46 protein-coding genes (1 of these 46 running past the window's edge) are annotated in these 47,638 nt (G+C 70.5%); 19 read left to right on the top strand and 27 right to left on the bottom strand.

From position 1 onward, the window contains the following. Positions 1-105 precede the first annotated feature (105 nt). Entirely contained in the window at positions 106-1,716 is a 1,611-nt protein-coding gene (locus ACFWPQ_RS23435) for a methyltransferase (protein ID WP_384037954.1), read from the bottom strand. Between the two features lie 158 nt (positions 1,717-1,874). Between ACFWPQ_RS23435 and ACFWPQ_RS23430 the strand changes: the two genes are divergently transcribed. Next, complete coding sequence (locus tag ACFWPQ_RS23430; RefSeq protein WP_384037951.1) at positions 1,875-3,086, top strand: RNA-guided endonuclease InsQ/TnpB family protein; 1,212 nt, start codon at positions 1,875-1,877, stop codon at positions 3,084-3,086. A gap of 94 nt (positions 3,087-3,180) precedes the next feature. Here ACFWPQ_RS23430 and ACFWPQ_RS23425 read toward each other — a convergent pair whose 3' ends face one another. The 5 genes from ACFWPQ_RS23425 to ACFWPQ_RS23405 all read right to left on the bottom strand — a co-directional run bounded on the left by ACFWPQ_RS23425 (position 3,181) and on the right by ACFWPQ_RS23405 (position 9,010). Then, positions 3,181-4,353, bottom strand: coding sequence for a 4-hydroxybenzoate 3-monooxygenase (locus ACFWPQ_RS23425; RefSeq protein ID WP_384037948.1), 1,173 nt, complete (start codon positions 4,351-4,353; stop codon positions 3,181-3,183). 301 nt (positions 4,354-4,654) lie between these two features. Beyond that, a complete protein-coding gene (locus tag ACFWPQ_RS23420; protein ID WP_384037945.1) occupies positions 4,655-5,605 on the bottom strand; it encodes a UTP--glucose-1-phosphate uridylyltransferase in 951 nt (316 codons plus the stop codon). A 128-nt stretch (positions 5,606-5,733) separates the two neighbouring features. Next, on the bottom strand, positions 5,734-7,026 hold the full coding sequence (locus tag ACFWPQ_RS23415; RefSeq protein WP_384037942.1) for a CaiB/BaiF CoA transferase family protein: 1,293 nt from the start codon (positions 7,024-7,026) through the stop codon (positions 5,734-5,736). Between the two features lie 5 nt (positions 7,027-7,031). Then, complete coding sequence (locus ACFWPQ_RS23410; protein WP_384037938.1) at positions 7,032-8,258, bottom strand: acyl-CoA dehydrogenase family protein; 1,227 nt, start codon at positions 8,256-8,258, stop codon at positions 7,032-7,034. A gap of 161 nt (positions 8,259-8,419) precedes the next feature. Then, positions 8,420-9,010 (bottom strand): hypothetical protein, encoded by a 591-nt coding sequence (locus tag ACFWPQ_RS23405; protein ID WP_384037935.1) that lies wholly within the window; start codon positions 9,008-9,010, stop codon positions 8,420-8,422. 98 nt (positions 9,011-9,108) lie between these two features. On the opposite strand from ACFWPQ_RS23405, the gene ACFWPQ_RS23400 reads away from it, so the two are divergent. Both ACFWPQ_RS23400 and ACFWPQ_RS23395 read left to right on the top strand, forming a co-directional pair. Next, the gene (locus ACFWPQ_RS23400) at positions 9,109-9,813 is read left to right on the top strand and encodes a TetR/AcrR family transcriptional regulator (protein WP_384037932.1); all 705 of its coding nucleotides are present in this window, start codon (positions 9,109-9,111) and stop codon (positions 9,811-9,813) included. Between the two features lie 205 nt (positions 9,814-10,018). Further along, positions 10,019-10,777, top strand: coding sequence for an intradiol ring-cleavage dioxygenase (locus ACFWPQ_RS23395; protein WP_384037929.1), 759 nt, complete (start codon positions 10,019-10,021; stop codon positions 10,775-10,777). A gap of 39 nt (positions 10,778-10,816) precedes the next feature. Here the strand turns inward: ACFWPQ_RS23395 and ACFWPQ_RS23390 are convergent, their stop codons facing one another. Further along, positions 10,817-11,281, bottom strand: a complete 465-nt coding sequence (locus ACFWPQ_RS23390; protein ID WP_384037926.1) for an ATP-binding protein — start codon at positions 11,279-11,281, stop codon at positions 10,817-10,819. On the opposite strand from ACFWPQ_RS23390, the gene ACFWPQ_RS23385 reads away from it, so the two are divergent. Both ACFWPQ_RS23385 and ACFWPQ_RS23380 read left to right on the top strand, forming a co-directional pair. Then, on the top strand, positions 11,280-12,242 hold the full coding sequence (locus ACFWPQ_RS23385) for a Scr1 family TA system antitoxin-like transcriptional regulator (protein ID WP_384037923.1): 963 nt from the start codon (positions 11,280-11,282) through the stop codon (positions 12,240-12,242). The genes ACFWPQ_RS23390 and ACFWPQ_RS23385 overlap by 2 nt on opposite strands. Then, positions 12,239-12,496 carry a DUF397 domain-containing protein gene (locus tag ACFWPQ_RS23380; protein WP_384037920.1) on the top strand — a complete coding sequence of 86 codons (258 nt, stop codon included), beginning with the start codon at positions 12,239-12,241 and terminating at the stop codon, positions 12,494-12,496. The genes ACFWPQ_RS23385 and ACFWPQ_RS23380 overlap by 4 nt, the downstream gene beginning before the upstream one ends. Here ACFWPQ_RS23380 and ACFWPQ_RS23375 read toward each other — a convergent pair. Next, the gene (locus ACFWPQ_RS23375; RefSeq protein ID WP_384037917.1) at positions 12,471-13,427 is read right to left on the bottom strand and encodes a GlxA family transcriptional regulator; all 957 of its coding nucleotides are present in this window, start codon (positions 13,425-13,427) and stop codon (positions 12,471-12,473) included. The two genes, ACFWPQ_RS23380 and ACFWPQ_RS23375, sit on opposite strands and share 26 nt — an antisense overlap. Before the next feature lie 113 nt (positions 13,428-13,540). Here ACFWPQ_RS23375 and ACFWPQ_RS23370 point away from each other — a divergent pair, with 113 nt between their 5' ends. Next, positions 13,541-13,840 (top strand): putative quinol monooxygenase, encoded by a 300-nt coding sequence (locus ACFWPQ_RS23370; protein WP_384037913.1) that lies wholly within the window; start codon positions 13,541-13,543, stop codon positions 13,838-13,840. 11 nt (positions 13,841-13,851) lie between these two features. Here ACFWPQ_RS23370 and ACFWPQ_RS23365 read toward each other — a convergent pair whose 3' ends face one another. Next, entirely contained in the window at positions 13,852-14,244 is a 393-nt protein-coding gene (locus ACFWPQ_RS23365) for a nuclear transport factor 2 family protein (RefSeq protein ID WP_384037910.1), read from the bottom strand. A gap of 122 nt (positions 14,245-14,366) precedes the next feature. Here ACFWPQ_RS23365 and ACFWPQ_RS23360 point away from each other — a divergent pair, with 122 nt between their 5' ends. Further along, positions 14,367-15,155 carry a helix-turn-helix domain-containing protein gene (locus ACFWPQ_RS23360; RefSeq protein ID WP_384037906.1) on the top strand — a complete coding sequence of 263 codons (789 nt, stop codon included), beginning with the start codon at positions 14,367-14,369 and terminating at the stop codon, positions 15,153-15,155. Here the strand turns inward: ACFWPQ_RS23360 and ACFWPQ_RS23355 are convergent. Then, positions 15,152-15,622 (bottom strand): pyridoxamine 5'-phosphate oxidase family protein, encoded by a 471-nt coding sequence (locus tag ACFWPQ_RS23355; protein WP_361296296.1) that lies wholly within the window; start codon positions 15,620-15,622, stop codon positions 15,152-15,154. The two genes, ACFWPQ_RS23360 and ACFWPQ_RS23355, sit on opposite strands and share 4 nt — an antisense overlap. A 245-nt stretch (positions 15,623-15,867) precedes the next feature. Beyond that, positions 15,868-17,091, bottom strand: coding sequence for an MFS transporter (locus ACFWPQ_RS23350; RefSeq protein ID WP_384037901.1), 1,224 nt, complete (start codon positions 17,089-17,091; stop codon positions 15,868-15,870). Positions 17,092-17,544: 453 nt separating this feature from the next. On the opposite strand from ACFWPQ_RS23350, the gene ACFWPQ_RS23345 reads away from it, so the two are divergent. Beyond that, a complete protein-coding gene (locus tag ACFWPQ_RS23345) occupies positions 17,545-17,982 on the top strand; it encodes a peptidase inhibitor family I36 protein (protein WP_352348600.1) in 438 nt (145 codons plus the stop codon). A 65-nt stretch (positions 17,983-18,047) separates the two neighbouring features. On the opposite strand, the gene ACFWPQ_RS23340 is transcribed toward ACFWPQ_RS23345, so the two are convergent. The 3 genes from ACFWPQ_RS23340 to ACFWPQ_RS23330 all read right to left on the bottom strand — a co-directional run bounded on the left by ACFWPQ_RS23340 (position 18,048) and on the right by ACFWPQ_RS23330 (position 20,277). Further along, complete coding sequence (locus tag ACFWPQ_RS23340) at positions 18,048-19,112, bottom strand: helix-turn-helix transcriptional regulator (RefSeq protein ID WP_384037898.1); 1,065 nt, start codon at positions 19,110-19,112, stop codon at positions 18,048-18,050. Positions 19,113-19,361: 249 nt separating this feature from the next. Then, positions 19,362-19,793 (bottom strand): hypothetical protein, encoded by a 432-nt coding sequence (locus ACFWPQ_RS23335; protein ID WP_384037895.1) that lies wholly within the window; start codon positions 19,791-19,793, stop codon positions 19,362-19,364. Then, a complete protein-coding gene (locus tag ACFWPQ_RS23330; RefSeq protein ID WP_384037892.1) occupies positions 19,786-20,277 on the bottom strand; it encodes a hypothetical protein in 492 nt (163 codons plus the stop codon). The genes ACFWPQ_RS23335 and ACFWPQ_RS23330 overlap by 8 nt, the downstream gene beginning before the upstream one ends. Before the next feature lie 59 nt (positions 20,278-20,336). Here ACFWPQ_RS23330 and ACFWPQ_RS23325 point away from each other — a divergent pair, with 59 nt between their 5' ends. Further along, positions 20,337-20,846, top strand: a complete 510-nt coding sequence (locus ACFWPQ_RS23325; protein ID WP_384037890.1) for a hypothetical protein — start codon at positions 20,337-20,339, stop codon at positions 20,844-20,846. Here ACFWPQ_RS23325 and ACFWPQ_RS23320 read toward each other — a convergent pair. Further along, positions 20,767-22,323 carry a hypothetical protein gene (locus tag ACFWPQ_RS23320; protein WP_384037887.1) on the bottom strand — a complete coding sequence of 519 codons (1,557 nt, stop codon included), beginning with the start codon at positions 22,321-22,323 and terminating at the stop codon, positions 20,767-20,769. The genes ACFWPQ_RS23325 and ACFWPQ_RS23320 overlap by 80 nt on opposite strands. 128 nt (positions 22,324-22,451) lie before the next feature. Here ACFWPQ_RS23320 and ACFWPQ_RS23315 point away from each other — a divergent pair, with 128 nt between their 5' ends. Beyond that, complete coding sequence (locus ACFWPQ_RS23315) at positions 22,452-23,132, top strand: response regulator transcription factor (RefSeq protein ID WP_384037884.1); 681 nt, start codon at positions 22,452-22,454, stop codon at positions 23,130-23,132. Further along, positions 23,119-24,588 carry a sensor histidine kinase gene (locus tag ACFWPQ_RS23310; RefSeq protein ID WP_384037881.1) on the top strand — a complete coding sequence of 490 codons (1,470 nt, stop codon included), beginning with the start codon at positions 23,119-23,121 and terminating at the stop codon, positions 24,586-24,588. The genes ACFWPQ_RS23315 and ACFWPQ_RS23310 overlap by 14 nt, the downstream gene beginning before the upstream one ends. Positions 24,589-24,646: 58 nt before the next feature. On the opposite strand, the gene ACFWPQ_RS23305 is transcribed toward ACFWPQ_RS23310, so the two are convergent. After that, positions 24,647-25,615 (bottom strand): SGNH/GDSL hydrolase family protein, encoded by a 969-nt coding sequence (locus tag ACFWPQ_RS23305; protein WP_384037878.1) that lies wholly within the window; start codon positions 25,613-25,615, stop codon positions 24,647-24,649. Positions 25,616-26,113: 498 nt separating this feature from the next. Here ACFWPQ_RS23305 and ACFWPQ_RS23300 point away from each other — a divergent pair, with 498 nt between their 5' ends. Then, the gene (locus ACFWPQ_RS23300) at positions 26,114-27,100 is read left to right on the top strand and encodes a GlxA family transcriptional regulator (protein ID WP_384037875.1); all 987 of its coding nucleotides are present in this window, start codon (positions 26,114-26,116) and stop codon (positions 27,098-27,100) included. A gap of 64 nt (positions 27,101-27,164) precedes the next feature. Here ACFWPQ_RS23300 and ACFWPQ_RS23295 read toward each other — a convergent pair whose 3' ends face one another. Further along, positions 27,165-28,625, bottom strand: coding sequence for a carboxylesterase/lipase family protein (locus tag ACFWPQ_RS23295; RefSeq protein ID WP_384037871.1), 1,461 nt, complete (start codon positions 28,623-28,625; stop codon positions 27,165-27,167). A gap of 112 nt (positions 28,626-28,737) precedes the next feature. Here ACFWPQ_RS23295 and ACFWPQ_RS23290 point away from each other — a divergent pair, with 112 nt between their 5' ends. Continuing rightward, positions 28,738-29,715, top strand: a complete 978-nt coding sequence (locus ACFWPQ_RS23290; RefSeq protein WP_384037868.1) for an AsnC family transcriptional regulator — start codon at positions 28,738-28,740, stop codon at positions 29,713-29,715. Positions 29,716-29,778: 63 nt separating this feature from the next. Here ACFWPQ_RS23290 and ACFWPQ_RS23285 read toward each other — a convergent pair whose 3' ends face one another. Both ACFWPQ_RS23285 and ACFWPQ_RS23280 read right to left on the bottom strand, forming a co-directional pair. Then, positions 29,779-30,447, bottom strand: a complete 669-nt coding sequence (locus ACFWPQ_RS23285) for a DUF4360 domain-containing protein (RefSeq protein WP_384037865.1) — start codon at positions 30,445-30,447, stop codon at positions 29,779-29,781. 180 nt (positions 30,448-30,627) lie between these two features. After that, positions 30,628-31,086, bottom strand: coding sequence for an RrF2 family transcriptional regulator (locus ACFWPQ_RS23280; RefSeq protein WP_383700372.1), 459 nt, complete (start codon positions 31,084-31,086; stop codon positions 30,628-30,630). 73 nt (positions 31,087-31,159) lie between these two features. Between ACFWPQ_RS23280 and ACFWPQ_RS23275 the strand changes: the two genes are divergently transcribed. After that, positions 31,160-34,153: a beta-galactosidase gene (locus ACFWPQ_RS23275; RefSeq protein ID WP_384037862.1), complete on the top strand. Its 2,994-nt coding sequence runs from the start codon at positions 31,160-31,162 to the stop codon at positions 34,151-34,153. Positions 34,154-34,224: 71 nt separating this feature from the next. On the opposite strand, the gene ACFWPQ_RS23270 is transcribed toward ACFWPQ_RS23275, so the two are convergent. The 5 genes from ACFWPQ_RS23270 to ACFWPQ_RS23250 all read right to left on the bottom strand — a co-directional run bounded on the left by ACFWPQ_RS23270 (position 34,225) and on the right by ACFWPQ_RS23250 (position 39,992). Continuing rightward, on the bottom strand, positions 34,225-35,736 hold the full coding sequence (locus ACFWPQ_RS23270; protein ID WP_384037859.1) for an alpha-N-arabinofuranosidase: 1,512 nt from the start codon (positions 35,734-35,736) through the stop codon (positions 34,225-34,227). A 108-nt stretch (positions 35,737-35,844) separates the two neighbouring features. Continuing rightward, a complete protein-coding gene (locus ACFWPQ_RS23265) occupies positions 35,845-36,816 on the bottom strand; it encodes an arabinan endo-1,5-alpha-L-arabinosidase (protein ID WP_384037855.1) in 972 nt (323 codons plus the stop codon). Positions 36,817-36,826: 10 nt separating this feature from the next. Continuing rightward, a complete protein-coding gene (locus ACFWPQ_RS23260) occupies positions 36,827-37,684 on the bottom strand; it encodes a carbohydrate ABC transporter permease (protein ID WP_384037852.1) in 858 nt (285 codons plus the stop codon). Further along, the gene (locus tag ACFWPQ_RS23255) at positions 37,681-38,637 is read right to left on the bottom strand and encodes a carbohydrate ABC transporter permease (RefSeq protein WP_384037849.1); all 957 of its coding nucleotides are present in this window, start codon (positions 38,635-38,637) and stop codon (positions 37,681-37,683) included. The genes ACFWPQ_RS23260 and ACFWPQ_RS23255 overlap by 4 nt, the downstream gene beginning before the upstream one ends. Next, positions 38,634-39,992, bottom strand: a complete 1,359-nt coding sequence (locus ACFWPQ_RS23250; protein WP_384037847.1) for an extracellular solute-binding protein — start codon at positions 39,990-39,992, stop codon at positions 38,634-38,636. Before ACFWPQ_RS23250 ends, ACFWPQ_RS23255 begins: the two co-directional genes overlap by 4 nt. A gap of 264 nt (positions 39,993-40,256) precedes the next feature. Here ACFWPQ_RS23250 and ACFWPQ_RS23245 point away from each other — a divergent pair, with 264 nt between their 5' ends. The 3 genes from ACFWPQ_RS23245 to ACFWPQ_RS23235 are packed head-to-tail and all read left to right on the top strand — an operon-like array spanning position 40,257 to position 43,506. Next, on the top strand, positions 40,257-40,880 hold the full coding sequence (locus ACFWPQ_RS23245; RefSeq protein WP_384037844.1) for a toxin-antitoxin system, toxin component family protein: 624 nt from the start codon (positions 40,257-40,259) through the stop codon (positions 40,878-40,880). Further along, the gene (locus tag ACFWPQ_RS23240; protein WP_384037841.1) at positions 40,877-42,115 is read left to right on the top strand and encodes an MAB_1171c family putative transporter; all 1,239 of its coding nucleotides are present in this window, start codon (positions 40,877-40,879) and stop codon (positions 42,113-42,115) included. The genes ACFWPQ_RS23245 and ACFWPQ_RS23240 overlap by 4 nt, the downstream gene beginning before the upstream one ends. Further along, entirely contained in the window at positions 42,112-43,506 is a 1,395-nt protein-coding gene (locus tag ACFWPQ_RS23235) for an NAD(P)/FAD-dependent oxidoreductase (RefSeq protein ID WP_384037838.1), read from the top strand. Before ACFWPQ_RS23240 ends, ACFWPQ_RS23235 begins: the two co-directional genes overlap by 4 nt. A 165-nt stretch (positions 43,507-43,671) precedes the next feature. On the opposite strand, the gene ACFWPQ_RS23230 is transcribed toward ACFWPQ_RS23235, so the two are convergent. Together ACFWPQ_RS23230 and ACFWPQ_RS23225 are read right to left on the bottom strand one after the other, a co-directional pair. After that, a complete protein-coding gene (locus ACFWPQ_RS23230) occupies positions 43,672-44,523 on the bottom strand; it encodes an SMP-30/gluconolactonase/LRE family protein (RefSeq protein ID WP_384037836.1) in 852 nt (283 codons plus the stop codon). Beyond that, a complete protein-coding gene (locus tag ACFWPQ_RS23225; RefSeq protein ID WP_384037833.1) occupies positions 44,520-45,293 on the bottom strand; it encodes an IclR family transcriptional regulator in 774 nt (257 codons plus the stop codon). The genes ACFWPQ_RS23230 and ACFWPQ_RS23225 overlap by 4 nt, the downstream gene beginning before the upstream one ends. A 230-nt stretch (positions 45,294-45,523) precedes the next feature. Between ACFWPQ_RS23225 and ACFWPQ_RS23220 the strand changes: the two genes are divergently transcribed. Then, positions 45,524-46,078 (top strand): hypothetical protein, encoded by a 555-nt coding sequence (locus ACFWPQ_RS23220; RefSeq protein WP_384037830.1) that lies wholly within the window; start codon positions 45,524-45,526, stop codon positions 46,076-46,078. On the opposite strand, the gene ACFWPQ_RS23215 is transcribed toward ACFWPQ_RS23220, so the two are convergent. Continuing rightward, entirely contained in the window at positions 46,059-46,949 is an 891-nt protein-coding gene (locus ACFWPQ_RS23215) for a RimK family alpha-L-glutamate ligase (protein WP_384037827.1), read from the bottom strand. The two genes, ACFWPQ_RS23220 and ACFWPQ_RS23215, sit on opposite strands and share 20 nt — an antisense overlap. A 134-nt stretch (positions 46,950-47,083) precedes the next feature. Between ACFWPQ_RS23215 and ACFWPQ_RS23210 the strand changes: the two genes are divergently transcribed. Further along, on the top strand, positions 47,084-47,638 hold the 5' portion of the coding sequence (locus tag ACFWPQ_RS23210) for a MerR family transcriptional regulator (protein ID WP_384037824.1). The gene runs 525 nt beyond the window's last position; the window shows 555 of its 1,080 coding nt (coding positions 1-555); the start codon lies at positions 47,084-47,086; the stop codon falls past the right edge of the window.

Here is a 47,638-nt window from a genome sequence, read left to right as displayed (position 1 = left end):
CCTTACGGGGGACGGTTGGGGCAGCGCCCCTGAAAGGGGCGCGGGGAACTGCGCGGCCGGCCCCCACCGGCCCGCGGTGGACGAACCGCCCAACCAGCGGAGCGGTCAGCCTCGCACGGCGTGCAGAAGTGACGCTCCCAGAGGCAAGGTGTGGCAGGCCAGCTGCCTGAAGCCCGCCTCCTTCAGCAGGTGGCCGTAGTGGGCCTCCTCGCGTTCCCGGCCGCCCACGTTGCACAGCATGTGGATGTCCCAGGCCGCCGCCGTGTCGCTGGGGAGCAGGCGTTCCACGATCAGCAGGCGGCTGCCCTCGCGCATCGCCTCCGCGCAGCGGCGCAGGATGGTCAGGCAGCGGTCGTCGTCCCAGTCGTGCAGGACGCGGGACAGGAGGTAGACGTCGCCGCCGGCGGGGACGGAGTCGGTGAAGTCGCCCGCGGTGAAGGTGCAGCGGCCGGTCAGATCGGACAGCTCCGACCGGGCCGCCTCCAGTGCCTCGGGGCGTTCCAGCAGGACGCCGTCGAGGTGGGCGTGGGCCCGTAGGACCCGGCCCAGCAGAGCACCGTTGCCGCCGCCGACGTCGACCACGCGTCGTACGCCGGAGAAGTCGACGAGGTCCGGTACCGGTGTGAACATCTCCGCGCTCGCAGCCATCGACCGGTGGAAGAGGTCGCCCAGCTCGGGGCGGGCGGCGAAGTAGGGGAAGTGGTGCTCGCCGTAGCGGTGGGCGAAAGCTTCCTTCCCAGTGCTGACGGCGTACGGGAGCCCGGCGAAGGAGTCGTAGAACGGGCCGCCGTAGAGGAGTGCGAGGGGGTGGAGGGAGTGGTCCGTGCCCGTGCGCAGGGGGTCGCCGAGGGCGGTGAGGTGGTGGGTGCCGTCGGGGGACGAGGCGAGCAGGCCCAGGGTGGCGAGGTAGCGGAGGAGGCGGCGGAGGGCGTCCGGGTCGGTGTGGGTGAGGGTCGCGAGGGTGGCGGTGTCCAGGGCGGGGTGGGCGGCCAGGTGGTCGGCGATGCCCAGTTCGGCCATGGTGCGGACGGCCTGGGTGGCCCAGGCGCCGGTCATCACGCCGAGGAGGGCGAGGGTGGGGTCGGGGAGGGGTTCCTGGCGGCCGGGGAGGCGGAGTTCGAAGCGGCGGTGGGCGGCGGTGCGGAAGTAGAGGACGGTGATGTTCTCGTGGTTGTTGTAGCCGCCGCCGTCCGGGACCGCGCCGCCGCGTTCCGTCAGCAGGGTGCGCAGCCCGGCGGGGATCACCCGGCCCGGTGCGGTCACCGCGAAGGCGTGGTGGGACTCGTGGCCGTTGGTCCGTTCGTCGGCGGCGACCGTCTCCAGCGGGGAGCCGGGCGGCACGGGCAGCGCGAAGATCTCCACGGTCCGCCCGGCCACCGGCACGTGCACGATCCCGACCGGGCTGTCGCCGACGGCGGCGCCGTAGCGCCGGGCCAGCCGCCCGCGCACCACCACGCTCGGTGTGACGGGACCCGGGTCGAGGCCGGCGCCGCGCAGGTCGTCACGGAGCCCGTCGAGGGAGGCGGGGAAGACCAGTACGGCGGTGTGGTCGTAGCCGAGGTGGCGGGCGGCGTCGGTCCGCTCGTCGGCCGTCAGGCCGGGCAGCAGCTCGGCGAGGACCTGGTCCGTGTCGTGGTCGCGGACGTGGTCGGCCGCGCGCCGGATGCGTACCAGGTCGGTTTCCGTCAGACATGCCTGTACGACGGAGAGGTTCATCGAGGTTCCTTCGTGGATTCCCCGGCCTTCAGACCGAGTAGGAAACGGACTCCTTCGGAGCAGAGCAGGGGAAGCAGAACCGCCGTCAGAGCGGTTCTACGTCCACCGGCCAGCGGCCGACACCCCTGGCTCACATGGGAGCTGATCAAATGTGAGACATGACGCAGCAGGTCAAGCGGGCTTTCAAGTACCGCTTCTACCCCACGAGCGAGCAAGCGGCTGAGCTGTCGCGCACGTTCGGCTGCATCCGCCTCGTCTACAACAAGGCCTTGGAGGACCGCACTCGGGCCTGGTACGGCGAGCAACGCCGCATCTCCTACGTCCAGGCGTCCGCCGCGCTGACACAGTGGAAGAAGACCGAAGAACTCGCCTTCCTCGCCGAAGTGTCCTCTGTCCCGCTCCAGCAGGCGTTGCGGCACCTGCAAGGGGCGTTCGCGAACTTCTTCGCCAAGCGGGCGAAATACCCGCGCTTCAAGAGCCGGAAGAAGTCCCGCGCGTCGGCGGAGTACACCCGTTCCGGTTTCACATGGCGGGAGGGTCGTCTGACGCTGGCGAAGACGGCGGAGCCCTTGGACATCCGTTGGTCGCGTCCGCTGCCCGAGGGTGCGGAGCCGTCCACAGTGACCGTCTCGCGGGACAGTGCGGGCCGCTGGTTCGTGTCCCTTCTGTGTGAAGACACCATCAGCCCGGCCCCCGCCACGGAAGCGGCGGTCGGCCTGGACGCCGGGATCACCTCCTTGGTGACCCTGTCGACCGGAGAGAAGATCACCAACCCGAGGCATGAGCGCCGCGACCGGACCCGGCTCGCGAAGGCGCAGCGGGAACTGTGCCGTAAGCAAAAGGGCTCGAACAACCGGGAGAAAGCCCGCCGGAAAGCGGCCCGCGTACATACGCGCATCACCGACCGGCGCCGGGACTTCCTGCACAAACTCTCGACTCGACTCGTCCGCGAGAACCAAACGGTCGTGATCGAGGACCTCGCCGTCCGCAACCTGCTGAAGAACGGCAGGCTCGCGCGTGCCATCTCGGACGCGGCCTGGACGGAACTTCGCTCCATGCTGGAGTACAAGTGCGCCTGGTACGCGCGCGAACTCGTCGTGGTCGACCGCTTCTTCCCCAGCAGCAAACTGTGCGGGAACTGCGGCACGTTCCGAGAGAAGCTGCCGCTGAACATCCGCGAGTGGACCTGTGAGCGTTGCGGCACAGTCCATGACCGCGACGGGAACGCGGCACACAACATGCTGACCGCCGGGCTGGCGGCATCCGCCTGTGGAGACGGTGTAAGACCTCAACGGGAGTCCTCCCGGACGGGGCAGTCGTCGGTGAAGCAGGAAACCCAGCGGGTGACCGCTGGAATCTCCCGCCTTTAGCTCTTTCAGGCGAGGGAAGAAGTCAAGAAAGGTTCCCGGTGAGACCGAGACCGTGGGCAGGGAGAACCGGGGACGGCCGTGCCGGCCCCGGGGGTCAGATGCCGGTGTAGTTCTCGGCGAAGAAGTCCTGGTGCGTGCGCGAGGTGCGCAGGCTCTCCAGGCGGGCGTACTGGAGCGCACGCCCGTAGCGGGCCTCGTCGTCCTCGCCGGCCGGGCCGTGCAGCAGGCCGCTCATCCAGTGCGAGAACTCGTGGGCCCGCCAGACGCGGGGCAGGCAGTCGGCGGCGTACCGGGCGAGGCCCGTGCCGTCGCCGTGGGCCAGCTCCCCTTCGAGGGCACGGGCCAGCAACTCGGCCTGGAGAATGGCGAGGTTGGCGCCCTTGGCGGCCGAGGGGCTGATGAGTCCGGCCGCGTCGCCGGCCAGCCACAGCCGGCCGGCGCCCGGGGACTCCAGGACGTCGGAGCGCAGGTCGACGACCGTCTTCTCCAGGACGGGGCCGTCGCGCAGCGGCCCGAACTCGTCCGTCCGCAGCCGGGCCGCGAGCTCCGTCCAGATCCGGTCCTCGCTCCAGTCCGCGGGATCGGTGCCGCGCGGACACTGGAGGTAGTAGCGGGTGACGGTGGCGGTCCGTGCCATGTGGCCGGCGAACCCGCGCTCGTGCAGGGCGTATCCGACCGCCTCCAGGCTGGGCGGGGCGGCGACCAGCACGGCCAGCCAGGAGACCCCGTGGTCCCGGCGGGCGGTGCGGGTGCCGCGGGCCGTCAGCGCGGCGCGGCCGATCCCCCGGTGCCCGTCGCACCCGGCGACGTACCGCCCGGTGACGTCCCCGCCGTCACGCACCCGTACCCGGGCCGCCGAGACCTCATCGGCCACTTCCGCCGCCTCGGTGTCGAACCGGATCTCCCCGCCGCGCCGCAGGTACTCGGCGATCAGGTCCCGTACGAGTTCCTGCTGGGGGTAGACGGTGTGCGGCTCTCCGAGGCCCAACTTCCCGTAGTCCAGGGTGAATTCGCCGCGGTCGCTGCGGAACAGGCAGGTGGTGTGGGTCTTCCCGCGGGCCAGCAGGCCGGCCGCCAGGCCGTTCTCGGTCAGCACGCGGACGGAGTGGGCGGCGAGGAATCCGGCCCGGGCCCGGCCCTCCACGGCGGCCCGGTCGCGCCGCTCCAGGACCACGCAGTCGATGCCCCGGTCCAGCAGCAGGTTCCCCAGGACGAGCCCCGCCGGGCCGGCGCCGACGATCACTACACCGACCTGTGCTGTTGTCATTCCCCGCCCCTGGAGTTGCCCTCTGTCCAGAAGGTTTCATATCAGCACAATCCGGCACAGACGCCGAAGAAGCGGACTAATTACCCCTAAAGGGTTGCCGAGGGGGACGTGAGCTGCCGAGGACACGCGGAAAGGGCGTGGAAACGGCGCGGTGCCCGTCCGCATCGAATGCGGACGGGCACCGGATCGAGCGCCGGGCAGGCCTTGCACCTGCATTTCCCCGCAGGAAGCGGAGCGTCTTTCCTTGGACCACCAACGCAGCACCAGCCACCGTGAGTTGCGGCGACCAGCTCTGTAACGATCATACCGTACGCGGTGCGTCGCCCCGCCCGTCGTCCCGCCCCTCGTCCCGCCCGTCGCCCTCGTCGAGCTTGCTGACCAGACCGCGCAGCACGGGCCCGTACTCGGGGTGGGCGAGGGCGAAGGCCATCTGGGCGACGAGGTAGTCGGCCGGATTGCCGGTGTCGTACCAACGACCCTGGATGACCTGCCCGTACACGGCCCGGCTGGTGGCGTAGGCGTTGATGGCGTCGGTCAGGTACACCTCGCCGGTGCGGTGCTCGTACCAGCGGCGGGTCTGCTCGCGCAGCTCGTCGATGATGCCGGGGGTGACGACGTAGCCGCCGATGGCCGCGTACGGTGACGGCGCGTCGGCCGGCGCGGGCTTCTCGACCAGGCCGGTGATCCGCAACTGGCCGTCGCCGAGGTCCTCCTTGACTATCGGCACGCCGTAGCGCTGGGAGTCGGCGGGGTCCATCGGCAGCAGGGCCAGCACCGGGCAGCCGGTCTGCTCGTAGGCGCGGATCAGCTGCTGGGCGCGGGGCACCTCGGCGACGAACACGTCGTCGGGCCAGAGCACGAGGACGGGTTCGTCGCCGAAGGAGCGGGCGGCGTTCAGCACGGGAGTGCCGTTGCCGTACGGGCCGTACTGGTCGAGGTAGGTGATGTGGCCCTTGCGGGCCAGCTCGGCGACCTCCTCGACGGCGTCCGCGTAGGCCGTCTTCCCGTCGTTACGCAGCTGCTCGACGAGTCCCGGGTTCGGCCGGAAGTGGTCCTGGATCAGGCTCTTGCCGCCCGAGACGACGATGGTGATGTCGGTGATGCCCGAGTCCACCAGCTCGCGCACGGTGTGCTCGATCACCGGTTTGTCGCCGACCGGGAGCATCTCCTTCGGCGTGGCCTTGGTCAGGGGCAGCAGGCGGGAGCCCAGTCCGGCGGCCGGGATCACGGCCCTGCGGATCGTCGGGGACATCAGGTCTCTCTCGGTCGAACGGCACGGGGTACGCGGACGCTACCAACGGACTTTGTGCCACCCGGGAAACACCGGCCGTCCGGCTCCCTTCGTCGAGACGATTTCCAGGCGAAGCCGGGATGAAGAGTTCAGCGCGGCGGCTCCGTCTCCGGGGCGTCGGGGACCACTCCCCCGGCGTGCAGTTCGGCGATCTCGGCGGGGCCGAATCCCAGCTCGGCGAGGATCTCGTCGTTGTGCTCGCCCAGGTCCGGCGCTCGTTTCGCCGGCACCTTCGGCACCCCCCGGAGGTTGACCGGACTGCCGACGGTCTCCGTCAGCCCGCCGACTCCCGCCAGCGGCACGACGATGCCGTTCTCACGCAACTGCGGGTCCCGCGCGGCCTCTTCCGGCGTCTGGATGAGGCTGTAGGTGATGCGTTCCCGGTCCAGCGCGTCCTTCCAGTGGGCGAAGGGCCGCGAGCGGAACGCGGTGTCGAGCAGTTCGGCCAGCGCGGTGGAGTGCTCGACCAGCCCCTGCAGGTCGGAGAACCGGGGGTCTTCAAGGAGTTCGGGGTGCCCGACGGCGCGTGCCAGTCCCTGCCAGCGCGCGGGTGAGGCGACCAGCATGAGCCACTCGCCGTCCGCGGTCCGGTAGGGGTTGTTCAGCGGGTTCGCCGGTGCCTTCCGGTCGTGCAGTTCGAAGGGGGTGCCGTCGGCGAGGGCGGCGGCCACGAGGGTTCCGGTGGCCCAGACGCCCGTGGCGAGCAGTGACGTCCCGACGTCGGCCCCTTGCCCCGTTCGCTCACGGCGGTAGAGGGAGGTCGTGATCGCCGCGTAGACGGCGATCGCCGTCGTGTAGTCGCCGCTGCCCCAGACCGGTACGGTCGGCGGGGCGCCCGCGTCGCGGGTGGAGGCGAGCAGGCCGCTGCGCGACCAGTAGGCGGTCAGGTCGAAGCCCGGCTGCCGGGCGTCGGGACCGGTGTCCCCGAAGCCGGTGAGATCCGCGTAGACGACCCTCGGGTTCCAGCCGGAGACCTCCTCGTAGCCGAGGTGCAGCTTCTCGCGCGTGCCGTGCGGGAAGTTGGTGATGACCACGTCGGCCCACTCGACGAGCCGCTTGAGGACCTCGACGGCCGCCGGTGACTTCAGGTCCAGCACCATGCCGCGCTTGTTGCGGTTGGCGAGGTGCCAGCTGTAGTTCGCCCGCGCCCGCGGACTGGGCGGCACGGAACTGAGCCGCCGCTGGGGGTCGCCCGTCCCCGGCGGCTCGATCTTGATGACGTCCGCTCCGAAGTCGGAGAGCATGGTGGCCGCGGCCGGCGCCGCGATGAACGAGGACGCGTCGAGGACCTTCAGGCCGCTGAAGACGGATTCGGTGGTCGCGGATTCGGTGGTCGCGGATTCGGCGGCGCCGGATTCGGGGGTCACGGATTCGGGGGTCATCGGCGTCACTTCACGAAGGCGCTCAGGCCGTCGGTGACGGCGCGGCCCACGATCAGGGTCTGGATCTCCCGGGTGCCCTCGTACGAGTAGAGGGCCTCGGCGTCGGCGACGAAGCGGCCGACCTTGTAGTCGAGGATGATGCCGTTGCCGGCCAGCAGCTCCCGGGCCCAGCCGACGTTCTCCCGCATCCGCACGGTGCAGTACGCCTTCGCCAGGGCGGAGTGCTCGTCCCGGTAGATCCCGGCGTCCTGCAACTGGGCCAGGCGCGTCACCATCCCGCACGAGGCCGTGGCGTTGCCCAGCATCTTCACCAGCAGGTCCTGGACGAGCTGGAAGCCTCCGATGGGCCGCCCGAACTGCTCGCGTTCCTTCGCGTACTGCAACGCGATCTCGTACGCGCCGAACATCACGCCCACGGCCTGCCACGCCACCCCGCTGCGCGTCTGGCGCAGGATGCCCGCGGTGTCCTTGAACGAGTTCGCGTTCTGCAGCCGGTTGGCCTCCGGAACGCGGCAGCCGTCGAGCACGATGTCGGCGTTCTGCACGATCCGCAGCGCCATCTTGTTCTCGATCTTCGTCGCGGTGAACCCGGGGGTGTCCTTCTCCACGACGAAGCCCAGCACGTGGTTGGTCTCCGTGTCCCGCGCCCAGATCACGACCAGGTCGGCGAAGGTCGCGTTGCCGATCCACCGCTTGGCCCCGTCGAGGACCCAGCCGTCGCCGTCGCGGCGCGCGGTCGTCCGCAGGCCGCCGGCCACGTCGGAACCCCCGTGCGGCTCGGTCAGCCCGAAGGCTCCGATCTTCTCGAAGCGGCTCATCGCCGGCAGCCACCGCCGCTTCTGCTCCTCGGAGCCGCAGGCGAGGATCGAGCCCATGGCGAGCCCCGTGTGCACGCCGGAGAAGGTCGCCAAGGACGCGTCGGCATGCGCGAATTCCAGCGCGAGGAATCCCGAGAGGAGATTGCTCGGCTTGGATTCCGCGGAGTCCGGGTCCGCCCAGTCCACCAGCCCGAGCCCGCCGAATCCCGCCACCAGCTGAAAGGGGAACTCGGCCCGGGCCCAGTAGTCGTCGACGAGGGGAGCGGCCTGCGTGGCGAGGAATTCACGGACGCGCTCGATCTTCTCCCGCTCGCTGTCCGTCAGCATTTCCTCGAAGGAATAGAAGTCGGCGGGCAGCAGCCCTTTGCCCAGGTAGGGGCCGGACGGCGTGGGCAGGAGCGGGGTGGCACCCATGGGAATGTTCCTCCAGCACTGCGGGACAAGGCTCGGTTCTCCGGCGCGATTAGATCCGGGTCCCGCACCGATTCCCGCGAGCCCTCGCCGTTCAAGGGGTGCCCTCGTCGCGGCGAACTACCCTAATGGCCCCTTCGTGCCCGGGTCCTTGGTCGACACGGTCAGCCCCTTGGGGTGGAGCGGGACAGGCGGATCGCCGAGACGAGGAAGAAGATCCCGCCGAGCGTGGCGTAGCCGGCGAGGGCGGTCAGCGAGGGGTCGTCCTGTGAGGCGCTTCGGACGAAGGACGCGCCGGCCAGCACCGAGATGCCGCCGCTGAGGATCATGGCCCACTGGCCGCCCATCGGCCGGCGCGCGACGCCTACGAGGAGCTGGACCAGGCCGGAGACGACCGCCCACGCGCCCCAGACGCGCAGCACGTCGGCGACGCCCGAGGTGCTGGCGACCGCGACGCCGACGGCGGCGAGCGCGCTGACGGCCATGTTGGCGTACAGGCCCTTGACCGGCCCGGTGGCGCGCGCCGACCTGGCGTCGACGACGGCCGCGGCCACGTCGAAGGCGGGATAGAGGAACAGCAGCACCTTGGCCCCGGCGGTGAGATCGGAGCCGGACACCAGCAGGAGCGCCGCCCACGCGGCGGCGAAGGCGAAGCGGACGGCGTACAGCCGGCGCAGGGCGGGCGTGGCGCCGACGTGCTCGGTGGAGGCGGCGGCGGAGCGCCGGAGTGCGGGACGGACGGCCGGACGGATCACGGGAAACCCCATCTCGAAGTAGAGAGAACGTTCTCTCTTGTCTGCAGCCTGGCACACCCCTTCCGCCGAAAACAAGAGAGAACGTTCTACCTGCTACGATGAGTGATATGACGCAGACGGAACCCGGCACCGGCGGGAGAGTCTCCAAGGCCCGAGAGCGGCTCCTGAGGACCGCCGGGCAGCTCTTCTACACCGAGGGCATCCACACGGTGGGGGTCGACCGTCTGGTCGCCGAGGCGAAGGTCACCAACGCCACCTTCTACCGCCACTTCCGCAGCAAAGAAGAGCTGGCCGTCGCCTACATCGGAAGCGTCGACCAGGCGATCCGCACCCAGATGGGCACCCTGACGGCCGCGGACGTGCCGACCGACGGCATCCTGCGGGGCATCGGTGCGTCCCTGGTCGAGCAGATCCGCTCGCCCGGCTACCGCGGATGCGCCTTCCTCAACGCGGCAGCGGAATTCCCCGCTGCCGACCACCCGGTCCACCGGGCCGTCGTGCAGCATCGCGCGTGGTTCCTGCAGACGATCACCGGACTGTTCGCCGAGATCACGGAGGCGTCCGCCGAGCACGCCGGGCGGCACTTCGTCATGCTCCGCGACGGCGCGATGAGCGCCGGCTACCTCGGCGACCCCGTCATGGCCGGCGAGACCCTGCTGCGCGGCATCGAGGGGCTGCTGCGGGTCCACACCGCCCGTCGGCTCGACGAGGGCGCCGCCCCCGCCCCCGACCAGGCGCCCGACCAGGCGCCTTCGACGGCCGCGACGGTCTCCGACATCGAGTGCTCGCCGCCCGGCGCGTAGCGGTCGAGGCGCGACCGGCCGCGGCGAGCGCTCGGGCCAGGGTGTCGGCAACGGCTCGATCAGCGCCCGCAAGTCGTCGTCCACGATCCATGGCCGAGTCGAACGGCGATCGCCGGTTCCGCTGTCTCAACTCAAGACTTGACGGTAGCTCACTTTACGGAACTGACAGCTTGCCGACAGGTACCCTTCCTACGGTGCCGTGTTCATGACAGACACCTCAGATGACGCCCGCTCCGTCGGGCGCCGTACCGTACTCGTCGCCACCGGGACGACCGCCGCTGCCCTGGCCGTAGGCGCAGCGGTCTCGACCGAGGCCCCCGCGGCAGCCGCCACCCCGGACCTCCAGCCGGCCGCCGCGGCGGCGGTCTGCACCCTCACGGAGGAACTGACCGAGGGCCCCTACTACCTCGACGGCGCGCTGGTCCGCACCGACATCACCGAGGGCAAGGCGGGCATCTCGCTCAAGCTCGCCCTCACCGTCGTCAACTCCGCCTGCACCGTCATCCCCAACGCCCTCGTCGAGGTCTGGCACACCGACGCGCTCGGCGAGTACTCCGGCTACGTCGGCAACAACGGCCACAACGAGTCCGACGACGGCACCTTCCTGCGCGGCGGCGTCCTCACCAACTCCAGCGGCGTCGCCAACATCACGACGATCTACCCGGGCTGGTACCGGGGCCGCTGCATCCACATCCACGTGAAGGTCCACACGGGCGTCACCCTGACCTCCAACGGCTCCTTCACCGGCGGTACGACCGTGCACACCGGCCAGCTCTTCATCAACGAGACCATCACCACGGCGGTCGCCAAGGTCTCGCCCTACTCGACCAACACGACCACCCGCACCACCCTCGCCCAGGACTCGATCTACGACGACGGGGGCGCCACGTCCGGCCTCATGACCGTCACCGGCTCCACCACCGCCGGCTACACCGGCACGCTCACCCTCGGCGTCTCCACCTGACGACGCCCGGGCCCCGGGGCACGTCCCCCGGGGCCCGGCTCAGGGTCTGCGACGAAGCGGCAGGTCCACCTCGGCCCGTACGGTCTTGCCCGGTGCGCCGTCGCAGTCCCGCTCCAGCACCTCCCACCGATCGGCCAGCGCGGCCACGAGCACGAGCCCGCGCCCACCGGCGTCCAGCGGCCCCGACGGCCGTACGTCCCGGGGGCCGGGCGGCCGCCGTTCGGCCCGGGTGTCGGTGATCTCGACCCGCACGCTCCCCGGCACCAGCGAGAGCCGCAACTCGAAGTCTCGCCCCGGCACCCGCCCGTGCGTCACGGCGTTGGCAGCCAGCTCGGCGACGATCACCTCGACCTTGTCGATCACTTCCGCCGACGCGAACCGGCCACCCCACGTGTGGAGTTGAGCGACGGCGAGATGCCGCGCGAGCCGGGCGCCCCGCGGGGTGCCGCTGAGCCGCTGGGCGAGTGTTCGACTGACGGTGACGGTGGTGGGGGGAGCGTCCATGCCCCCAATCTGGCGCCGGGAGAGGGCGGTTCTCCAGGTGGGAGCCACGTACGCCGTCTCCGCGTACGCGGTCACCGACTGGACCGTACCGGTAACTCGCCGTCACCATGGGTGCCGGGAGGTGGCCTACGTGGGCGATGGAGTGGAGCCGGAGTCGTCGGACAGTCTGCGGACCTTCGGGGCGGTGGTCCAGGCCCTGCGCGAACACGCGGGGCTGAGCAGGGAGGAGTTCGGCGAACGGGTGCGGTTCTCGAAACACACGGTGGCGTCGGTGGAGTTGGGAAGGAGGATGCCGGACGAGTCGTTCGTGGAGGCCGCGGAGGAGGCCTTGGGCAACACGGGGGCCTTAAGGCGGGCGGCGGGGCATGTGGCGCGGCAGCCGGGGTTGGCGGCTTGGTTTCGGCGGTGGGCGCGGATGGAGGCTTCGGCGGTCAACCTCTACACCTACGAATGCCGAGTGGTACCAGGCCTGTTGCAGACGGAGGCGTACGCGCGGGCAGTGTCGCTCAGTGTGCCGCCGATCCCCAACGACCAGGAACTGGACGACCGGGTGGCTGCCCGAGTCGCCAGGCAGGAACTGCTGTCCACCCGGCGCGAGCGACCGTGCGCGTTCAGCTTCATCGTCGAACAGGCCGTGCTGGAGCGACGAACGGGCGGCGACGACGTCACACGAGAGGTGCTCGGCCATCTGCTGGAGGTGATCGACCGCCACCGGAACGTGGAGGTCCAGATCATGCCCCTGCTTCAGCCCGTGCACGCCGGCCTGGATGGCCCGTTGCAGCTGCTTGAGACCCCCGAGAATCAGTGGTTCGCTTATTCGGAAGGACAGAACAACGGCCGCCTCATCGCCGATCCGAAAGAGATCAGCGTCCTCCACCAGCGGTATGGAAAACTGCGCTCGCAGGCCCGCAACCTTCGGGACTCCAGGGCCCTGTTGGAGCGGATGCGAGGAGCGCTATGAGCACGTCCGAACTGACCTGGTTCAAGAGCAGCCACAGCAGCGGCAGCGAGGGCGACTGCGTCGAGGTAGCCCTCCATTGGCGCAAGTCCAGCTACAGCAGCGGCAGTCAGGGCGACTGCGTCGAAGTCGCCACCTGCCCCACCACCATTCACATCCGCGACTCCAAGAACCGTCAGGGCCCCCAACTCGCCCTCTCCCCCGCCACCTGGGCCGGTTTCCTCGCGTCGGTCAGCGGCGCAGCGCGCCTGTCGTAGTGCCGGTGCGCTCGCGCAGCAGGACGCGCAGGGTGTTGGCGTGCTCGTAGCCGACCTTGCGGGCGACGGCCTCCAGGGGCAGGTCCGTGGTGCGCAGCAGGTGCGAGGCGCGTTCGACGCGCAGGTCCTGGACGAAGCGGACCGGTGACGTGCCGAGTGTGCGGCGCATGGCCCGCTGGAGCGTGCGTTCGCTGACGCCGACGGCCCGTGCCGCGTCGGCGATCGAGATCGGCTGGTCGAGGTGGATCCGGGCCCAGCGCTCGAAGGCCGCGAGCATGGGATCGCTCTGCGCGAGCGCCGCGGCGATGGTGTACGAGGCCTGCGAGGGGCGTTCGTCGACGACCAGGTAACGGGCGACCAGGTCCGCGAGCGCCGGGCTGGTGGTCCGTACGATCGCGAGCGCGAGGTCGACGTGGGCGAAGGCCGCGCCGGCCGTGGTCACGCCGTCCGACGTGGTGACCATGCGGGTCTCGTCGAGCGTGACCGCCGGGTAGCGGGTGCGGAAGTACGGGGCGAGCCACCAGCTCGTGGTGGCGCGCAGCCCTTCGAGGACTCCCGACTCGGCGAGGAGGAACGTCCCGCTGCAGGCGGAGCCGATGGGGGTCCGGCGTTCGCGTGCCGTGGCCACCAGCCGCCGCAGGGGCGCCGAGTCCGGACCCGAGACGTAGGCGATCAGGGCGTCGGGCCGCCGCTCGGCCAGCGCGGGCACCAGCAGCAGGTCCGCGTCCTCGGCCGCGTCGACGGGAACGGTCTCGACGACGTGCCCGGCGCCCGTACGGACGCGTCGGCGGAAACCGATCGTGGTGACGTTCCAGGCGGGCGGCGGTTCCGGAAGCTCGTCGCGCATGGCGTTCGCCCCCGCCAGCACGTCGAGGAGGGACGCCAGCCCGGAGTCGAAGACGCCGTCGTAGGCGAGTACAGCCACGTTCATGACGGAAACGCTATCGGATAAGTCGTTTCCGCCACTGGGTGAGGCGGTGCGGGCGGCCTAGATTCCTTGTTGTCCCTCCCCCCAACCCCCAACCCCCATCACAGGAGTGCACTATGAGCAAGCTCGGACTGCTGGCGCAGATCGAGGCCAAGCCCGAGTACGCCGACAAGGTCGAGGCCCTGCTGCGCGACGCGCTGCAGCTCGCGCAGCAGGAGGACCACACCGTCGCCTGGTTCGCGTTCAAGCTGGGCGACACGACGTTCGGCGTCTTCGACACCTTCGACGACGAGCAGGGGCGGCAGGCGCACCTGCAGGGCAGGATCGCGGCGGCGCTGACGGAGGCCGCGGGGACCATGCTCAGCGAGGCCCCCGGGATCAGGCCCGTCGACGTCCTGGCGGTCAAGCTGCCCTGACCCGGCGGGTCCTAGTCGTGCGCCTCGGGGTCGAAGCCCTCGGGCGCACGGTCGAGGAAGACCGTGACGGAGCTGATCCGGCCGTCGCCGTCGAGGTGCAGCACGTCGGTTCCGGTGGCGAAGGAGGTGCCGGCGTCGTCGCCGGTGAGGATCTCCCACCGGAGCCGGGCGCGGTCGTGGTGGACCTGCGGCTGCTCGCGCAGGCGGAGCGTGACCCGGCCCATGTGGGCGGCGAACTGGTTGCGGAAGTCGATCAGCGCCTGGGTCCCGTTGAGGACCCCGATCTGGGCGCGGTACTCGACGCCGTCGGCGAAGGCGGCTGCCGCGTGTGCGCGCTGCTCCTGCTCGGTCCCGGTGTTCCAGAACCGTACGTAGTCGTCGAACCGTTCGGCGGTCTCGGTCATGGTGGCTGTCCTTTCGCGGTGAACTGCGTTGCCCTGCCCAGAATTTGAGGGTGCGCGGCGCGTGCTGTCGATGACCTGCGAGGTCATTGCCGTGGCGCGCGCCGCCGGGCAGCCTGGGGTGCATGACGACGACCACCACCGAGCCGGTCGGGGTGCTGGTGCGGCGCTGGCGTGAGCGGCGGCGGCGTTCGCAGCTGGACGTGTCGCTCGCCGCCGAGTTGTCGACCCGGCACCTGAGCTGCATCGAGACCGGGCGGGCGCGACCGAGCCGGGACATGGTCCGGCGGCTGTGCGACGAACTCGACGTGCCGCTGCGGGAGCGCAACGCGCTCTATCTGGCGGCCGGTTACGCCCCGGTGCACCGCGAACGCGCCTACGCCGACCTGGGTGCGGCGCGCGCGGCGGTGGAGGCCGTCCTCGCCGGGCACGAGCCGAATCCGGCGCTCGCCGTCAACGTGCGGTGGGAGCTGCTGGCCGCGAACCGGGCCATGGGGCTGTTCCTCGGCGACGTCGCGCCGGACGTGACCGGTCCGCCGCTCAACGTGCTGCGGGCGACCCTGCACCCCGACGGCCTGTCCGGACGCATCCGGAACCTCGCGCAGTGGCGCGCGCACGTGCTCCGCCGGGTCCGCCGCCAGCTGGACCGGACCTCGGCCGCGGGACTGGCCGAACTCCTCACGGAACTGGAGAGCTACCCGTCCCCCGAGCCGGACGAGCCCCGGGACACCGGATCACCCCACGACGACCTGGTGGTCCCCCTGCGCCTCTCCTCCGACCACGGCGACCTCGCCCTCCTCTACACCACCACGGTCTTCGGCTCCCCACGGGACGTGACCCTGGACGAGATCGCCATCGAGACCTTCTTCCCGGCGGACGCGCACACGGCCGCGGTGCTGCGGGCGATGACCTAGACCAGCCACTTCCCGTCACGCATCAGGGTCCGCCCGGCCAGCTCGGGAACGGTTCCCCATGCCTGCAGCACCTGCGGGGCGACCTGGAAGAAGACGTACGACGGGTGGTCCTTGCGGGGGTCCCAGCCGTCCTTGGCGGCGAAGGCGTCGCCCACCCCGTCCGGCAGCTCCTCCCGGGTCAGCATGCGCGCGGTGCCGTGGACCAGGACCACGTCGCGGGTATGGCCGAAGGAGAGCCGGACCCGGCCCGAGGCGCGGAGGTTGCGCCCGGTCGGGTTGGTGTCGCGGGTGGCCAGCCACACGCTCTCGCCGTCCCACCAGAAGGCAAGCGGAACGAGGCACGGCTCGCCGGTACCGTCGGCCGTGGCGACCCATACGTCGTTGTCCCGCGCGAGCCGCTCCAGGGCCTCGCGCTTGCGCTGCTCCTGGCTTCGGGGTTCGCTGCGGCGAGAGTCAACTGATGCCATACGGCGAGGCTATGACGGTACGCACCCGGCCACATCCGGCGACGGGCCTAGGGCGCGAGGCGTAGGGCCGTACTCGTACCGCGTGTCGAACAGTCGACATCTTCGTCGCACAGCCGTACGGCCCGACCGCGTGTCCCTCCCGAAGCCGTCACCGAGCGGCCCCGGGAGGCTGAACTCCTCGGCCTCTTCGTGGCCACGTCCGGGTGCACCCGGCGACAGCAGGCAGGCGTGGCGCGCGCCCGCGTTCACGCACTGTCGGGCGCGGGCAGGGCCGCCGGCTTCCGGGTCGACCGGAGCCACAGCAGACCGGGCCACAGCCCGGCCACCGCCGATGCGGCTCCCATGAAGGACAGGGCGAAGACCGGGCTCTGCCACTGTGCGAGCAGTCCGGCGCCTCCGGTGCCGACGCCCTGGGCGGTGAGGTTCATGGCCGACGCCACGCCCATGCCCTGGGCACGACGGTCGTCCGGCAGCAGTTCGACCAGCGTGGAGACGGAGACCACCACCTGGATGCACCACAGCGCGTTGCTGACGGCGAAGGACACCATGGCCAGGTAGATCCCGCCGCCCTGGATCGCGACGGCGACAAGCGGAAGGCCGGTGGTGAAGCACAGCAGTGGTAGGTGGTCCGCGTAGCGGTGGGCCGGCACGAACCGGTGGAACGCCCACAGGCCGGCCACCGCGCCCACACCCGTGCTGGCCAGCAGGACGCCCACCCAGACCGATCCGAGGCCGAGGGCGCTGGTGTAGGGCGCGGCCACCGCCTCGGGGGCGATGTAGAAGAACCCGAGTGCTGTGCTCAGGAAGATCGCCCGTCGGCGAGGCTCGGCCCACAGGACGGTCAGACCGGCTGCGACGGTTCCTGTTCCCTCCGGTGTCCCGGCAGCCGGGCGCGACTTGACGAAGCACCAGTAGAGCCCGAACGACGCGACGAAGGTGGTGGCGTCAAAAGCGAGACACGCCCGCGGAGTGAAAACCGAGGACACCACACCGCCGAAGGCGAAGCCGAAGATCTGAGCCGCCTGCATGGTGATCTGCCGGACAGACATGCCGATCGGATACTGCTCGGCGCTGAGAATCTCGCGCAGCAGGGCAAGATGGGCCGCTCTGTACGGTCCACCCAGAAACGACATGACCGACACGAGCAGGCAAAGAACACCGAGCGGAACATCTGGAATCACCATGGCCCCGGCGGCGATGGCCCGACAGATGTCCACCGTCATCAGGACACTGCGGCGGGGCCGCCGGTCCGCCAGGTGGGAAAGCGTAAGCGCCCCGACAACGCTCGGCACGTAGGTCAGCGCATAGGTGAGGCCGGTCAGGGCCGCAGAGTCCGTGCGGTCGAACACCAGGATTGCCAGCGCGACCCGGGCCAACTGGTCCCCGAAGAACGAAACCAGTTCGGCCAGCCAGGTGGCGCGGAACTCAGTCGAAGAGAAAAGGGACCGTGGGGTGGGTTTGCCATGCACGGCGTTACCCTCGATTCTTCAATTTGCGCCCTCAGGAGGCCTGACGGGAGGAATGCCGGAATGCACTGGTGCGTCCATCGGCCGGTCGATGGACGGGACAATGACGATGCACAGCCAGGAAGGCGGACCGGCGCATGCCCGCGCCGATGGGTACGGGCATGCGCCGGCCTTTCTTCCTTGCTGGTTCTTCTACCAATAGGGCTTCAGCATGGCTGTTCTCCCTTCCTGACGTTCACATTGATCATTACATCAAATGAGGGCAGGAAAGTATTGAACAACCACGCCATGCCGTGGCATACGCGCGCCACCGGTGGCGCCGCGCAATCCAGGCCGTGTCCAGGTTGGCACGGTCGTACCATCGGCGGGCATGGATGTCCTAGCACCCCAAGGTGGAAGTAGTGGATACTGCAGCATGCAACCGGTAGGGCAAATTCTCTGCTGCAAAACAAAGAGATGAGGATCCTGAACAAGATGCGAGCAGCTGTAGTGATTCCGGCAATAGCTTTGGCCCTGGCAAGTGCAGGGGTAATGGGGCCGACGGCCAGTGCCGCCACATCCTGCCCGTCAGATGAGGTTTGCCTCTACAAGGACATCAACTTCTCGGGGCCGATGTACGTGGTTCCCAAGATCACGTTGAGTAACGGCGTCAAGACGTCGTGCGTAAATGACCTGGCGGGCAAGAAGTTCTCGGACGGAACTCCGGCGGACAACCAGGCTTCCTCGGTCAAGAACAACACGGACAGCGCGTTGATTCTGAACCAACATGCCGAAACCGCCGGAATCTATTCGGTTGTCAGCGGCGGCGGGTCGGTCGCCGACCTGCGGGTGGCACCGGCTCCGGCCACGAGCGGAACCGTCGATCTCAACGACAGGGTTTCTCGCGCCTGCTGACAGCGAAACTCGCCGCCTACGGCGACCTCCTCGACGAGGGTTGCGCCGGACCCACGTCGAGCAGATCAGGAGTCGCCAATTCTTCTGTTCCTCAGATATGCCCCGGGGGTTGACCCGTAGTAGGCCTTAAAATGCCGAATAAAGTGACTCGAATCCGAAAAATGCCAGCGCGCAGCCAACGCGGAAATATCTTTTAGCGTTTCGGTTCCCACTAGTTCGTCGTGAGCTTTTTGGAGACGCCTCCTGCGCGCGAATGTCATCATCGATTCACCTGACACCGAAAATGATCGGTGCAGTGTCCGGAGTGAGACACCAATACGCTGAGCGACCATCCGAGGTGAGAGATCACGGCTGTCCAGATGACGCTCGATGACATTTCTCGCAGCCGCAACAGTCATACTCGCGTGAGTATCCGACTCCATGCCCCAACAATCGGACATGATTCCCGAGATGAGTGCGGCGAGAGCATCCCGAAGGGTAATTCGTATGGATTTCGAGACGCCTGGGTTATCGACACTCTCGTCAATCATCTCAATGAATTTCAGGAGAAACGTAACTTCCGGCATACCGGCGTCTGCCACGTACGCGCGATCAAGCACTCTTACCGAACTGACGCGAGGGACCACCAGGTGTCTGGGAACGGATATGACGTGCGTCGAAAAGGAGGCGGAGCAAGAAAACTCCCATGACAGTTTGGTGTCGCGAATGAACATCTGGCCCGGCTTGACGGTATGTTCTCCCCCTTCACCGACAAATGAGATCCAGCCCGCCTTGACCACATCGGCCACGATCGGATCATCGGCCGTACTGCCGCAGGACACCCCATTCATTGCGCCGCAGTAAATCCGGGCATACAGCAGACCGTCGATTACGTGACCTTGAGCGTCGAAACGGAACCCGTCAGGATTGGCAGATCTCGGAACAGAAACTCCTGTCAGGTGCGACAAGGGTGCCAACTCATCGCCACTCAGAGTCTGAGCACCCCTCTCGATTTCCTGAGCAGTGAGTGTTACGAAGTTTCTGAACTTGACATCGCCGGCCGGCCGATCGTCGCCGCCGGACGGGGGGACGCCCGGCAGGCGCCCGGGGGCCTGCGAACTCCCGCCGGGAGACAGGTGGGAACGTGTCATCGTATTTCCCCTGCTGATGTTCACACGGTGGTTGGAGGCCTGGTGCTCACGGGTGCGAGGATGCGCCGCACCGTACGGAAACGGCGTGGACGCTGCCTGATCGAGGGAACCGGCCGCGTGACCATGGAACAGGGCGCGTGTGCACGGCCCGTTGACGTCCACTGCACGGCCCGTTGACGTCCACTGCACCGGCCGCGGGTCCGTGGGGCAGGGCGATTGCATGGTTGGTTGATCGTGTGTTGGCGCAGGTCAGTTGAGTCCGAGGACGGCGAGTGGCCGCTCGTAGGGGCGGAGGGCTGTCGTGCGGAGTCCGGCGGCGATGTCGGTGTGGCCGGCGGCGCGGAGCTGGTTGACGGCGAAGCTGCGGAGGGTGGCCATGTTCTCCGGGCCGTGTCCGGTACGGATCTTGGTGGGGTACCCCCGGGCGGAGCCTGGGGGAGCGTCCTCGCGGAAGGCTGTGTCCCGGACGAAGTGGAGCCTGTTTTCGATCACCCAGGGCGCCCTCAAGATCGTTGCGATCCGTTCCGGAGATGCCTGGCGGCTGGTCAGGTCGGTGATGGCGTAGACGGTCTCGCGGCTCTGCTTGCCGGTCTTGGTGTCGGTGCGGTGGCGTACGACCTTGGCGACCTGGGTGGCGCGGGGGGGCTCTCCCCCACCACGTGGGCCGGCTTCCTCACGCACGCCGGGAAGCAGCCGTCCTGACCTGCTTGGCCAAGGCGTCCGACACGGCCTTGGGAACCGTGGCGGTGAGGCCGGCCTCCTTGGTGAAGGCGAGTGCCCCGTTGTAGGCGCCGCCGCCACAGCCGTCGGACTGGCGGCTGAGCCGCTTCTCGGTGGACGCGTCGATGAGGGGCCTGGTGCTGCCCGCGCGGGTAACGCGGAAGCGGACCGTGCCGAGGTCGGGGCCGATGTCGTCCGGCAGCGGCAGACTGACGCTCGTGACGGCCTCGGCCCGTATCCGGTCCTCGACGCACCTGTCGTGCGCGCAGAGTCGGACGGAGGCGCCGGCGAGACCGTCGTAGCCGTCCTGCGCGAAGAGCACTCCGACCTGGGCCACCACACCGACACCGGCGCAGGGTACCGCGTTCCCCGCGCACCCGGACAAGCCGACGAGGAGCGCGACGGCACCGCCGAGCGCCCGTGCGTACCGGACCGGATCAAGCACTGCTTCCCCCCTTGCCACCTGCCCATCATCACCCACGTCGGCAGTGCGACGATCACCGCATGAGACATCGAAGACGGATCCTTTTCGCCCTCCTCACGGTCGGCCTCCTCACCTCGTGCTCCGGCGGCGGGGACACGGCCCTGGACGGCAGTTCGCAAGCGTCCGGCGTCGCCGGATACGACCACGCCCAGGTCGGCGACGAGTACTGGGTGGCCATGCCACCGTTGGCGAACAAATCGGGGAAGCCGCTCACCGTCCTCGACGCGGAGATCGTCCACGTGCCGGCCGGGCTGCGCATCACGGGTTACCGGGTGGCGGACAGTGCCGACTCCGGCGGCGGTTACCTCATCGGGTCGTCGCCTGTCGCCGCCACGGACGACGTCAAGGTCGGTCCGATCCGGGTCGCGGCGCACAGCCAGTCGGACCTCTACTACGAGGCCCGGGTCAAGGTGACCGGAGCCGTGCACGGGGACCTGGCCGACTGCCGCTTCACGTACCGGCAGGGCTCCACGACACACCACCAGGATCTCGGCTGCGACACCCGGATCCGCCTGGGCAAGCCTCTCTGAAGCGGTCGTCCCGGACATAGACGGTGACTCGCGCCCCGTTGACATGGGTTGTCCCGTACGCGCGGAAGTGGCGCCGCAGGGTACTGGTCTTCGCTTCCTCCTGCGGGTCGGTCGGCGCGTGCGCACCCGCCGGGGCGCGGACCGCGACGATCCGGTCGAATTCCAGCATGCGTGCCGCGATGGCCTGGGCGGGAAGCTCGACGCCTGCGAGTGTGTTCGACGAAACGGGGTCCTGTGCCAGGGCGAGATCGGTCAGAGAACGGGTGTCCTCGGGGTTGGCCGCGGTCCAGGCCCGGTACCGGCCGGAGAGATAGAGCAGCCCGTCGCCGGGACGGCCTTCCCTGCGTACGGTCGCGCCGATGGCGGTGACGTCGTTGCTCCGGCTCTGGGGCGTCCGCAGCGCAAGGCTCGGCGGGACGAGCGCGGCCAGTACGGCGACCGCCGCGATCCACGCGGTGCGGGAAGACCGCCGCAGCCGGTGGAAGTGATCCAGCCAGGCGCCCAGCAGCAAGGCGGCCCCGATGTTGCCGTAGAGCACGTACCGGTCGACGAAAAGGGGCTTGGCCAGTGAGGCGATCAGCAGCAGAAGGCCCGGCAGCACGAGAATCGGCACAGCCAGCGCGGAAAGCCGCACGGGCCTCCTCGTCCCCAGGGGCGCTCGGGCACACAGCACGCCCACGACCGCCACGACCAGGAAATAGTGAAGCCGCACCGGTCCGTTGATCCAGGACACCTGCTCCGACTGCCCCGCACTGCGGATCGCCAGCGGCAACAGCCCGGCCACAGCGCCCGCGGCAGCCACACTCCACGCCCTCAGCACCGATCGTGGAACACGGGAGACGACCAGGGTGACGCCGTGTGCGACCAGGGCGAGGACCGCGAACTCATGGAGCAGACAGGCCAGCAGCATGGTGGAGCCATAGACCGCCCACCGCCACCGGGTGCGATGCGAGACGCCGGCCACGAGCGCATACGTGGCCCAGGTGACCAGGGCACAGACCATGGCGTACGAGCGGCCTTCCTGGGCGTACTTCTGCACCTGGGGAAGGAGCGCGAACACCAGCCCGGCCAGCAGCCCGGCACGGGGTCCCGCCAGGCGCAGCCCCAGCAGCCCGACTCCGCTCGCCGCCACGGACATCGCCAGCACGGACGGCAGCCGCAGTGTCAGCAGCCCTCCGCCGAAGAGACCGAAGATCTCGTGCATCACGGCGTAGTAGAGGACATGGACCAGATCGACATGCTGGGCGGTGTGCCATATCTGCGAAAGATCGCGGTGCGCGAGCTGATAGGTGACGGACTCGTCCCCCCACATGGTGTTCTGCCTGCGGATACCCCAGAGCCCCAGAGCGAGGGTCAGCGACGAGGGTGCGACGACGACAACGGCCACGGCTCCGGCCGGGCTCGGTGACGGCCGACGGGCGGGTACGGGAGGGGAGACCGACCTGGTCACGGTGGGGACGCGTGCAGCAACGGACATCGGCGACAGGGCCTTTCAGCAGGGGCGAGGAAACTCCGTCACCTTGCCGGGACCTCGTTGACCGGACGCTGACCCGACCTGACCGGCCGATCAGGAAGGCGGGCCGGCGCTGTGCGAGGCTGCACCGCATGCGCATCCTGGTGGTCGAAGACGAGGTGGACCTCGCCCGGACCCTGCACACCGGTCTGACCGCCGAGGGCTACAGCGTGGACCTGGCCCATGACGGCAGGCAGGGACTGTGGATGGCCCGGACCGGCGAATACGCCCTCGTCGTACTGGACTTGATGCTGCCCGGACTCAACGGCTACAAGGTCTGCGCCCAACTGCGCCGGGAGGGCAACGCGACCCCCATCCTGGTACTCACCGCCAAGGACGGGGACTGGGACCAGGCCGAGGCCCTGGACACAGGGGCCGACGACTACCTGGCCAAACCCTTCTCCTACATGGTGCTCGTCGCACGGCTGCGGGCCCTGGTCAGACGAGCCGCCACGGTCGCCCCGCCCGTCCTTGCCGTGGGCGACCTCTCGCTGGACGTCGCCGGCCGGGTCTGCCGCCGGGCCGGGACCCGGGTGGACCTCACCCCCCGGGAGTTCGCCGTCCTCGAACTGCTGGCCCGCCGGGCGGGCCAGGCGGTCTCCAAAGCGGATCTGCTGTATCACGCGTGGCCCGACGAGGCATGGGATCCCAACCTGGTGGAGGCGCGCGTCAGCGCGCTGCGCAAGAAGGTGGACGCCGCGTTCGACCGGCAGTCCTTGCAGACCGTACGGGGTTCCGGCTACCGGCTGGTGGACGACCGTGACCGCGACTGAGCCGCGGCGCCGCTGGTGGCCGCGGTCGGTACGAGCCCGCACGGCGCTGGCCGCCGCCTCGACCGCCGCCGTCATCCTGCTCGGCATCGGCTGGTGGCTGCACCACGATCTCTACCGCCAGAGCACGCAGATCGCCGAGGACCAGGCGAAGGCACAGCTCTGGGCTCTCTGCGATCAGTTGCGCCAGGGTGTCGTCCCCGACTCCACCAGCTCCGTGCCGTACGAGGTCGTCGCCACCGGCCGGCGCACCGCTGTCGCCTACGGCGGAGGCATGGACGACTTCGATCCCGGCACCCACCACGTGCTGCCCGCCCCGCCGAAAGCCCTGCGGGTCGAGATCATCACCACCGTCCGCCTGCCCGCGAACCCCGACTACGACCCCAGTGACAAGCTCTCCGTGGCCGGCGGGACCCACCAGGTCGTCACGGCCGACATCGGGCCCGATGAACTGAGCAGCGCCAAAGCCGCCGCTCTGGGCGTCACCGCCGACGCCAGGCTGCGGGTCTATGTGGTGGTGCTCCCGAACACCGCCGAGGCCATCGCCAGGACCACCGACCACCTGCTGCTGCGGGCCGGGCTCGTCGGCCTCGTACTGATCGCCGCCGCCACCTACTTCGCCGTCCGCCGCGCGCTGCGGCCGGTCGAGGCCATCCGCGTCCTCACCGCCTCGGTCACCGCGCATGACCCCCGCGAACGCGTCACCGTCCCCGCCACGGGACACGAGATCACCGCCCTCGCCACCACCATCAACACCACCCTCCAACGCCTCGACGACGCAGCCGCCCAGCAACGCCGCTTCGTCGCGGACGCCGCCCACGAACTGCGCAGCCCCCTCACCACCCTGCTGGCCAGCCTGGAGGTCGCGCTCGCCTACCCGGAACGCACCGACTGGCCCGCCGCGGCCACCACCGCCGCACGACAGACCCGCCGCCTCCAGGCCCTCGCCGAAGACCTGCTGCTCCTCGCCCGCCTGGACACGCGCACCCCCACAGCCGACCCCGACACGGTCGACCTGACAGCCCTGGCCGCCCGACTGACCGAGCAATACCCCCTACCCGAACGGCCGTTGGCCCTCACCTGCGACAGCACCGCTCCCGCACACGTACGCGGCAACCCCGACGAATACGAGCGACTCCTGCGCAACCTCATCGACAACGCCGCCCGCCACGCCGCCCACCGCATCCAGATCACCGTCCGGAACGAGGGCGCCGGGATCGTCCTCACGGTGCACGACGACGGACCGGGCGTGCCCGCCGAGGACGCCGAGCGCATCTTCGAACGCTTCGTCCGGCTCGACGACGCCCGCTCCCGCGACCAGGGCGGCACCGGCCTGGGCCTCGCCATCGCCCGCGACCTGGCCCACCGCCACCGCGGCACCCTCACCCTCGCCCCCCGCACCCTCGGCGCCTGCTTCGAGCTACGCCTTCCCCAAGCCCCCACCCCGGCCGGGACATGACGAACCGGCCTCCGGCTGGTGCCGGAGGCCGGTTCGCCGCTGCTCGGTGCGGGTCGGCTCAGCCGAGGGTGTTCAGCATCGCTTCTTCGACGTGGTCGGCGGCGTTGCGGTGGCCGAGGGCGTTGGGGTGCACGAAGGACAGCTGGTCGGGGAGGGTGACGAAGCCTTCGACCCACTTGTGGTCGTCGCAGACGCTGTGGTTGTGGGAGGAGGTGTAGAGGTCGACGAAGCCGGCGGCATCCTGGGTGCCGGTCGAGTCGTCGATGGCCTTGTTGAGGGGTTCCAGGACGTCCTTGCGCAGCCACTCAAGGTCGCCCTGGGTGATCGTGCCGAACTTCGTCAGGTCGCCGAAGTCGCACTTGGAGGTGTCCTTGGGGACGATGGTGGGGTAGCCGACGGCCAGGATCTTCGCGTGCGGCGCCCGTTCGTGGAGCACGCGGAGCATCCGGTCGTACTCCTGGCGCACCTTCTTCAGCCGGGCCGCGATACCGGCGCCCTCCGCGTCCTTGCACGGGGTGCCCTTGCCCTCGCTCTCGCCGCCCAGCTGCGGGCACTTCATGAGGAGGTCGGCGAAGCCGAGGGTGTTTCCGCCCACGCCGACGGTGATGACGTCGGTGTCCGCGCCTACCGCCTCGGACTGAGGGGGCACCGCGGGGAAGGGGTAGTCCGGGTCCTCGGAGATGGGCGGCAGGTGGCGGCCGATCGGGTGCTGGGGTGTGTCGGTGACGTTCTCGATGGTGGCGGCGCCGCAGCTGACGTTGGTCAGCTCGAAGAGAGCGCCGAGGTCACGGTCGATGACCTGGGGGTAGGCCCGGTCGGTGCGCTCGCAGCCGTCGCGCGGGACTTCGAAGGTGTTGCCCGCGGCGTGGATGACCCCGGCGGTGTAGGAGTCACCCAGGGCGACCCACTGGTGCTGCTCGGCCGCGGCGGCGGGTTGCGCCCCTGCGAACTGTGCGGGGACAAGAGCGCCGGCGGCGAGAGCTGCGGCCGGGCCGAGCAGGGCCAGACGAGTAAGGAAGCGTGCCACGAATCCTCCAGGGATGCGATGTTGGCGTCGCTTTGACCATAAAGAGACCGTCACTAAATGCACTAGATCCAATGCGGACAGTAGCCATTGATCGGCCTGGTGCGTCTCTGTGGGTGAGCGAGACTCGGCGTGTCGACCACTCACCCCCTACCGGCGACCGCTCCGATACAGGATGTGCACAGCGCGGGGCGTTTCTTGATCGACCAGCGGATCCCGGCCGGACACACGTTCTCCCGACAGCCGTCTTGTTCTCGGCACTTGGGGCCGAGGCCCCACGTTCACGCGCCCGGATCGAACAGCTTCCAGTTCCCCTCGGAGACGACCTCGACGCCGCCGTCGGTCACTCCCGGTCATGGGACTGGGAGACCGACCGCCGATGAAACACCAAGGCCCGCTCGGATCCCCACACGGAGTCGGTGAGGAGCAGCTTCAGCGAGCCCCCGCGGAGCAGGGTCACTGTGCGATGGCAGGATAGGCCATGAGCGATAGAATTGTGCCATGTCCGTTGCCGTCGGCTTCCTGCCCACCCGCCCCCACCGGGTCGTCGTGCTCGCCCTCGACGGGGTCTACCCCTTCGAGCTGGGGATCCCGAACCGCGTCTTCACCTGTGTTCCCGGCGCCTACGACGTGGTGACCTGTGCGGCGACGGAGGACCGTACGGTGGCGACCAACGCGGACTTCACGGTCACCGTCGGGCACGGGCCCGAGGCGCTGGAGAGCGCGGACACCGTGGTCGTGCCGCCGTACGACATGGCGCGGATCGCGGAGGAACTGCCCGGGCCCGTCGCCGCGGCGCTGGCGCGGATCCGGCCCGGCACCCGGATCGTCTCCATCTGCACGGGGGCGTTCGCGCTCGCGGCGGCCGGGATGCTCGACGGGCGTCCGGCGACGACGCACTGGGCGCTGGCGCCGCGGTTCCGCCGGATGTTCCCCCAGGTCGCCCTGGATCCGGACGTGTTGTTCGTCGACGACGGGGATGTCCTGACCTCGGCCGGGGCGGCCTCCGGTGTCGACGTCTGCCTGCACGTGGTGCGCTCCGACCACGGCAGCGCGGTCGCCAACAGCGTGGCCCGGCAGTGTGTCGTACCGCCGTGGCGGGACGGCGGCCAGGCGCAGTACATCGAGCAGCCGGTGCCGGACGAGGGCACCACCGGTACGGCGGCCACCCGGGCGTGGGCGCTGGAGAACCTGGAACGGCCGCTCGCCCTGCACGAGTTGGCGGAGCATGCCCGGATGAGCCGGCGCACCTTCGCCCGCCGCTTCCAGGAGGAGACGGGGACGAGCCCGGGGCGCTGGCTGATCCAGCAGCGGGTGCACCGCGCCCGCCACCTCCTGGAGAGCAGCGAGCTGTCGGTCGACCGCATCGCGGCCGAGGTCGGCTTCGCCACGGGCACGTCACTGCGGCAGCACCTGCACGCGGCGATCGGCGTCTCCCCGCAGACGTACCGGAACACGTTCCGGGCCACGGCGGCGAGCAGGGTCTGAGCGGCGGGCAAGGTCCGAGCGGCGGGCGCGGACGCGCCGGGGCCGGGTGGGTCGTCGTCCGGGTTCAGGCGAAGTGGCGGATGCGGGCGGGTGTCGCGGGGGCGTACGGGAGCCAGTCGTGGACCGAGCCGGTCCTGACGAACTCGGCGACCGCGGTGCCGAACTCGTGCCCCAGGGCGCGCTGGGAATCCCCGACCCGGCCGAGCATCGGGCTGTCCGGGTAGGCGTCGAAGGTGTTGAAGAGGAAGGGCAGTTCGACGCAGTGGGCGGCGCCGAGGGAGTGCGGGTCCTCGGCCGGGCGGTAGTCGAACTCGTAGACGTGGGTCGCGTTGCCGCCGGCCGCGTGGTGGTCGGCGATCTGCAGCGAGCCGTCGCGGAAGAGCGCGTCCGTGCCGATCGCGGTGAAGATCTGCGCGGGGGTGCCCTGCGGGAGCCGGGCGGCGTACGCGTCGTAGATCTCCCGGGCCCGGTCACCGGCCTGGGCGGCCAGGAGGTCCAGCACGCCCGCGGCGGTGAGGCTCTGGATGCGCGGGTCGAAGGCGAAGAAGGACGTCGCCTCGTCGGCGGTGGTGCCGATGAGCAGCGGCTTGCCCTCCAGGGCGCCGTCGGTGAGCGCCCGCTGCCAGGTGCGGGGCATGCCGGGGGCGCCGAGCACCGGGTACATCGGCGGGGCGGCGTTGCCGGGGCGCGCGATCTGGACGGCGAGGCGTCCGTAGGCGGACAGCAGTTGCTCGGCGGGCAGGGCGCGCAGGGCCTTCGCGGTGTCGGTGCCGGCCGGGACGCCGAGCAGGCGCAGGTAGGCCTCGGCGTTCTCGGCCGCGTCCTCGGGGTCCTGCGGGGCCAGGCCGAAGGGGCCGCTCTGCACCAGCACCCGGTCGACGAAGCCGGAGGTCTGCGGGTCGAGCGCCAGGGAGAGGGTGGAGTAGGCGCCGGCCGACTGCCCGCCGACCGTCACCTCGCGCGGGTCGCCGCCGAAGGAGGCGATGTTGTCCCGGACCCAGCGCAGCACTGCGGCCTGGTCCTGGGGGCCGAGGTTGGCGGCGCCGATCTCCGGGAGGTAGAGGTAACCCAGCGGTCCCACGCGGTAGTTGGCGGTGACGACCACGATGTCGCCGAGGGCGGCGAGGCGGCCGCCGTCGTACCAGTCCCAGCCGCCGGAGCCGCTGGTGAAGCCGCCACCGTGCCACCAGACCAGGACCGGGCGGGACGCGCCGTCCGTCAGGGCCCCGCGCGGCGCGAAGACGTTGACGGTGAGGCTGCCGTCCTCGTTCCAGTCCGGCGTGCGGTGTCCCATCACCTGCTCCAGGCGGGACGGGCCCTGCGGGACGGCGGGCCCCGACCGCACGGCCTCCCGCACCCCGGTCCATCCCGGGTGCGGCCGCGGCGCGGCGAACCGCAGCTCACCGACCGGCGACGCGGCGTACGGGATGCCCCGGAAGGAGACCGCCCCACCCGCCCCGCCCGCCGCGATTCCCTGGACCTTGCCCCGGTCCGTGGCCACGACCGGGTTCTCGATGTCCGCCATGGTGCTCACCTCTCTCGGTTCGGTTGCGATGTCACCGATCCTCACCGGGAGCACGGAAACGAGCCAGAAAGTGGGCGTCGAATCGCGAATACAGGCCATATGATCCATGAATATGGAGAAAGCACGCCATCAGCTGGACGAGACCGACAGCCGGATCGCCGCCGCGATGCTGGCCGCGCCGCGCGCCTCGTGGCGCACGGTCGGCCGGGTCCTCGGGATCTCGGAGCGGACCGTGGTCAGACGGGCCGCGCCGCTCTACCACGACGGCACGCTGCGGGCCACGGCCGTCCGCAACCCCGTGTGCTTCCCCGACCTGATCCCGCTGGCCCTGCGCATCCGGTGCAAACCCAACCGGATCAGCGCCATCGCCGCCACCCTGGCCCGCCGCCCCGACACGATCTGGGTGGACGTCCTCGGCGGCGGCGACGAGATCTGCACCATCCTGTTCCTGGACGGCCCGGACGCCCGCAACAACCTGCTGCTGCGCGACCTTCCGGCCACCGCCGCGGTCCAGTCGTGGACCTCGCACGCGTTGCTGCGGGTCTTCCCGGCCGGCTTCGGCTGGAGCGGCGGCCTGCTGTCGGCGGAGGAACTGGCCAGTCTGCGCCAGGAGCCGCCGGAGGCCGCCCCGCGGCCCTCGCTCGGTCCCGCCGACCACCAGCTGATCGCCGGACTGGTCGAGGACGGGCGGGCCTCCTACACGGAGCTCGCGCAACGCGCCGGCATCAGCGCCCTGACCGCCCGCCGGCGCCTGGAGGCGCTGGCGGGCGGCCTGGTCCTGAGGCTCGCGACCGAGGTGGATCTCGCCCGGCTGGGCATCCGTACCGAGGCGCTGCTGTGGATGACGGTCGCCCCCGGCCGTCTGGAGGAGACCGGCCGGCGGCTGAGCCGCCATCCACAGGTCCGCTTCGCCTCGGCCACCACCGGCTCCGCCAACCTGCTCGTGGCCGTCGCGGCGACCGACCTCGACGCGCTCTACCGCTTCCTGAGCGACACGATCGGCGCCCTGGAACACGTCTCCACGATGGAGGTCACGCCGATCCTGAGCGGGGTCAAGCGGACCGGACTGGTCCGGCCCGGGAGCCTGTGACCGACCCCGGAGCCGGGGGCCGGACCACCTGGCCGGACTACTCGGCCGGGCCACCTGGCCGGGCTACTTGGCCGGGCACTGCTTCCAGGCCAGGTGGTAGACGGTGCTGATCTCGCCGTCGGTGGAGTCCATGGTCATGAAGCTGACCTTGCCGGGGTTCGCGCTCCCGGCGTTCACCCGCAGCTCCGTGTTGATGTTGAAGTTGCGCTGCACCCCGCAGGGCGCCCAGACCAGCTGGGCCCAGTCGGTGGTGTCGGTGGCCTGCCAGTTGTCGTTGTAGGGGCCGGTGAAGGGGTGGTTGGCGAAGGCGGTGTTCGAGGAGCCCTGGAAGTAGTACGAGGCGCGCTGGGTGCCGATGGCGCCCGGCTGGAGCGAGGCGAAGCCGCGGTAGTCGGCGCTGGCGATGGCGTAGGTGAAGCCGCCCGGCACGTGAACGACCAGGTTGAGCTGGCAGTTGCGCCGGAAGGCGGTGGGGTCGGAGTTGCCGCCGGCCTGGGCGAGATAGGCGCTGTAGGTGACGGTGAAGGCCTCGTTGTCCTCGGACACGGCCACGGCGGTGGTCCCCGCCGGACAGCCGGAGCCGTTCACCGTGGCGACGTTGATGACGATCTTGTCCGGCGGCGGGTCGTCGAAGACGGGCGACGACGAGGCCTGGGCCTGAGCGGGCAGCCCGGCGGTGAGCAGCGCGGCGAGCGCTCCGCCGAGCAGGAGTCCGTGTCTCCTGGATCCCATGGTTTCTCCGGTTCGGTGATCGAGTGGGGGGTTGCACCCGCGGCCGTCCGTAGTTCATCTTTGAAGAAACTGTGAGTTTCCTGTGAAGACCGGGGCGCTCGAATCGTAGGAACCCCCACGCGAACCGGTCAGGGCGAACTCCGGCCATTCACAACGCCGGATTTCACACCCCGTCGAGGCTCACGGGTTCTCCCAGGCCGCCGGTTCCGCCGCCAGTGCCCGGACCGGATCCGGCAGGGCGTCCGCCGCGATGTCCGCCACCGTGACACCTTCGAGGATCTTGCGGACGTTGGCGCGCAGGGCGATCCACAGGGGCAGCAGCGGCTGGGCGGTGCCGGTGTAGGCCAGCCCCGTCGGGCGTTCCCCCCGTACCGAGACGATCGGGCCGTCCACCGCGCGGATCAGGTCGGCCACGGTGATCGCGGACGCGTCCCGCGCCAGCCGGTAGCCGCCGCCCCCGCCGCGCCGGCTGTCGACGATCCCGGCGCGCCGGAGGTCACCCAGAATGCCCTCCAGGAACTTGTGCGGAATTTCCTGCGCACCGGCGATCTCCTCCGCCTTCACAGGGCCCTCCCCCTGCCGTACGGCGAGCTCCAGTACCGCCCGTACCGCGTAATCCGCTCGTGCCGAGATCCTCATGCGTCCATTGTGGGGCGTCCTCCCGTGGAGAATGGCCGGACCCGCGCCCCGTAAGATCGCCCGGGAGGATCCCTTGGCGCTCAGCAGACGTACCTTCAGTGCCCTCGCCGGCTCGGCCGCGCTCGGTTTCGCCCTGGGCGGCAGCGGCGGGCCGGGAGCGCCCTCGGCGTACGCGGCGCGCAGCGTGCCGACCGGTCCGGCCCCCGCCGCGCCGCACGCGGACGGGCAGCGGCACACGATCGGCTACGACCACTACTCCCTCCTCGTCGACGGCCGGCGGCTGGTGGTCTGGTCCGGCGAGCTGCACCCCTTCCGGCTGCCGAGCCCGTCCCTGTGGCGGGACGTCCTGGAGAAGATGCGGGCGCACGGCTACAACACGGTCAGCATCTACGTGGCGTGGAACTACCACTCCGCCGCGCCCGGGACGTACGACTTCACGGGCGTACGCGACCTCGACCTCTTCCTCCGTACGGCGGCCGAGACCGGGATGTACGTCATCCTCCGCCCCGGCCCCTACATCAACGCCGAGGTCGACGCCGGCGGCTTCCCCGGCTGGCTCACCGCCACCGAGGGCGCCGCCCGCTCCACCGACCCCACCTACCTCGGCCACGTCGACGAGTGGCTGACGGCCGTCAACCGCATCGTGCGCCGCCACCAGCTCACGGACGGCGGCGGAACCGTCCTGCTCTACCAGATCGAGAACGAGTACGACGGCCACGTCGCCGACCCGACCGGCCCCGCCTACATGTCCCACCTGTACAAGAAGGTGCGGGCCGACGGCATCGACGTCCCCCTCTTCCACAACGACAAGGGCCGCAACGGCTACTGGATCCCCGGCTCCTTCGACACCGGCGGCGAGACCGGGAAGTGGCTGTACGGCTTCGACGGCTACCCCTCCCCCTCCCAACCCCCGCCGGACTGGGGGGACTTCGGGATCGGCGGCCTCAAGGGCGGCGCGACCGCGAGCCCGCGTACGCCCGGGTTCGTGCCGGAGTTCGGGGGCGGCTGGTTCGACCCGTGGGGCGGGGTCGAGTTCGGCGGCAAGGGGTACGCCGAGTCCCGGCGCACCCGGGACGCGGCCTACGAACGCCGCTTCTACCTCACCAACCTCGCCAACGGCCTCACCCTCCACAACGTCTACATGACCTACGGCGGCACCACCTGGGGCTGGCTGCCGGCACCGGTCGTCTACACGTCGTACGACTACGGCGCGGCCATCGACGAGGCCCGCAACGTCACCCCGAAGATCGCGCCGATGCACCAGCTCGGCCACCTCCTGCAGCGCGTCCCGGACTTCGCGAAGCTGGACCGCGCGGCCGACGTCCACGTGGCCGGGCTGAAGACGTACCACCTCACCAACCCGGACACCCAGGCGCACTTCTACGTCCTGCGCAACGACGGCGACGGCGAGGTCACCTCCACGCTCCGCACGGCCGCCGGCGACGACGTCGAGCTGACCGTCCCGGCCCACGACGCCCGGCTCGTCACCGCCGGTCTCTCCCTCGGCAAGCGGAAGCTGCGCTACTGCACCGCCCAGCCGATGTTCGTGCTCACCGCCGGCCGCCAGGACATCGCCCTGTTCACCGGCCGGTACGGCGAGATGGCGCACCTCGTGCTGGAGTGCCCGACCGAGCCGTTCGTCCAGCGCCTGGACGCCGAGGCGGCCTGGGTCTACGACCAGGGCGTCCTGCACGTGACCGCGCCGCTCGGGCAGGGCGGGCTCACCCGGGTCCTGGTCCAGCGCGGCGACAGCGACACACCGCTGCTGCTGCTCTTCGCCGACGACGCGACCGCCCTGCGGCTGTTCCCGTACGACACCCCGTCCGGCACGCTCCTCGTCTACGGCCCGGCGCTGCTGCGCCACGCGAAGGTCAGCGGGCCGACCGTCGAGCTCACCGGTGACACGGTCGGGGCGACCGGACTGGAGGTCTGGGGACCCCGCGGGATCGCCTCGGTCACCTGGAACGGGCGGCCGGTGCCGACGCGGGTGAGCCTCTCGGAGAGCCTGGTCGCCCTGTCGGACATGCCGGGGGCGCCCCGGCCGGCGCTGCCGGTCCTGGACGGCTGGCGCCGGAAGGCCGAGAACCCCGAGTCGGCGACCGGCTTCGACGACTCGGCGTGGACGGTCGCCGACAGGAAGACGTCGTTCAGCACGACGGCGGTCCCGGCGGGTCAGCCGGTGCTCTTCGCCGACGACTACGGCTTCCACTACGGGGACGTCTGGTACCGGGGGCGGGTGGACGGTGACCTGTCGGACCTGGAGTCGGTCTCCCTCGCCTACAGCACGGGCACCCAGGGCATGCTGATGGCCTGGCTGGACGGGGTGCCGCTGGGCTCGCACCGGATGCCGGTGCCGGACGCGAAGACGGTACGGAAGGGGAGTTGGGCGGCCACGGCCGAGTTCTCCCTCGCCGGGTTGAAGAAGAAGCTGAAGAAGAAGCAGCGAAGGAAGCCGGAGCATGTGCTGTCCGTGCTGGTGCGGCGGATGCAGCACGACATGGACGGCGGCTCGCTGGACACCCACAAGGTGGCGCGCGGTCTGACCGCCGTCTCCTTCAAGGGAGCCTCGCCGAAGGTGGGTTGGCGGATCCAGGGGGCCGCGGCGCCGGATCCGGTGCGGGGGCCGCAGAACAACGGAGGGCTGTACGGGGAGCGGGAGGGATGGCACCTGCCCGGTTTCGCGGACGGTGAGTGGGAGGCGGTCTCGCTTCCCCGCTCCGACAAGGGGATGGGGGTCACCTGGTACCGGACCGGGTTCCGGATGTCCGTGCCGGGCGGGGTGGACGCGTCGGTGGGGCTGGTGCTGGAGGACGATCCGGCGCGGGCCTATCGGGTGCAGATCTTCCTGAACGGGTGGAACCTCGGGCAGTACGTCAATGACGTGGGGCCGCAGCATTCGTTCGTGCTGCCGAACGGGATCTTGCTGACCCGGGGTTCGAATACCTTGGCCCTGGCCGTGCTTTCGGATGGCACGTCCGAGTTCGGTCCTGGTGCGGTACGGCTTGAGTTGCTGGGGAGTGCGGCCGGAGGAGTGGAGGTTGTGGGGGTGGACTCCCCCGGCCGTTAGCTGCGGGTTGTGTGTGGTTGCCCGCGCAGTTCCCCGCGCCCCTAAAAGCAAAAAGAAAGGGGCGCTGACCCTTACGTCAGTCGGATCACGTTCCAGGACAAGGGTTCGAGGACGGCACTCAGCGTGCCGTCGTTCAGGGATGTGCCCTCGGCCGGATGAGGAGTCACCCGCTCGGGTTCCTCCAGGGTGTTGCGGGCGTCGGGGTTCTCGTCCGACAGGACGCTGTGTTCCGCCACGGACGTCAGGCCGAGTCCGCTCAGGGCCACTTCCAGGGGCAGCGCCTCCGTCCTGCTGCGGTTCACGGCGAAGACCGTGACCGTGCCGTCCTCGGCCCTGACCGCGGTCGCGTGCAGCAGGCTCGTCTCGCCGTACTTCTTCGTGTCGTACGTCGGTGAGTCCACGCGTACGTCCAGGACCTGCCCCCTGCCGTACCGGGACGCCTGGGCGAAGGGGAAGAACGTCGTCTGGCGCCAGGCCGGGCCGCCGGGCTCCGTCATGATCGGGGCGATGACGTTGACCAGCTGGGCCAGGCAGGCCACCGTGACGCGGTCGGCGTGGCGGAGCAGGGCGATCAGGAGGGAGCCGAAGACCACCGCGTCCAGGACGCTGTAGTTGTCCTCCAGGAGGCGGGGGGCCTCGGGCCAGTCCCGCACGTCGGAGTTCTCGATCGCGTGCCACTTCGAGGTGTACCAGACGTTCCACTCGTCGAAGGAGAGGTTGATCTTCTTCTGGGACTTCAGCCTGGCGCCCACGTGATCACAGGTGGCGACCACGTTCTCGATGAAGGACTCCATGTCGACGGCGGAGGCCAGGAAGGAGTCGAGATCGCCGTCCTGGGGCTCGTAGTAGGCGTGCAGGGAGATGTAGTCGACCAGGTCGTACGTCTCCGCGAGGACCGTCGCCTCCCACTCGGCGAAGGTCGGCATGGACTGGCTGGAGGACCCGCAGGCGACCAGTTCCACGGACGGGTCCATCTGGCGCATGGCGCGGGCCGTCTCGGCGGCGATGCGTCCGTACTCCCCGGCGGTCTTGTGGCCGGTCTGCCAGGGGCCGTCCATCTCGTTGCCCAGGCACCAGAGCCCGATGCCGAAGGGGTCCTTGTCGCCGTGGGCGGCGCGGAGGTCGGACAGGGCGGTGCCGGAGGGCTGGTTGGCGTACTCCTGGAGTTCCAGGGCCTCCGCCACGCCCCGCGTGCCGAGGTTGATCGCCATCATGGGCTCGGCCTGCGGGCCGACCTTCTTCAGGAAGGCGATGTACTCGGAGAGGCCGAACCGGTTGGTCTCCGTCGACCGCCAGGCGAGGTCGAGGCGGCGGGGGCGGTCCTCGACCGGGCCGACGGAGTCCTCCCACTTGTAGCCGGAGACGAAGTTGCCGCCGGGGTAGCGGAGGGTGGTGACGCCGAGCTCGCGGACCAGGTCGAGGACGTCCGTGCGGAGGCCTTCGGCGTCGGCCGCGGGGTGGGTCGGCTCGAAGATGCCGGTGTAGACGCAGCGGCCTAGGTGCTCGACGAAGGAGCCGAAGAGGCGGGGGTTGACTTCGCCGATGGTGAAGGCGGGGTCGAGGGTGAAGCGGGCGGTGCGCAATGTTCGCCTTTCGGGGGTGGGTGCCTTGTGTTTCGTGGGCGGGTGCGGGTGGTTCGTGGCTGGGCGCGCCCACGCGGCGGAGCCGCGAATGGACACAGCCCCGCGCCCCTAACGCAAGCTGGGCCAGCCGTCCTTTGTCCAGCTCAGTGGGTTGAGCCCGAGCTTGGGCGTGCCGTTGTCGTCTGCGTCGTAGTAGTGGTACGCCAGCCAGGTCCGGCCGTGGGTGCGGAAGGTCGACTCGCCGCCCGGGCCGATGTATCGGCCGTGGGAAGAGAGGAGGAGGTCGCCGCCGCCCTCCAGCATCGGCTTTCCTGTGCTGTCCACGTACGGGCCCGTCACCGTCGTCGAGCGGCCCACTCTGATCTTGTAGGTGGAGTTCACGCCGGCGCAGCAGGCGTCGTAGGACGCGAAGAGGTAGTAGTAGCGGCCGTGGTGGAGGATCGAGGCGCCTTCGACGGCGTAGGGGGCGTCGGGGCGGGTGGCGAGGTGGGCGACCGTGGTGCCCGGGATTGCCTTGCCGGTCGTGGGGTCGAGTTCGACCATGCGGATGCCGGTCCAGTAGGAGCCGAACGCCATCCAGAGCTTGCCGTCGGCTCGGGTGATCGCCGGGTCGATGGCGTTCCAGGAGTCCGTCGTGTCGGAGGTGAAGGCTGCGCCGTGGTCGGTCCAGGTGCCGGGGAGGCCCGTCGGGGAGGTGGCGACGCCGATCGCGGAGTGGTTGGTGCCCCAGGAGGAGACGGCGTAGTAGAGCCAGTAGCGGCCGTCGCGGTAGGAGAGGTCGGGGGCCCAGGGGTCGGCGGTGGAGTTGTAGTCGTACCACCAGCTCGGGGGTGTGGTGAACGCGTTGCCCGCGTCGGTCCAGTCGTGGAGGTCGGTGGAGAGGCGGGCGCCGATGATGCCGCCGGTGGAGTAGGCGACGTACTGGCCGTTGCTGAGGTGGTGGACGGTGGGGTCGTGGATGATCTGCTGGCCGGTCAGGGGGAGGGGGTCGGGGTAGGTGGCGGCGGCGGAGGGGGTGGTGGGGAGGAGGGCTATCGTCGCGGCCGCGAGCAGGGCGGCGAGTCTCGGGAAACGCTTCAACTCCGGCTCCTCACTGGCCGGCCAGGCCCGTGTGGGCCACGCCGCGCACGATCTGGCTCTGGAAGAAGGCGAACACGACGATCAGCGGGAGGCCCGCGATCAGGCCGCCGGCCATCAGCTGCGGCCAGACGATGCCGAAGGCGTTCTGCACGGTCGCGATGCCGTTCGGCATCGTCATCAGGTCGGGGTTGTTGGTCACCATGTACGGCCACAGGAAGTTGTTCCAGGAGGCGATGAAGGTGAAGATGCCGACCGCCGAGAGGGCCGGCTTGGAGAGCGGGAGGACGATCGTGAAGAAGATGCGCCAGCGGCCGGCGCCGTCGATGAAGGCGGCCTCCTCCAGTTCCCTGGGCAGGGCCTGGAAGAACTTGTAGAGGATGTAGACCATCGCGGCGGGTGCGCACTGGGGCAGGATCATGCCCCAGTAGGTGTCCACCATGCCGAGCGACTGGACCGTGGTGAACAGCGGGACGCCGAGGATGGCCGGGGAGAACATCAGGCCCGCCATGGTGAGCGAGAGCAGGACGCCCTTGCCGCGGAACTCGGTGCGGGCGAAGCCGTATCCGGCGAGGGACGCGACGAGCAGCACGATGAAGGTCACGCAGACCGAGACGACGACCGAGTTCACGAACCAGTCGGGGATGTTGCCGGCGTCGAAGATGCCCTTCCAGGAGTCCCAGGTGACGTGGTCCGGGATCCAGTGCGGGGAGGCGACCGACTCGGTGGAGGTCTTCAGCGAGGTCGACAGGGCCCAGAAGAGCGGGGCGATCCAGAGGAGGGAGAGGGCGGCGGCGAGCAGTGTGAGGGCGATCTGGGCGGGGGTCCAGGTGGAGCGCGGTGTGCGGAGCGGGGGTGTCGGGGTGCTCATCGGGCGGTCTCCTCACGGGTGCGCAGCAGCCACATCCGGGCCAGGGCGACGGCCGCGACGATGATGAAGAGGATCATGGAGATCGCGGAGGCGTAGCCCACGCGGTAGCTGGTGAAGCCCTGCTCGATCATGTACTGCACGAAGGTGCGGGTGGAGTTCTCCGGGCCCGAGCCGAACTGGAACATGATGACGACCTGGTCGTAGACCTGCAGCGAGGCCAGGATCTGGAGCGCGACGACCAGGCCGGTGATGTTGCGCAGGTTCGGGACCGTGATGTGGAGCATGCGCCGGAAGGCGCCCGCGCCGTCCAGTTCGGCCGCCTCGTAGAGGTGTTGCGGGATGTTCTGGAGGGCGGCCAGGTAGAGGAGGAAGGAGAAGCCGACGGTCCACCAGAGGGTGGCGACAACGCTCGCGAGCAGCGCCGTGGACTTCTGGGTGAGCCAGGGGGTGTCGAGGCCGAGGGTGTGGTTGACCAGGCCGTTGACCGGCTGGAAGAGCCACCACCAGAGATTGGCGACGACGGCCGACGGGAGCAGGAACGGGGCGAAGAAGCAGAACCGCCACAGCCACTTGAAGTGGACGGTGTGGTGGGCGATCAGCGCCATCAGGAGTGCCATGACGACGATCAGCGGGACCACCCAGAGGGTGAACTTGACGCTGTGCCACAGGGACTGCCAGACCAGGTCGTCCTGGAGGGCCTCGCGGTAGTTGTCCAGGCCGATGAAGCTCGTGTGGTCGCCGGAGATGTTGGCGTCCGTGAGGGACAGGTAGAGGCCGCGGACTATGGGGACCAGGACGAAGAGGCCGTACAGGACGAAGAACGGGGTGACGAACCAGCCACCGTGCTGGAGGCGGCGGCCCCAGCGCAGGCGCAGGGTGCCGGTGGCGGAGGCGGGGCGTGCCACGCGGGTGACGGCGGCGGGGGCGGCCGTGGTGGAGGCGGTGGAGCTCATGCGGTGGCTCCCTTCAGCTCCTGGGCGGCGGTCCTGCCGTCCATCGGGTTCCTCGCGTCGAGCAGTGCCTCCAGGGCGCTCTTCATGGCGCGGGCGGTGGCGTCCGGCTTGGTGGAGCCGAGGTTGGAGCCCGCGATCAGCGGGCCGACCCGCTTGGAGAGGGTGCCGGTGGAGCCCGCGAACCAGATGTGCGGCTCGGTGGCGAGGTGCCGCATCGCGTCCTGGGAGTACTCGCGCTGCGGCGAGAGCTTCGTGTACGCCGGGTCCTTGAACGTCGGCAGGTAGGCGGGGACGTGGCCGCCCTGGGCCCAGGTCGCCGCGTTCCTCACCAGGTAGGCGGCGAGCGCGTAGGCGCCCTCGTTGGCGGCGCCGCCGCGGCCGGCCTGGTGGGGCAGGACGAAGGAGTGGGACTCGGCGTGGGTGCCGGGGGTGCCGAAGACCGGGGGCAGGGGCGTGGCGCCGTAGTCGAGCTTGGCGGGGGTGTAGACCGGGACCGACCAGTCGCCCTCCCAGACGAAGGGGGCGCCGGCCAGGAACATCGCGGCGTCGTCCGAACCCGCGATCGCGTAGCCGTCGGTGACGTGCTTGCGGAAGAACTCCAGGACCCGGGTGGCCTTGTCGGTGTCGAAGACGACGCCGGTCTGGTCGGCGTCGAAGTAGCCGCCGCCGAGCTGCTGGTAGAAGGCGACGAAGAACCACCAGGAGAAGTTCTGGTCGTTGGCGTGCATGCCGAGGGTCTGCAGGCCGCCCTTGAGCTTCGCCTTGGCGGCCTTGAGCATGGCGAACCAGTCGTCCTCGGAGGTGGCGTGCGGCAGCCTGCCGTCGGCATCGAGCAGGCCCGCCTTCTTGCAGACGTCCTTGCGGTAGAAGTTCAGCTGGACGTGGACGTCCAGGGGCAGGGCGTACAACTCGCCGCCGACGATGCCGCGTTTCCACAGGGTGGGGTTGAAGTCGGCCTCGTGGACGCCGTGTTCGGCGAGGAGGCCGATGTCCCAGGGGTCGAGGAGGCGCCCGGGCGCGAAGCCGGTGACCCGGCCCTGGTGCATGACGGCCAGGTCGGGGGCGCGGTTGCCGGCGGCCGCCATGGCGAGCTTGGTGTAGTAGGGGTCGCCCCAGGTGAGCGTGGACGCCTTGACGTCCGTGTCCGGGTGGGCCGCGTGGAAGGCGTCCACCATGGCCTGCATGTTGGCGCCGTCGCCGCCGGAGAAGAGGTTCCAGTAGCGGACGCGGGTGCGCGCGCTCGATGTCAGTGCGTCGGCGCCGGTGCCGAGGGCCGCGAAGCCGAAGCTCGCCGCCACCGCCAGCCCGCCCGCCGTGCCCAGTAGTCGCCTGCGACTGAGGCCAGGTCGTCCCATGCCATTGCCTGCCCTTGCCTTCGGGATCCGTCGTGCTCGTGATCGCGCCCGTCATTCTTGTTCGATATATCGTCTCCTGCTCGTAACTTCGAACGGGACCGTAAAATCGAAGCGCTTGCGCGTCAATGGGTCCGGCGCGACTTTCCTGCATCGAGCAGTTGTTCTCGTGTGAACTACCGCTCGAACTACCGCCCCCGGACGCGTAGTCTCGGACGGGCCGACGCAGCGCGGTGACCGCCGTCGGGACGGTGCGAAGGGGGAGCGATGGACTTGGCCGGCGCGCGGCACCGGTGGGCCCGGATCGCCGCGAGGCTGCGGCGTCCCCGGCCGGACACGGGGATGCGCCGGCTCGCCGCCGGACTCACCGCCGCCGTCCGCGCCCGGCCCCGGCCGCCGGCCGGGGCGCACGAGGTCTGCCGGGCCCTGTGCGAGGAGATGACCGCACTGCGCGGCGGACGGCCGGTGGAGCTGCGGTTCGAGCGGTTCCCGGACGAGATCGAGGTCACCGGACTGTGGGTGGAGTTCCAGGACTTCGATCTGGTCATCGTCGAGGAGCGGGCCGCGGCCGTGCAGCAACTGGTCATCCTCGGGCATGAGTTGTGGCATCTGCACGCCGGCCACCGCCAGCAGCACGGGGCCGGCCCGGCAGCGGTCCGCGCGCTGGCCGGTCAACCCGACTGGCGGGACAACGCGTTGACGGTGGCCGCGCGCAACGGCTCCCGCGCGGCCGACGAGGCCGAGGCAGACGACTTCGGGTACCGGCTGGCGACCGCCCTGAGGCCGTACGTGGAGAGTCCGTGCCGCCCCGCGCTAGACCCCCTGCGGCCCCCGCCCGACCCGCTCCAGCGGTCCCTCGGCTACCGCGGGCACGGTGGAGCGGCACGGTGACGCCCACCTCGTCCGCGCTGGAACCCGCACGGTTCCTCAGCGACTTCTACATCTCCTTCTGGATCCCCACCGCGGTGCTGACCATCGCCCTGGTGATCAAGCTGCCCAGCATCATCCGGCTCTGGCGCGACCCGCTGCTGCGTGCGGTCGGCGGCCTGCTGCTGCTCGCCTGCGGGGTGTTCGTGTTCTGCACCCCGTCGACGATCGCCGCCGTGAACCGGTGGACCGGCGTCACCAACATCTCGGCGCCCTGGTGCTATTCGCTGCTCACCGCGTTCTGCGGCTCCTGTCTCCTGCTGATCATCGTCTGGCGCAACGGCCTCTCCGACCGCTCGGCCGCCACCCGGCGGGCGATGCGCTGGGTGATCGCCGTCTACTCCGGGGTGATCGCCGCCCTGTGGCTGCTCTTCGCGCTGGCCGACGCGCCCGTGGAGCGGCTGCAGGACCTGGACACGTACTACGCCAACACCCCGTTCATGCGCGAGGAGATCCTGCTCTACCTCGTCGCCCATTCGATCGCCTGCCTGATCACCTCATGGCTGATCTGGAACTGGGTGCGCACCGAGGGCCTCGACGCCTGGCTGCGCTGGGGACTGAAACTGCTCGGCGTCGGCTACGTCCTGAACCTGATCTTCGACGCGGCCAAGCTGACCGCGGTCGGCGCCCGCTGGTGCGGCCGCGACCTGGACTGGCTCAGCACCGACCTGGCCCCGCCCGTCGCCGCCCTGTCCGCGATCAACATCGCCGTCGGCTTCATCCTCCCGCACGCCGGCCAGTACCTGCACGACCGCTGGCGGGTCCGGCTCGCCCATCGCGAACTGCGGCCGCTGTACCAGCTGACCCGGACCGTGCACGGCGACGGCGTCCCCTTCCTGTTCCGCGCCACGCCCGAGCTGCGGCTGACCAGGCGGGAGACCTTCATCCGGGACGTACTGCTGCCCCTCACCCGGCACATCGACGGGGATCTCGACCGGCGCTCCTACGATGCCGCGATCGACCTCGGCCACCCGCCCGACCGGGCCCGGGCGCTGGCCTCCGCGGTCAGCATCCTGAGCGCCGTCGAGGCCCAGGGCCTTACCCCCGAACCCGCCGACACGGCCGGCGGCCCGGACGCCACCCACCTCCTCCAGGAGATCGGGGCGGTGTCCCGGGTCCTGCGCCGCCCCGACGAGATCGAGGCGGTCCGCATGCGCGCGGCCGTCACAGCCATCCCCCGCAGAGAGCTCCGTCCATGAGTAATCGCACCGCAGTCGTCCTCGGCGGCTCCCTCGCCGGCCTGCTGGCCGCCCACGCCCTCGTGCCCTTCGCGGACCGGGTCGTGGTCGTCGAACGGGACGCACTGCCCGTCGGCCCCGAACCGCGCAAGGGGCTCCCGCAAGCCCGGCACGTCCACCACCTGTGGTCCGGCGGGGCACGCGCCCTGGAGGGGCTGCTGCCCGGCACGGTAGAGCGGCTGCGGGCGGCGGGCGTGCGGCGGCTGCCGGTGACCACGGACATGGTGGCGCTCTCCCCGCAGGGCTGGTTCCGGCGCTGGGACGAGTCGGCGTTCGTACTGCCGTGCAGCCGGGACCTGCTGGACTCGGTGGTACGCGAGCAGGTGCTGGCCGACGACCGGATCGAACTGCTGCCACGCACCGAGGCGGTGGCGCTGACCGGCACGCACCTCGCGGTGACGGGGGTACGGCTGCGAGCGCTCGACGGCGGCGCGGAACGGGAGCTGGCCGCCGACCTGGTCGTCGACGCGACCGGCCGCGGCTCCCGCACTCCGGCCTGGCTGACCGAACTCGGGCTGCCCGCACCCGCGTTCCGTGAGGTCGACTCCGGTATCGCCTACGCCAGCCGGCTGTTCCGGGCCCCGGAGGAGGCCGCCCGGGCCGGTTTCCCCATCGTCCACCTCCAGGGCAGCCCACAGGGCAGCCGTCCGGGCCGCGGCGGCGTCCTGATGCCGATCGAGAACGGCCGGTGGCTGGTCACCCTGTACGGTCGCCGGGACGGCGCGCCGGGCGCGGACGCCGACGACTTCCTGAGATACGCCCGGGACGAACTGGCTCACCCCGTCATCGCCGAACTCCTCACGAACGCCGAGCCGTTGACCGGCGTCACGGTGACGCGCACGACGGCCAACCGGCGCCACTTCTACGAGCGCATGCAGGCCTGGCCGGAGAACCTCGTCGTACTCGGCGACGCGGTGTGCGCGCTGAACCCGGTGTACGGGCACGGGATGTCGGTGGCGGCGCAGGGGGCACTGGCGGTGCGGAACGTGCTGCAGCGTCGGGGCTGGGCTTCGCCCGGACTCGCCTCCTCGCTCCAGAAGGCGGTGAGTCGGCCGGTGCGGGCGGCGTGGGACCTGTCGACGGGGCTGGACGTGTTCTACCCGGGCGCGACGGAGGGCGGGCCGACCCTGCGCGAGCGGCTGGCGCAGGCGTACGTGGGGAGGCTGATGTACACGGCGACCGGGAACGGGCGGATCGCGCGGCGGGTGACGGATGTGACCGCGCTGGAGCGCGGCGCGGAGGTGCTGATGGCGCCGAGTGTGGTGCTGGCGACGGTGCTGGGGCCGCTGAAACCGGCGTTGACCGGACCGCCGTTGACCGCGGAGGAGCTGAAGGCGGCGGGGGTTCTGTAGCCGCGGCTGGACAGCGCCCCGAAGGGGGCGCGGGGAACTGCGCGATCAGCCCCCACTCGCCCGCAGGCGAACGACGGCCCTGCCGCGCCGGGCAGTCGACCGTCTGCGGCGCCGTCGTGGCTGGTCGCGCAGTTCCCCGCGCCCCTACGGGGCGCTGTCGAAAGGTCAGCCCTGGAACGCCGGTTGGGCCACGCCCTTGCCTGCGCCCGGGATCACCAGCAGGGAGCCCGCCGTCGGATGCGGGCGGTCCAGCCCCACCCGGGCGGTCGTGACGTACAGGTCGGTCAGGTCGGCGCCCCCGAAGGCACAGGCCGTCGTGAGCGTGGCGGGAAGGGTGATGACCCGGTCCAGCTCGCCCTCCGGCGTGTAGCGGTGCACCGCTCCCCCACCCCACAGCGCCACCCACACACACCCGTCCGCGTCGACCGTCAGCCCGTCGGGGAAGCCGGCGCTCTCCTCGACGGTCACCAACGGGCGGCGGTCGACGGGGAGTCCGTCGACATGGTCGAAGACGTCCACCCGGCGGGTCGGTGTGTCGACGTAGTAGACGCGGCGGCCGTCCGGGCTCCAGCCCGTGCCGTTGCTGACCGTGACGTCCGGCAGCAACGTCGTCACCGTGCCGTCGGGCGACACCCGGGACAGCGTGCCGCCCCCGGTCGCCTCGTCGTAGCGCATCGTGCCGGCCCACAGGGAGCCGTCGGGGGCGACGGCCGCGTCGTTGGCGCGGCGGCCCGGTACCGGCTCGCGGTGCAGCCAGCGGAACGTGTCGTCGGGGTCGAGGAGGCCGACGCCGTCCCGGAGGTTGAGGACCAGGCCGCCGCCCGCGCGCGGCTTGACCGCGCCGACGTGCTGTTCGGTGGTGCGGATCGTGCGCCGGCCGGTGGCGGGGTCGTACGTGTGGACCCGTGAACCGAGGACGTCGATCCATATCAGGCGGCCGGCCGCCGCGTCCCACGTCGGGCCCTCGCCGAGCGTCGCCTCCGCGGCGACCGCGACCTCGTACGCCGTCGTCGTCATGCCACGCTCCGGTGGCCGAGGCGCTCGGAGAGCTCGGCGGCGCCCTTGGCCGCGAGCTGCTCCAGCTCGTCCCGCCGCTCGTCGCTCCAGCGGATCATCGGGACGGAGATGGACAGGGCCGCGACGACCTGGCCGGTACGGTCACGGACCGGCGCGGCGACGCAGGACACGTCCGGGTTGGACTCGCGGCTCTCCACGGCGACACCGCGCGCACGGATCTCGGCGAGGGCCTCGCGCAGGGCGCCCGGCTCGGTGATGCTGTTCGGGGTCATCGCGACGAGGTCGGCGTCGTCCGGGATGCGCGCGGTCAGCTCCGGCTCCGGCAGCGAGGCCAGCAGCATCTTGCCGACCGAGGTGCAGTGGGCGGGCAGCCGGCGGCCGGCCGCGGAGACCATGCGGACCGCGTGCGTGGAGTCGACCTTGGCGATGTAGATGACGTCGGTGCCCTCGAGGATCGCCACGTGGACGGTCTCGTCGCAGGTCTCGGCGACGGACCGGGCGACCTGCTGGCCCTCGGCGGCGAGGTCGAGCTGCTCGGCGTATCTGCTGCCGAGCTGGTACGGGCGGACACCGAGCCGGTAGCGTCCGGGCTGTCCGGGTACGGGCACGATGTACGACCGGGCGGAGAGCGTGGTCACCAGCTCGTGCACGGTGGTCCGCGGCAGCTGGAGTTTGCGCACTATGTCGGGGGCGGAGAGGGTCCCGTCCCCGTCCAGGAAGAGCTCAAGAATGTCGAGAGCCCGGGTAACGGCAGGCACGAGGCGTCCCACGTCCGGCCCCCTCCCTTGGGTCTAAGCGCCAGATATCGGTGCGCCGCGCGCCGGAGCCGCGGAGCCGTTCGAGATATCAACAGGCGATCGGCATGACGAACACAGGCTAACCATCGGGGATTCCGCGGGCAATGGCCGGGAACCAGCCGTGCACAACCAGGCACCAGCAGACACCGGCAGCAGCCCCGGCACGTGCACCCCACGTGCACCACCCGTGCACCATGGGTGCCATGCAACTGGACTTCCAGCTGGTGCTGCTGCGCCGCATGGCCGACCACAACCCGGACCTGGTCGAGGACGCCCGGCGCACGCTGGGCGCGTCGATCGCGGACATGCGGGAGGCCAACAAGCGCTGGCAGGCGATGGCCCGCTCGCCCCGCTCCCGCTCGGCCGCGGCCCGCTACCGCTCGGTCCTCGGCCCGCCCGAGTCGGAGACGAAACGGACCGTCGGCGACCTGGAGTGCGCGGCCTGGCAGTGGCCGCTCCCCCTCTGGCCCACCCTCCGCTTCGAGGTCATGGTCGCCCCCGGCGGCGCGGTCTGGAACGAGTGGCTGGTCCGCGCCCCCGGCGCCCCCGCCCCGAGGCTGGAGACCTTCGACGACCTGACCCCCTGGTCCTGCACGGTCGACGAGGCCGCGCGTGCCTTCGCCCCGGCCCGCCCCCTGGAGGGCACGGCCCCGACCCGCTGGGGGCTCACCTTCAAGGTGCCCGACGGCCGTCAGGTGGTCGCCGAGTTCACCTGGGGCCTGCTCCAGCGCACCGCGGTCATCGACGGGCCGCTCTGAGGATCGCCGCCGCCACGGCGTCCACCGATCCGGGGTGCAGGAACAGGAACAGGTTCGGTTCGACCAGCTCCAGCTCCATCACCTGCGGCCGCCCGTCCGCCCCGTCGACCAGGTCCACCCGGGCGTACAGCAGCTCGGGCGACTCCGGTACGGCGGCCAGCGCGCTCTCCGCGACGGCGAGTTCGGCCGGGGTCGGGGTCCACCTCTCCAGCTCCGGGTGGGCGACCTTGTCCGCGTCGTACGCCGTGCCCGGCGTGAGCACCGCCCGCTTGCGGCTGGCGTGCAGCAGCCGCCCGCCGAAGAACTGCAGCGCCCGTTCCCCGCTGACGTCGATGCCGGAGACGTACGGCTGGACCATCGCGGTCAGCCCCTCCTCGTGCATCCGGGCGAGGTGCCGTACGGCCGTCCCGTGCTCGGCGGGCGTGTAGCGGGCGGCGAACCGGGCACCGGCGCCGAAGGTGGGCTTGACGACGAAGTCGCGGTCGGCGGGGAGCTCGGCGGCCGGATCGCCGGGGGCCGGGTCGCCGGGGGCCAGATACCGGGTCGGCACGACCGGCACGCCGGCCGCCGCGAGGTCACCGAGGTACCGCTTGTCGGTGTTCCACCGCACGACCTCCGCCGGATTCGCGATCCGGGTCGCCTTCCCCACCCGCTCCACCCACGGCAGGAACTCGTCCGTACGCCAGGCGTAGTCCCAGGTGGAGCGGATGACGACCAGGTCGTGGTCGCCCCACTCCGTCCCGGGGTCGTCCCACGGCCGGGCGACGGCCTCGGCCCCCGCGTCGGCCAGCGCCCGCAGCAGCACCGGCAGGTCCCGGTCCTTGCTCGGTTCCGCGCCGGGGTCGTAGGTGGCGAGGGCTATGCGGGGCACGGTGGGGCTCCCTTGGCTGTCGACGACTGCATTCCTTCGTCAGGCTAACGGAACACCATTGACCTTCACCTTCGGTGAAGCCCCAGCATCGGTGGCGGACGTCGAGGAACACGAGGCACGGGCATGGAGACGACATGGAGTGGCTGACCATCGGGGCCTTCGCGAGGGCCAGCCGGCTGTCGCCGAAGGCGCTGCGGCTGTACGACGAGCTGGACCTGCTCAAGCCCGCCCGGGTCGACCCCGAGACCGGCTACCGGTACTACGCCGACGCGCAGCTGGAACGCGCCCGGCTGGTGGCCTGGCTGCGGCGGCTCGGCATGCCGCTGGCGCGGATCCGCGAGGTGTGCGCGCTGCCGCCCGGATCGGCCGCCCGGGAGGTGCGGGCCTACTGGGCCCGCGTCGAGGCGGAGACCGCCGTACGGCGGGACCTGGCCGCGTTCCTCGTCGACCACCTGTCCGGAGAGTCGAGAAGGGACACGATGAAGATGCTGGAGTTGCGTTATGCCGCCCGTTCGGACCGGGGGCACGTCCGGCCGTCCAACCAGGACACCGCGTACGCGGGGCGCCGGCTGCTGGCCGTCGCCGACGGGTGCGGGCCGGCCGGGGAGTCGGCCAGTGCGGCCGCCGTGGCGGCGCTCAAGCCCCTGGAGGACGCGGAGCTTTCGGCCGGGAACGTGCTGAATCTCCTG

This window comes from Streptomyces sp. NPDC058464, assembly GCF_042721035.1.
GTDB lineage: Bacteria > Actinomycetota > Actinomycetes > Streptomycetales > Streptomycetaceae > Streptomyces.
This window is presented reverse-complemented; position numbering and strand designations above follow the sequence as displayed.

Bases quoted from the DNA above. Each gene is read 5' to 3' on its own strand.
- ACFWPQ_RS23300 (WP_384037875.1), top strand. From the start codon at position 26,114: ATGTCCGTTGCCGTCGGCTTCCTGCCCACCCGCCCCCACCGGGTCGTC.
- ACFWPQ_RS23380 (WP_384037920.1), top strand. From the start codon at position 12,239: ATGAGCACGTCCGAACTGACCTGGTTCAAGAGCAGCCACAGCAGCGGC.
- ACFWPQ_RS23410 (WP_384037938.1), bottom strand. From the start codon at position 8,258: ATGGGTGCCACCCCGCTCCTGCCCACGCCGTCCGGCCCCTACCTGGGC.
- ACFWPQ_RS23285 (WP_384037865.1), bottom strand. From the start codon at position 30,447: ATGGGATCCAGGAGACACGGACTCCTGCTCGGCGGAGCGCTCGCCGCG.
- ACFWPQ_RS23365 (WP_384037910.1), bottom strand. From the start codon at position 14,244: ATGACCGAGACCGCCGAACGGTTCGACGACTACGTACGGTTCTGGAAC.
- ACFWPQ_RS23415 (WP_384037942.1), bottom strand. From the start codon at position 7,026: ATGACCCCCGAATCCGTGACCCCCGAATCCGGCGCCGCCGAATCCGCG.
- ACFWPQ_RS23395 (WP_384037929.1), top strand. From the start codon at position 10,019: ATGACAGACACCTCAGATGACGCCCGCTCCGTCGGGCGCCGTACCGTA.
- ACFWPQ_RS23390 (WP_384037926.1), bottom strand. From the start codon at position 11,281: ATGGACGCTCCCCCCACCACCGTCACCGTCAGTCGAACACTCGCCCAG.
- ACFWPQ_RS23400 (WP_384037932.1), top strand. From the start codon at position 9,109: ATGAGTGATATGACGCAGACGGAACCCGGCACCGGCGGGAGAGTCTCC.
- ACFWPQ_RS23245 (WP_384037844.1), top strand. From the start codon at position 40,257: ATGGACTTGGCCGGCGCGCGGCACCGGTGGGCCCGGATCGCCGCGAGG.
- ACFWPQ_RS23355 (WP_361296296.1), bottom strand. From the start codon at position 15,622: ATGGCATCAGTTGACTCTCGCCGCAGCGAACCCCGAAGCCAGGAGCAG.
- ACFWPQ_RS23345 (WP_352348600.1), top strand. From the start codon at position 17,545: ATGAGGATCCTGAACAAGATGCGAGCAGCTGTAGTGATTCCGGCAATA.
- ACFWPQ_RS23280 (WP_383700372.1), bottom strand. From the start codon at position 31,086: ATGAGGATCTCGGCACGAGCGGATTACGCGGTACGGGCGGTACTGGAG.
- ACFWPQ_RS23290 (WP_384037868.1), top strand. From the start codon at position 28,738: ATGGAGAAAGCACGCCATCAGCTGGACGAGACCGACAGCCGGATCGCC.
- ACFWPQ_RS23325 (WP_384037890.1), top strand. From the start codon at position 20,337: ATGAGACATCGAAGACGGATCCTTTTCGCCCTCCTCACGGTCGGCCTC.
- ACFWPQ_RS23230 (WP_384037836.1), bottom strand. From the start codon at position 44,523: ATGACGACGACGGCGTACGAGGTCGCGGTCGCCGCGGAGGCGACGCTC.
- ACFWPQ_RS23220 (WP_384037830.1), top strand. From the start codon at position 45,524: ATGCAACTGGACTTCCAGCTGGTGCTGCTGCGCCGCATGGCCGACCAC.
- ACFWPQ_RS23315 (WP_384037884.1), top strand. From the start codon at position 22,452: ATGCGCATCCTGGTGGTCGAAGACGAGGTGGACCTCGCCCGGACCCTG.
- ACFWPQ_RS23370 (WP_384037913.1), top strand. From the start codon at position 13,541: ATGAGCAAGCTCGGACTGCTGGCGCAGATCGAGGCCAAGCCCGAGTAC.
- ACFWPQ_RS23250 (WP_384037847.1), bottom strand. From the start codon at position 39,992: ATGGGACGACCTGGCCTCAGTCGCAGGCGACTACTGGGCACGGCGGGC.
- ACFWPQ_RS23260 (WP_384037852.1), bottom strand. From the start codon at position 37,684: ATGAGCACCCCGACACCCCCGCTCCGCACACCGCGCTCCACCTGGACC.
- ACFWPQ_RS23360 (WP_384037906.1), top strand. From the start codon at position 14,367: ATGACGACGACCACCACCGAGCCGGTCGGGGTGCTGGTGCGGCGCTGG.
- ACFWPQ_RS23375 (WP_384037917.1), bottom strand. From the start codon at position 13,427: ATGAACGTGGCTGTACTCGCCTACGACGGCGTCTTCGACTCCGGGCTG.
- ACFWPQ_RS23295 (WP_384037871.1), bottom strand. From the start codon at position 28,625: ATGGCGGACATCGAGAACCCGGTCGTGGCCACGGACCGGGGCAAGGTC.
- ACFWPQ_RS23255 (WP_384037849.1), bottom strand. From the start codon at position 38,637: ATGAGCTCCACCGCCTCCACCACGGCCGCCCCCGCCGCCGTCACCCGC.
- ACFWPQ_RS23435 (WP_384037954.1), bottom strand. From the start codon at position 1,716: ATGAACCTCTCCGTCGTACAGGCATGTCTGACGGAAACCGACCTGGTA.
- ACFWPQ_RS23320 (WP_384037887.1), bottom strand. From the start codon at position 22,323: ATGTCCGTTGCTGCACGCGTCCCCACCGTGACCAGGTCGGTCTCCCCT.
- ACFWPQ_RS23340 (WP_384037898.1), bottom strand. From the start codon at position 19,112: ATGACACGTTCCCACCTGTCTCCCGGCGGGAGTTCGCAGGCCCCCGGG.
- ACFWPQ_RS23385 (WP_384037923.1), top strand. From the start codon at position 11,280: ATGCCCCCAATCTGGCGCCGGGAGAGGGCGGTTCTCCAGGTGGGAGCC.
- ACFWPQ_RS23235 (WP_384037838.1), top strand. From the start codon at position 42,112: ATGAGTAATCGCACCGCAGTCGTCCTCGGCGGCTCCCTCGCCGGCCTG.
- ACFWPQ_RS23430 (WP_384037951.1), top strand. From the start codon at position 1,875: ATGACGCAGCAGGTCAAGCGGGCTTTCAAGTACCGCTTCTACCCCACG.
- ACFWPQ_RS23425 (WP_384037948.1), bottom strand. From the start codon at position 4,353: ATGACAACAGCACAGGTCGGTGTAGTGATCGTCGGCGCCGGCCCGGCG.
- ACFWPQ_RS23420 (WP_384037945.1), bottom strand. From the start codon at position 5,605: ATGTCCCCGACGATCCGCAGGGCCGTGATCCCGGCCGCCGGACTGGGC.